Source organism: Streptomyces sp. NPDC057137 (assembly GCF_042670825.1).
Taxonomy (GTDB): domain Bacteria; phylum Actinomycetota; class Actinomycetes; order Streptomycetales; family Streptomycetaceae; genus Streptomyces.
Genome location: NZ_JBHUUW010000008.1, coordinates 1 through 55,094 on the forward strand (window position 1 = coordinate 1; position 55,094 = coordinate 55,094).

Annotated in this window: 53 protein-coding genes and 3 pseudogenes (1 of these 56 running past the window's edge); 27 read left to right on the plus strand and 29 right to left on the minus strand. The window is 70.8% G+C overall.

What is annotated here, in order from left to right; genetic code table 11:
• The first annotated feature begins 321 nt into the window (after window positions 1-321).
• From ACFT9I_RS09185 to ACFT9I_RS09195, 3 genes are read left to right on the plus strand one after another with little or no spacing between them, the layout of a single operon-like run.
• The gene (locus ACFT9I_RS09185) at window positions 322-729 is read left to right on the plus strand and encodes a GntR family transcriptional regulator (RefSeq protein WP_382562299.1); all 408 of its coding nucleotides are present in this window, start codon (window positions 322-324) and stop codon (window positions 727-729) included.
• Window positions 726-1,619: an ABC transporter ATP-binding protein gene (locus ACFT9I_RS09190; protein WP_382562300.1), complete on the plus strand. Its 894-nt coding sequence runs from the start codon at window positions 726-728 to the stop codon at window positions 1,617-1,619. The genes ACFT9I_RS09185 and ACFT9I_RS09190 overlap by 4 nt, the downstream gene beginning before the upstream one ends.
• Window positions 1,616-2,650 (plus strand): ABC transporter permease, encoded by a 1,035-nt coding sequence (locus tag ACFT9I_RS09195; RefSeq protein WP_382562302.1) that lies wholly within the window; start codon window positions 1,616-1,618, stop codon window positions 2,648-2,650. The genes ACFT9I_RS09190 and ACFT9I_RS09195 overlap by 4 nt, the downstream gene beginning before the upstream one ends.
• A 200-nt stretch (window positions 2,651-2,850) precedes the next feature.
• Here the strand turns inward: ACFT9I_RS09195 and ACFT9I_RS09200 are convergent, their stop codons facing one another.
• Complete coding sequence (locus ACFT9I_RS09200; RefSeq protein ID WP_382562304.1) at window positions 2,851-3,597, minus strand: aspartate/glutamate racemase family protein; 747 nt, start codon at window positions 3,595-3,597, stop codon at window positions 2,851-2,853.
• Window positions 3,594-5,108, minus strand: a complete 1,515-nt coding sequence (locus ACFT9I_RS09205) for an NCS1 family nucleobase:cation symporter-1 (protein ID WP_382562306.1) — start codon at window positions 5,106-5,108, stop codon at window positions 3,594-3,596. The genes ACFT9I_RS09200 and ACFT9I_RS09205 overlap by 4 nt, the downstream gene beginning before the upstream one ends.
• Before the next feature lie 106 nt (window positions 5,109-5,214).
• On the opposite strand from ACFT9I_RS09205, the gene ACFT9I_RS09210 reads away from it, so the two are divergent.
• Complete coding sequence (locus ACFT9I_RS09210; protein ID WP_382562308.1) at window positions 5,215-5,853, plus strand: helix-turn-helix domain-containing protein; 639 nt, start codon at window positions 5,215-5,217, stop codon at window positions 5,851-5,853.
• 35 nt (window positions 5,854-5,888) lie between these two features.
• On the plus strand, window positions 5,889-6,977 hold the full coding sequence (locus ACFT9I_RS09215) for an alpha-1,2-mannosidase (RefSeq protein WP_382562310.1): 1,089 nt from the start codon (window positions 5,889-5,891) through the stop codon (window positions 6,975-6,977).
• A gap of 37 nt (window positions 6,978-7,014) precedes the next feature.
• Here ACFT9I_RS09215 and ACFT9I_RS09220 read toward each other — a convergent pair whose 3' ends face one another.
• Window positions 7,015-7,164 carry a hypothetical protein gene (locus ACFT9I_RS09220; RefSeq protein ID WP_382562312.1) on the minus strand — a complete coding sequence of 50 codons (150 nt, stop codon included), beginning with the start codon at window positions 7,162-7,164 and terminating at the stop codon, window positions 7,015-7,017.
• A 72-nt stretch (window positions 7,165-7,236) separates the two neighbouring features.
• Here ACFT9I_RS09220 and ACFT9I_RS09225 point away from each other — a divergent pair, with 72 nt between their 5' ends.
• Window positions 7,237-7,761: a GNAT family N-acetyltransferase gene (locus tag ACFT9I_RS09225; protein ID WP_382562314.1), complete on the plus strand. Its 525-nt coding sequence runs from the start codon at window positions 7,237-7,239 to the stop codon at window positions 7,759-7,761.
• Window positions 7,762-7,774: 13 nt separating this feature from the next.
• Window positions 7,775-8,164, plus strand: coding sequence for a RidA family protein (locus ACFT9I_RS09230; protein WP_382562316.1), 390 nt, complete (start codon window positions 7,775-7,777; stop codon window positions 8,162-8,164).
• 23 nt (window positions 8,165-8,187) lie between these two features.
• Here the strand turns inward: ACFT9I_RS09230 and ACFT9I_RS09235 are convergent, their stop codons facing one another.
• A complete protein-coding gene (locus ACFT9I_RS09235; RefSeq protein WP_382562318.1) occupies window positions 8,188-8,877 on the minus strand; it encodes a nitroreductase in 690 nt (229 codons plus the stop codon).
• Window positions 8,878-8,978: 101 nt separating this feature from the next.
• Here ACFT9I_RS09235 and ACFT9I_RS09240 point away from each other — a divergent pair, with 101 nt between their 5' ends.
• Together ACFT9I_RS09240 and ACFT9I_RS09245 are read left to right on the plus strand one after the other, a co-directional pair.
• Entirely contained in the window at window positions 8,979-9,590 is a 612-nt protein-coding gene (locus tag ACFT9I_RS09240) for a TetR/AcrR family transcriptional regulator (RefSeq protein WP_382562320.1), read from the plus strand.
• A pseudogene (locus ACFT9I_RS09245) lies at window positions 9,590-9,989 on the plus strand (dihydrofolate reductase family protein); the annotation flags it as partial. The gene ACFT9I_RS09240 and the pseudogene ACFT9I_RS09245, both read left to right, overlap by 1 nt.
• Before the next feature lie 63 nt (window positions 9,990-10,052).
• Here the strand turns inward: ACFT9I_RS09245 and murQ are convergent.
• The 3 genes from murQ to ACFT9I_RS09260 all read right to left on the minus strand — a co-directional run bounded on the left by murQ (window position 10,053) and on the right by ACFT9I_RS09260 (window position 12,543).
• On the minus strand, window positions 10,053-11,045 hold the full coding sequence (gene murQ, locus ACFT9I_RS09250; RefSeq protein WP_382562322.1) for an N-acetylmuramic acid 6-phosphate etherase: 993 nt from the start codon (window positions 11,043-11,045) through the stop codon (window positions 10,053-10,055).
• Between the two features lie 109 nt (window positions 11,046-11,154).
• On the minus strand, window positions 11,155-12,072 hold the full coding sequence (locus ACFT9I_RS09255; RefSeq protein WP_382562325.1) for a MurR/RpiR family transcriptional regulator: 918 nt from the start codon (window positions 12,070-12,072) through the stop codon (window positions 11,155-11,157).
• 15 nt (window positions 12,073-12,087) lie between these two features.
• Window positions 12,088-12,543 carry a MerR family transcriptional regulator gene (locus ACFT9I_RS09260; RefSeq protein WP_382562327.1) on the minus strand — a complete coding sequence of 152 codons (456 nt, stop codon included), beginning with the start codon at window positions 12,541-12,543 and terminating at the stop codon, window positions 12,088-12,090.
• Window positions 12,544-12,586: 43 nt separating this feature from the next.
• Here ACFT9I_RS09260 and ACFT9I_RS09265 point away from each other — a divergent pair, with 43 nt between their 5' ends.
• Window positions 12,587-12,985 carry a hypothetical protein gene (locus tag ACFT9I_RS09265; RefSeq protein ID WP_382562329.1) on the plus strand — a complete coding sequence of 133 codons (399 nt, stop codon included), beginning with the start codon at window positions 12,587-12,589 and terminating at the stop codon, window positions 12,983-12,985.
• Between the two features lies 1 nt (window position 12,986).
• Complete coding sequence (locus tag ACFT9I_RS09270; RefSeq protein WP_382562331.1) at window positions 12,987-13,253, plus strand: DUF4031 domain-containing protein; 267 nt, start codon at window positions 12,987-12,989, stop codon at window positions 13,251-13,253.
• A 46-nt stretch (window positions 13,254-13,299) separates the two neighbouring features.
• Here the strand turns inward: ACFT9I_RS09270 and ACFT9I_RS09275 are convergent, their stop codons facing one another.
• From ACFT9I_RS09275 to ACFT9I_RS09305, 7 genes and pseudogenes are all read right to left on the minus strand, one after another.
• Entirely contained in the window at window positions 13,300-14,547 is a 1,248-nt protein-coding gene (locus ACFT9I_RS09275; RefSeq protein WP_382562619.1) for a Cmx/CmrA family chloramphenicol efflux MFS transporter, read from the minus strand.
• A gap of 107 nt (window positions 14,548-14,654) precedes the next feature.
• Entirely contained in the window at window positions 14,655-15,332 is a 678-nt protein-coding gene (locus ACFT9I_RS09280) for an HD domain-containing protein (RefSeq protein WP_382562621.1), read from the minus strand.
• Window positions 15,333-15,419: 87 nt separating this feature from the next.
• A pseudogene (locus ACFT9I_RS09285) lies at window positions 15,420-16,376 on the minus strand (YihY/virulence factor BrkB family protein); the annotation flags it as partial.
• Window positions 16,373-16,981, minus strand: a complete 609-nt coding sequence (locus tag ACFT9I_RS09290) for a hypothetical protein (protein ID WP_382562332.1) — start codon at window positions 16,979-16,981, stop codon at window positions 16,373-16,375. The pseudogene ACFT9I_RS09285 and the gene ACFT9I_RS09290, both read right to left, overlap by 4 nt.
• A gap of 25 nt (window positions 16,982-17,006) precedes the next feature.
• Window positions 17,007-18,062 (minus strand): DUF6286 domain-containing Asp23/Gls24 family envelope stress response protein, encoded by a 1,056-nt coding sequence (locus ACFT9I_RS09295; protein WP_382562334.1) that lies wholly within the window; start codon window positions 18,060-18,062, stop codon window positions 17,007-17,009.
• Window positions 18,059-18,244 carry a hypothetical protein gene (locus ACFT9I_RS09300; RefSeq protein ID WP_382562336.1) on the minus strand — a complete coding sequence of 62 codons (186 nt, stop codon included), beginning with the start codon at window positions 18,242-18,244 and terminating at the stop codon, window positions 18,059-18,061. The genes ACFT9I_RS09295 and ACFT9I_RS09300 overlap by 4 nt, the downstream gene beginning before the upstream one ends.
• A gap of 26 nt (window positions 18,245-18,270) precedes the next feature.
• Window positions 18,271-18,801, minus strand: a complete 531-nt coding sequence (locus ACFT9I_RS09305; protein ID WP_382562338.1) for an Asp23/Gls24 family envelope stress response protein — start codon at window positions 18,799-18,801, stop codon at window positions 18,271-18,273.
• 249 nt (window positions 18,802-19,050) lie between these two features.
• Between ACFT9I_RS09305 and ACFT9I_RS09310 the strand changes: the two genes are divergently transcribed.
• Genes ACFT9I_RS09310 through ACFT9I_RS09320 form a run of 3 tightly spaced genes read left to right on the plus strand, consistent with a single transcriptional unit; the run spans window position 19,051 to window position 20,680 of the window.
• Window positions 19,051-19,590: an RNA polymerase sigma factor gene (locus ACFT9I_RS09310; protein WP_382562340.1), complete on the plus strand. Its 540-nt coding sequence runs from the start codon at window positions 19,051-19,053 to the stop codon at window positions 19,588-19,590.
• Window positions 19,581-20,339 (plus strand): hypothetical protein, encoded by a 759-nt coding sequence (locus ACFT9I_RS09315; protein ID WP_382562342.1) that lies wholly within the window; start codon window positions 19,581-19,583, stop codon window positions 20,337-20,339. Before ACFT9I_RS09310 ends, ACFT9I_RS09315 begins: the two co-directional genes overlap by 10 nt.
• Window positions 20,336-20,680 carry an Asp23/Gls24 family envelope stress response protein gene (locus ACFT9I_RS09320; RefSeq protein ID WP_382562344.1) on the plus strand — a complete coding sequence of 115 codons (345 nt, stop codon included), beginning with the start codon at window positions 20,336-20,338 and terminating at the stop codon, window positions 20,678-20,680. The genes ACFT9I_RS09315 and ACFT9I_RS09320 overlap by 4 nt, the downstream gene beginning before the upstream one ends.
• 84 nt (window positions 20,681-20,764) lie before the next feature.
• Here the strand turns inward: ACFT9I_RS09320 and ACFT9I_RS09325 are convergent.
• Both ACFT9I_RS09325 and ACFT9I_RS09330 read right to left on the minus strand, forming a co-directional pair.
• Window positions 20,765-21,667: pseudogene (locus tag ACFT9I_RS09325) on the minus strand (ThuA domain-containing protein); the annotation flags it as partial.
• A 132-nt stretch (window positions 21,668-21,799) separates the two neighbouring features.
• Window positions 21,800-24,136 (minus strand): heavy metal translocating P-type ATPase, encoded by a 2,337-nt coding sequence (locus ACFT9I_RS09330; protein ID WP_382562346.1) that lies wholly within the window; start codon window positions 24,134-24,136, stop codon window positions 21,800-21,802.
• Between the two features lie 196 nt (window positions 24,137-24,332).
• On the opposite strand from ACFT9I_RS09330, the gene ACFT9I_RS09335 reads away from it, so the two are divergent.
• On the plus strand, window positions 24,333-25,307 hold the full coding sequence (locus ACFT9I_RS09335; RefSeq protein WP_382562622.1) for a hypothetical protein: 975 nt from the start codon (window positions 24,333-24,335) through the stop codon (window positions 25,305-25,307).
• A gap of 166 nt (window positions 25,308-25,473) precedes the next feature.
• Window positions 25,474-26,181, plus strand: coding sequence for a copper homeostasis protein CutC (locus tag ACFT9I_RS09340; protein WP_382562348.1), 708 nt, complete (start codon window positions 25,474-25,476; stop codon window positions 26,179-26,181).
• A gap of 93 nt (window positions 26,182-26,274) precedes the next feature.
• On the opposite strand, the gene ACFT9I_RS09345 is transcribed toward ACFT9I_RS09340, so the two are convergent.
• The 4 genes from ACFT9I_RS09345 to ACFT9I_RS09360 form a co-directional block, all read right to left on the minus strand.
• Entirely contained in the window at window positions 26,275-27,573 is a 1,299-nt protein-coding gene (locus ACFT9I_RS09345; RefSeq protein WP_382562350.1) for an acetyl-CoA C-acyltransferase, read from the minus strand.
• Window positions 27,574-27,678: 105 nt separating this feature from the next.
• Window positions 27,679-29,586, minus strand: coding sequence for an asparagine synthase (glutamine-hydrolyzing) (asnB, locus tag ACFT9I_RS09350; protein WP_382562351.1), 1,908 nt, complete (start codon window positions 29,584-29,586; stop codon window positions 27,679-27,681).
• A gap of 115 nt (window positions 29,587-29,701) precedes the next feature.
• The gene (locus tag ACFT9I_RS09355) at window positions 29,702-30,439 is read right to left on the minus strand and encodes a signal peptidase II (RefSeq protein WP_382562353.1); all 738 of its coding nucleotides are present in this window, start codon (window positions 30,437-30,439) and stop codon (window positions 29,702-29,704) included.
• Between the two features lie 14 nt (window positions 30,440-30,453).
• Window positions 30,454-32,523 carry a HelD family protein gene (locus ACFT9I_RS09360; protein WP_382562624.1) on the minus strand — a complete coding sequence of 690 codons (2,070 nt, stop codon included), beginning with the start codon at window positions 32,521-32,523 and terminating at the stop codon, window positions 30,454-30,456.
• Window positions 32,524-33,028: 505 nt separating this feature from the next.
• On the opposite strand from ACFT9I_RS09360, the gene ACFT9I_RS09365 reads away from it, so the two are divergent.
• Window positions 33,029-33,238, plus strand: coding sequence for a hypothetical protein (locus tag ACFT9I_RS09365; RefSeq protein ID WP_382562355.1), 210 nt, complete (start codon window positions 33,029-33,031; stop codon window positions 33,236-33,238).
• Window positions 33,239-33,304: 66 nt separating this feature from the next.
• Here ACFT9I_RS09365 and ACFT9I_RS09370 read toward each other — a convergent pair whose 3' ends face one another.
• From ACFT9I_RS09370 to ACFT9I_RS09380, 3 genes are all read right to left on the minus strand, one after another.
• Window positions 33,305-34,948 carry a DNA repair helicase XPB gene (locus ACFT9I_RS09370; protein WP_382562357.1) on the minus strand — a complete coding sequence of 548 codons (1,644 nt, stop codon included), beginning with the start codon at window positions 34,946-34,948 and terminating at the stop codon, window positions 33,305-33,307.
• Window positions 34,949-35,095: 147 nt separating this feature from the next.
• The gene (locus ACFT9I_RS09375; RefSeq protein WP_382562359.1) at window positions 35,096-35,566 is read right to left on the minus strand and encodes an NUDIX domain-containing protein; all 471 of its coding nucleotides are present in this window, start codon (window positions 35,564-35,566) and stop codon (window positions 35,096-35,098) included.
• A gap of 4 nt (window positions 35,567-35,570) precedes the next feature.
• Window positions 35,571-36,311: an XRE family transcriptional regulator gene (locus tag ACFT9I_RS09380; RefSeq protein WP_382562360.1), complete on the minus strand. Its 741-nt coding sequence runs from the start codon at window positions 36,309-36,311 to the stop codon at window positions 35,571-35,573.
• Window positions 36,312-36,442: 131 nt separating this feature from the next.
• Here ACFT9I_RS09380 and tgmA point away from each other — a divergent pair, with 131 nt between their 5' ends.
• From tgmA to ACFT9I_RS09405, 5 genes are all read left to right on the plus strand, one after another.
• The gene (gene tgmA, locus ACFT9I_RS09385) at window positions 36,443-36,712 is read left to right on the plus strand and encodes a putative ATP-grasp-modified RiPP (protein WP_382562362.1); all 270 of its coding nucleotides are present in this window, start codon (window positions 36,443-36,445) and stop codon (window positions 36,710-36,712) included.
• A gap of 1 nt (window position 36,713) precedes the next feature.
• Complete coding sequence (tgmB, locus tag ACFT9I_RS09390) at window positions 36,714-37,685, plus strand: ATP-grasp ribosomal peptide maturase (protein WP_382562364.1); 972 nt, start codon at window positions 36,714-36,716, stop codon at window positions 37,683-37,685.
• Window positions 37,675-38,835, plus strand: coding sequence for an ATP-grasp peptide maturase system methyltransferase (gene tgmC, locus ACFT9I_RS09395; protein WP_382562366.1), 1,161 nt, complete (start codon window positions 37,675-37,677; stop codon window positions 38,833-38,835). The genes tgmB and tgmC overlap by 11 nt, the downstream gene beginning before the upstream one ends.
• Window positions 38,836-39,018: 183 nt before the next feature.
• Complete coding sequence (locus tag ACFT9I_RS09400) at window positions 39,019-39,864, plus strand: helix-turn-helix domain-containing protein (protein WP_382562367.1); 846 nt, start codon at window positions 39,019-39,021, stop codon at window positions 39,862-39,864.
• Window positions 39,842-40,120, plus strand: a complete 279-nt coding sequence (locus ACFT9I_RS09405) for a DUF397 domain-containing protein (protein ID WP_382562369.1) — start codon at window positions 39,842-39,844, stop codon at window positions 40,118-40,120. Before ACFT9I_RS09400 ends, ACFT9I_RS09405 begins: the two co-directional genes overlap by 23 nt.
• A 104-nt stretch (window positions 40,121-40,224) precedes the next feature.
• On the opposite strand, the gene ACFT9I_RS09410 is transcribed toward ACFT9I_RS09405, so the two are convergent.
• The 5 genes from ACFT9I_RS09410 to ACFT9I_RS09430 are packed head-to-tail and all read right to left on the minus strand — an operon-like array spanning window position 40,225 to window position 46,589.
• Window positions 40,225-41,160 (minus strand): ROK family protein, encoded by a 936-nt coding sequence (locus ACFT9I_RS09410; RefSeq protein WP_382562371.1) that lies wholly within the window; start codon window positions 41,158-41,160, stop codon window positions 40,225-40,227.
• Window positions 41,157-42,869 carry a dipeptide ABC transporter ATP-binding protein gene (locus tag ACFT9I_RS09415; RefSeq protein WP_382562373.1) on the minus strand — a complete coding sequence of 571 codons (1,713 nt, stop codon included), beginning with the start codon at window positions 42,867-42,869 and terminating at the stop codon, window positions 41,157-41,159. The genes ACFT9I_RS09410 and ACFT9I_RS09415 overlap by 4 nt, the downstream gene beginning before the upstream one ends.
• Window positions 42,866-43,765 (minus strand): ABC transporter permease, encoded by a 900-nt coding sequence (locus ACFT9I_RS09420; RefSeq protein WP_382562375.1) that lies wholly within the window; start codon window positions 43,763-43,765, stop codon window positions 42,866-42,868. Before ACFT9I_RS09420 ends, ACFT9I_RS09415 begins: the two co-directional genes overlap by 4 nt.
• On the minus strand, window positions 43,762-44,721 hold the full coding sequence (locus ACFT9I_RS09425; RefSeq protein ID WP_382562377.1) for an ABC transporter permease: 960 nt from the start codon (window positions 44,719-44,721) through the stop codon (window positions 43,762-43,764). The genes ACFT9I_RS09420 and ACFT9I_RS09425 overlap by 4 nt, the downstream gene beginning before the upstream one ends.
• Window positions 44,722-44,771: 50 nt before the next feature.
• Window positions 44,772-46,589: a peptide ABC transporter substrate-binding protein gene (locus ACFT9I_RS09430; RefSeq protein WP_382562379.1), complete on the minus strand. Its 1,818-nt coding sequence runs from the start codon at window positions 46,587-46,589 to the stop codon at window positions 44,772-44,774.
• Between the two features lie 307 nt (window positions 46,590-46,896).
• Here ACFT9I_RS09430 and ACFT9I_RS09435 point away from each other — a divergent pair, with 307 nt between their 5' ends.
• From ACFT9I_RS09435 to ACFT9I_RS09450, 4 genes are all read left to right on the plus strand, one after another.
• Window positions 46,897-48,129 (plus strand): ROK family protein, encoded by a 1,233-nt coding sequence (locus ACFT9I_RS09435; RefSeq protein ID WP_382562381.1) that lies wholly within the window; start codon window positions 46,897-46,899, stop codon window positions 48,127-48,129.
• Window positions 48,130-48,183: 54 nt separating this feature from the next.
• Window positions 48,184-49,707 carry a M81 family metallopeptidase gene (locus tag ACFT9I_RS09440; protein ID WP_382562383.1) on the plus strand — a complete coding sequence of 508 codons (1,524 nt, stop codon included), beginning with the start codon at window positions 48,184-48,186 and terminating at the stop codon, window positions 49,705-49,707.
• Window positions 49,704-50,474 (plus strand): copper homeostasis protein CutC, encoded by a 771-nt coding sequence (locus tag ACFT9I_RS09445; protein WP_382562385.1) that lies wholly within the window; start codon window positions 49,704-49,706, stop codon window positions 50,472-50,474. Before ACFT9I_RS09440 ends, ACFT9I_RS09445 begins: the two co-directional genes overlap by 4 nt.
• A gap of 117 nt (window positions 50,475-50,591) precedes the next feature.
• Window positions 50,592-51,410 (plus strand): VanZ family protein, encoded by an 819-nt coding sequence (locus tag ACFT9I_RS09450; RefSeq protein ID WP_382562387.1) that lies wholly within the window; start codon window positions 50,592-50,594, stop codon window positions 51,408-51,410.
• A 12-nt stretch (window positions 51,411-51,422) separates the two neighbouring features.
• Here the strand turns inward: ACFT9I_RS09450 and ACFT9I_RS09455 are convergent, their stop codons facing one another.
• Window positions 51,423-53,966: a helicase-associated domain-containing protein gene (locus tag ACFT9I_RS09455; RefSeq protein ID WP_382562389.1), complete on the minus strand. Its 2,544-nt coding sequence runs from the start codon at window positions 53,964-53,966 to the stop codon at window positions 51,423-51,425.
• Window positions 53,967-54,372: 406 nt separating this feature from the next.
• Here ACFT9I_RS09455 and ACFT9I_RS09460 point away from each other — a divergent pair, with 406 nt between their 5' ends.
• Window positions 54,373-55,094, plus strand: the 5' portion of a protein-coding gene (locus ACFT9I_RS09460; protein ID WP_382562391.1) for a nitroreductase/quinone reductase family protein. 73 nt of this gene lie beyond the right edge of the window; 722 of the gene's 795 nt are visible here — the first part of the coding sequence; its start codon is at window positions 54,373-54,375; the stop codon falls past the right edge of the window.

Consider the following 55,094-nt stretch of genomic DNA (forward strand, 5'->3'; position numbering starts at 1 on the left):
GGGCTCCATCACGAGCCCGGTGCGCCCGGTGCGCCTCGGCGGGGCCACGCCCCGCCCGGTCCTGGTCGCCACGTGTGCGTATTCCGCGAGGCCACCGGTCCGTAGGAGACAGCTCATCAAGTTCCGCAGCACATCCGGTTTCTGACCCGGCCTCATGAGCGCGATCCGGCATCGATCCGGTCGCGCCGAATCCTGCTGCCTTGATCCCGCTGCCTGGATTCCGCTGCCTCGATTCCCGCTGCCTGGATTCCTGCTGTCTTGACGCGAACGGCAGAGGCAGAGTTCTATAGTGCTAGTAACCTAGATGAATAGAGGAGGACAGTGATCGAGTTTCACCTCGATGCACGGTCCGGCGTCGCGCCGTACATGCAACTGATCCACCAAGTGCGCCAGGCCTTGCGGCTGGGCCTGCTGTCCGAGGGGGATCAGCTGCCGACGGTCAAGGACGTCGCCGCCAAGGTGGCGATCAACCCCAACACCGTGCTCAAGGCATACCGGGAGCTGGAATACGAAGGTCTGGTCGCGAAGAAGCCCGGAGTGGGCACGTTCATCTCCGGCACGCTCAGCGACGCCTCGCTGTCCGAGCACGAGCCGCTGCGCCAGGACCTGCAGCGCTGGCTGGACAGGGCGCGGGCCGCCGGGCTGGGCGAGGAGAGCATCGAGGCCCTGTTCCTGAGCACCTTCCGCACCCGAACCGGCACACACAAGTCCCTCGAAGAGGAGAAATGACCGCCATATTGGAAGCCAAAGCGCTGGGCAAGCGGTACGGCCGCAAGCAGGCGCTGTCCGACTGCACACTGAGCGTGCCGGCCGGGCGGGTCGTCGGCCTGGTCGGTCCCAACGGGGCCGGCAAGTCCACCTTGCTGCAACTCGCCTGCGGGCTGCTCACCCCGACCTCGGGCACCATCGAAGTGCTCGGCGGCAGTCCCGCGTCCGGACCCGAGCAGCTGGCCAAGGTCGGCTTCGTCGCCCAGGACACCCCCACCTACGCGGGACTGTCGATCGCCGACCATCTGCGACTGGGCGCCCGGCTCAATCCGGCCTGGGACGCACGGCTGGCGGCGGACCGCGTCCGGCAGCTCGGACTGGACCCGGCCCAGAAGGCCGGCAAGCTCTCCGGTGGCCAGCGCGCCCAGGTGGCCCTGACCCTGGCCGTGGCCAAACGGCCCGAGCTGCTGATCCTCGACGAGCCGGTCGCCGCCCTGGACCCCCTGGCCCGGCGCGAGTTCCTGCAGAGCCTGATGGAGTTCGTGGCCGAGCACGGAGCCACGGTCGTGCTCTCCTCGCACCTGGTCTCCGACCTGGAACGGGTCTGCGACCACCTGATCTCGCTGGTCGCCTCCCGCGTCCAGATCACCGGCGACGTGGACGACCTGCTCGCCACACACTTCCGGCTCACCACCGCCCGCCGCGACGCCGCCGACCTGCCCGAGGGCATGCGGGTCATCCAGGCCACCCACACCGAGCGGCAGAGCACCTTCATCGTGCGCGCCGCCAAAGCGGTCCACGACCCCTCCTGGGTCTTGGAGCCGCTCAACCTGGAGGACCTGGTCCTCACCTACATGAGTCAGGCCGCGGCCGGGCCCGGCCGCCGACCCACCCTGGAGAACCAGCGATGATCTGGCTGACCTGGCGCCAATACCGCGCCCAAACGCTCGTGGCCCTCGCCGCGCTGGCCGTGATCGCGATCCTCCTCGTGGTCACCGGCCTCCAGATACGCGACGCCTACGACAGCACCGTCGCCTCCTGCCGGACCGATTGCGAATCGGCCAGGGACGCACTGGTCGGCGAGTACCAGACCCTGTCCTACTTCGTCACGGGGCTGCTGATCGCCGTGCCCGGCATCATCGGGGGCTTCTGGGGCGCTCCGCTGATCGCCCGCGAACTGGAGACCGGCACCCACCGGCTCGTCTGGAACCAGAGCATCACCCGCGGCCGTTGGCTCATGGTCAAGCTGGGCGCCGTCGGTCTGGTCAGCGTCGCCGTCACCGGACTCCTCAGCCTCCTGGTGACCTGGTGGGCGAGCCCGATCGACCGGATAAACCTGGACCGGTTCACCCCGCTGCTGTTCGGCGGGCGCACGATCGTTCCTCTCGCCTACGCCGCCTTCGCCTTCACCCTCGGGGCCTGCGCCGGGCTGCTGATCCGGCGCACCGTGCCCGCGATGGCCGCCACCCTCGTCGTCTTCACCGCGGTCCAGATCCTCGTGCCCTTCGCGATCCGCCCGCACCTCATGTCGCCGGAACGCGCCCAGGTCGCGCTCAACTCGCTGGCCATGGAGTACGTCGACGCCGATGGAGAGCGCAGCGCCCCGACGGACGGTTGGCAGGGGCAGCAGATCCACTTGTCGGGCTCCGGCGCGGGCACCCGATTGACGGTGGGTGTGTCCAAGCCCGGCGACTGGGTGGTGTCCGGGGTCAATCCGGTGCTCAACGCGGCCGGCGAAGAGGTCCACGGCACCGAAGGCTGCGCGACCCCCAAGGTGGATCCCTTCGACTGCTTCGCCACGTCCGACCTCCACGTCAACGCGGACTACCAGCCCGCCGACCGCTACTGGACCTTCCAGTGGATCGAGACGGGAATCTTCCTCGCCCTTTCCGGGCTGCTGGCCGGCTTCTGCGCCTGGTGGCTGCGCCGCCGCCTGGCCTGACTACCGCCTGAAAGCCACACAAGGACGTAAGGGCGTAAGAACGTAGGGACGTAGGGACGTAAGGGGGCGGCCGAAGCCAACGCAACTGGCTTCGGCCGCTCCCTCGACTCTACGGTCCGTCCCGCGCCTCGCGTCCTGCCGCCTCCCGTCACGAAGCCTGCCGCCTGCCGCCTGCTGTCCTGACGCCTCCCCTCACGACGTCAGAGGCTGAACTCGCCCAGCAGGCCCGTGTACTTCTTCGGCGGCGGCGCCGCGTACTCGCCGCGCTTGCTCGTCCGCAGCCCCAGCGACACCAGCGACTCGACCAGCTTCACCGCCGCGCCGACGCCGTCGACCACCTGGGCGCCGGTCCGGCGGGCGAGCGTCGGGGCGAGCGGTGCCATGCCCGCGCAGCCGAGCACGACGACGTCGCACCCGTCCTCGTTCACGGCCGCCGTGCACGCCTCGGTCACGGTCCGCACCGTGGCCGGGCCGGGGTCGTCCAGGTCGAGTACGGGGATGTCGCAGGCGTGCACGCCACGGCAGGCGTCGGCGAAGCCGTAGCGGCGCGCCAGGTCCCAGGTGCGTCCGGTGGTCCGGGGCAGCGTGGTGACGACGCTGAAGCTCCGGCCGAGCAGTACCGCCGTGTGCATCGCCGCCTCGGCGATCCCGATCACCGGCCCGGTCGCCAGCTCACGGGCGGCGTCGAGCCCCGGGTCCCCGAAGCAGGCGATGACATACCCCTCTTCCTCCGCCGCCTCGCCCGCCGCGATCTCCGCGAGCAGGCCGGGGACGGCCAGCGCCTCGTCGTAGTGGCTCTCGATGGACTCCGGCCCCATGGCCGGGTTGACGGTGGTGACGACGGTCGACGGGGCGGCGGCCGTACGCGCGCAGCGGCCGATGGACTCCGTCATGCCCGAGCTGGTGTTGGGGTTGATCACGCGGATACGGGTACGGGCGCGGGTCATCGCTCGACCACGATCTGCGGGGACCGCCTCTCCAGCGCGACGAACGCCAGGAAGCCGAGGCCGCAGCCGATGAACCAGCTGTAGTCCGAGATCTCGGTCAGGTCCATGGTGGTGAGTTCGAGGTCGAGCAGCATCTTCGGCAGGAGGACGGACGCGACCGCCGGTATCCCGCTGAGGGCCGTCGCCCAGACGGCGTTGGGGTTGTAGCCCTTACGGAACCAGTAGCGGCCGGTCGGCGACCGGGTGAACAGGTCGTCCACGACGACGTGCTGACGGCTGATCACGTAATAGCCCGCGATCAGGATGCCGAACAGCGGCCCGATGAGCGCGCCGAGCAGCCCGAGGGTGTAGTGGATGGCCTCGGGGTCGCTGTACCAGTTCCACGGTGTGAGCAGCACGGACCCGACCGCCGCGATCATCCCGCCGGCCCGCCAACTGATCTTCTGCGGGCTCACGTTGGAGAAGTCGAAGGCCGGTGAGATGAAGTTGGCGACGATGTTGATGCCGATCGTCGCGATGACGAACGTCAGCCCGCCGAGGAGGATCGCGAACGCCGTGTCGATGCGCTCCACGGTGTGGATCGGGTCGGTGATCAGCTCACCGAAGACGGGGACGGTGGCCGAGGCGGTGATCACGGTCAGGAGGGAGAAGAAGAGGAAGTTGATCGGCAGGCCGAAGAAGTTGCCCTTCTTGACGACGTCGAACGACTTCCCGTAGCGGGCGAAGTCCCCGAAGTTGAGCATCGGGCCGGAGAAGTACGAGACGACGAGCGCGATCGCGCTGAGCATCACCGGGATCGAGGCGCCGAAGCCCAGGCTCTCGCCCTCGGAGAGGTTGAAGCTGACGTTCGACCAGCCGGCCTTGCTGACCAGGTAGACCGCCAGCACGATCATGACGACGTAGACGGCCGGTCCCGCCCAGTCGATGAAGCGGCGGATGGACTCCATGCCGCGCCAGAAGACGGCGGCCTGGGCGACCCAGAGGATCGCGTAACAGACGTAGCCGAGCGGGGAGAGCCCCAGGAAGGTCGAGTCGTTGAGGGACGCCGAACTCGGCCAGAACTTGAGGAAGATGATGAGCAGCGACTGCGAGGCGAGGTAGGTCTGCACGCCGTACCAGGCGATGGCGATGAGCCCGCGGATGATGGCCGGGATGTTGGCACCGGCGACGCCGAAGACGGCGCGGTTGATCACGGGGTACGGCACGCCGGTGACCTGGCTGGGCTTCGCGACGAGGTTGCAGAAGACGTTGACGATGAGGATGCCGACGATCAGCGCGAACAGCACCTGCCAGCTGGCCAGCCCGAGCGCGAAGAGGCTGCCCGCGGTGACGTATCCACCGATGCTGTGCACGTCGGACATCCAGAACGCCAGGATGTTGTACGAGTTCCAGGACTGCTTCTTGACGGGGGCGAGGTCGTCGTTGGTGAGGCTGGGATCGTAGTGGGGTTGAGGTTGGGGCTGGGGCTCGCTGGGGGGAGTGAGCGGCGGCGCTGCGGTGTTCTCGGCCATGAATGCCTCCGGGAGCGCTGTAAAGTCATTCCTTAACAGGGTGCGTCAAGCTAGCACTTGACACCTGTCGTTGTTTTTCGGCCGTGTAAAGGATGTGTCGCAATTGATGGGCAAGGACTCGGGGCCGGGATCGCGGCCCGGGCCGGGCACGTCGGTGGACGCGATCAGCTCCGAGCGCCTGGGGCTGCGCCTCCGCGAACTCCGGCTCCGCTCGGGGAAGTCGCTGCGCGCGCTGGCGCGTGAACTCGGCATCTCCGCGAGCGCGGTGTCGCAGATCGAACTCGGGGCGATGCGGCCGTCGGTGAGCCGGCTGATCGCGTACGTCTCGGCGCTCGACGTACCGCTGGCGGCGGTGTTCGACACGGACGAACCGGAAGCCCCCGCCGAGGAGCGGGGTTTCGCGATCCGCAGGTCGTGGGAGGTCGACCCGATCCTGCTCGACGGCGGCGTCACCTTCCGCAGGCTGTCGCCCGCGCCGACGTCGGACGTCGAGTTCTTCGAGTCGGTCTATCCACCGGGCGCGATCTCGAACGCGCACGGTCAGTTCCTGAAGCACGACGGCTACGAGGTGGGGACGGTCACGCAGGGCGAACTCACCATCGAGTTCGGGGCGGACACGGACACGGAAACGGTGACGCTCGCGGCCGGTGACTCGATCACGTACCCCTGCCGTCGGCCGCACATCATCGGCAACCGGTCGGAGAGCGTGACGGCGGTCGCGACGTGGCTGATCATCCACCGCTGAGGGGATGTCAGTGGGCGTGGCTAGAGTCCTGACACATGGAAGCGACCTTCGCGGATTTCTCGATATCCCCGCCGCTGTGCGGCAACACCGAAGTACGGACCGACGGTGGCGGGTTCGCCGGGGATCATGTCCACCTCGGCGCCGGCGGGAGCGCCACGCTGGACTTCGAGGTGGAGGCGGGCGAGACGTTCGTCGAGGCGACGCTGAAGGTGACGGCGCTGGTGTCCAAGCTCGGGGGCGCGCCCGGCTTCGCACCGATGGACATCGAGGTCAACGGCCATGCGCTGGTGGACTCCCTGCCACTCCCCGGCGGCGGTGACCTGCCCCAGACGATGGTGTTCGCGGTGCCCGGCGAGCTGCTGCGGGAGGGGACGAACACCGTGACGGTGCGCAGCTCCTCCAAGGCCGCCACCATGCTCTGGCTCTACCGGATCACGCTGGACTCGGTGTACGAACGGGACCGCTCCGAGCGGGCGATGGGCGCGAAGGCGGCGGAGCGCGCGGTGTTCGCCTTCCGTACGGAGCGCCGTGCGGTCGGCGCGTCGGACTGGACGGACGCCGGCCTGCTGCGCCTCTACGTCGAGCGGGGCGAGGGCTCGCTGCCCGCGCAGGTCTCCTGGCGGAGCGTCGACGGCGCGGAAGGCGCGGCGAGTTTCCAGTCCGCCATGACCGACTTCCTCGGCCACCACCGGGGCGCGGACGGCACGACGTCCGAGTTCCGCGGCCGGCTGGACGGCCGCTGGACCTTCCCCGAGGGCACGGCGAACACGCCTCTGCACCACTTCCGCACGGAGGAGGGCTGGGGCGGCGGCTGGCACACCTCCGGTGACCTGCGCATCCTGGTGGACCACGGCGGGGCCGCGATGGAACGCGTCACATGGCGCGACCAGCGCACGAACGGCGGCTCGATCTGCCTCGACGCGGACGGGTCCGGTTTTGTGGGCTTCTACCAGCGGGTCAACGAGGGGCCGATCGGCTATCGGGGCACGGCTGTGCGGGTGGAGACGGAAGGCCCGGCAGAGCAGAGCGAGTTGCAGGACGAACTGGAGCGGGCGGCCCGCCAGCTCAAACTCGTCGCCGACGTGGCGGTCGACAGGCTGACGGACTGGCTTCGTACGCGCTGATCCAGCCCCTTCAGCCCCTTCAGCTCCTTCTGCCGCTTCAGCGCTTGACGCGGTTGCGTACGGCGAGGACGGCGAGGCCCAAGGTGCGGCCGGGGATGCGCCTGCCATGGCAGCCCACCGGTTCCTCGGCAGTCGTGCCGTAGCCGCAGTGCGGCCACCGGGGCGGGTCGGGGTTCGGGGACGTCATACCCGGAGGACGACCGGCCCGGCCGGATAGTTGCCCGACTTCGGCACACCGCGATTGCTATGTTCCAGCACCATGGCGGATCACTGGGTCAAGCTCGAACTCGACATACGCACCTTCGACGCGGCGCGCTTCGTGAAGTACGTGAAGCGTTGCCGAGGTGCCGGCATTCGCCTGACCACGCTGGCCGAGTTGGGGGACACCCCGCCCCACCGGCGTGAGCTGTACGCGCTCAACAAGGAGTGCGCCGCCGACATCCCCGACCGCGGTGAGTTCTACACCTTCGACGAGTACATCGAACGCCGGGTCGACGTCCCCTCCTTCGACCCGCGCGGTGTCGTCGTCGCACTCGACGGCGACACCTGGTGCGGGCTCGCCGCGACATCGGACCGGCGGTCCGGCGGCTTTGTCTTCAACGAGATGACCGGGGTCAGGGACGGCTACCGCGGTCGGGGCGTATCCATCGCGATGAAGACGTTCGGGATCGGCTTCGCCCACCTCTGTGGCGTGGACAAGATCCGAACAATCCACCACCCTGCGAACACGGCCGCCATCGAGATGAACCGGCGGCTCGGCTATGTGGACGCCCAGTGGGACTGACCTGAGGAACGGTATGGAAGACGCACGGCAGATGGTCAGCTCCGGATCCCCGTTGGAGCCGGAGATCGGGTTCTCGCGGGCGGTGCGGGTCGGGTCGTACGTGGTCGTCGCCGGTACGGCTCCGATCGGCGACGACGGGGCCACCGTCGGGCCCGGCGACGTTTACGCGCAGACCGTACGGTGCCTCGACATCGCCGAACGCGCCCTGCGGGAGGCGGGGGCCGGGATGGCGGACGTCGTACGGACCCGCCTCATGCTGACCGACGTCACGCGGTGGAAGGACGCCGCCCGTGCGCACGGTGAGCGCTTCGCCGACATCCGGCCCGCGTGCACCGTCATGGAGGTGTCCCGCTTCATCGACCCCGAGTGGCTCGTCGAGGTCGAGATCGACGCGATCAGCTGACCGGAACAGCACCCCGCGCCAGGTCAGCGGTGGAAGGTTGTGGTCGTCTCCAGGGCGGCCCGCGCCGTCATGACCTGGTTCACCGGCGCGGCGTCGTCGGCGTAGCCGAAGGAGATGCCCACGAGCAACTTCCCTCCGGTGAGGCCGAGTTCGGCGCGTACGGTGTCGGCGTAGAAGCTCAGCAGTCCCTGCGGGCAACTGTCCACGCCGTACGCGGTCATCGCCAGGAGCAGCGTCTGCATGTAGGCGCCGGCGTCCGCGGCCAGGCGTGCCCCACCGTCACCCGTGACGAACAGGAACGCGGCGTGTGGCGCGCCGTAGAAACGCAGGCTCTCGGCGTCGTAGGCCGCACGTGCCGCGTGGTCGTCGGGCGTGATGCCCAGTGCGCCGTACAGCTCGGCACCGAACGTGGCCCGGCGCGTGTGGTGCACCTCTGAGTACATGCCCTCGGAGTACGGGAAGTCCGTCGCGGTGCGCTTCGTGGCGTGGGCCGCGCGCAGAGAGTCCGCCAGGCGCTCGCGTACCGCACCGCTCACCACCTCCACCTGCCACGGCTGCGCGTTGGAGTTCGACGGCGCGGCGCCGGCCAGCGAGAAGATCGCGCGCATGACGTCCTCCGGCACCGTGTCCGGACGGAACGCGCGCGTCGCGTGACGGCCGCGTATCAGTTTCTCCGCGTGGCCACTCGGCTCGGTCGGGACCGACCCACTCATGGGACTCTCCTCAATGAGACTCAGGTAAACGGTATCGTTTACTTAGAGGGCGACTCTGGCGGTCCGGCCTGCCAAAGTAAACGCGGACGTATACTTCCTCTATGAGTACGGCGGCTACGGCACCTCAACGGCGGGGACGCGGCGGGCGGGAGCGCATCCTGCTTGCCGCCGCCCAGTTGTTCGCGACCCAGGGGATCAACACGACCGGCATGGAGCAGGTCGCCGAGAAGGCACCGGTGTCCAAGCGCACCCTCTACGCGCACTTCCGGACCAAGAACGATCTGGTGCTCGCCCACCTCCAGGACCTCGCGTCCTCGGGGGCCACGCTGGAAAGCGTGCTGACCCGCGAGGACATCCCCCCGCGCGAACGGATCCTCGGGTTGTTCGACCCGGGGTCGTTGGACCGGCCCACGGCGGAGACGAGCCCGGTACGCGGGTGCCCGTTCATCGACGCCGCGGCGGAGTTTCCCGATCCGGGGAGTGCGGTCCACGCCTACGCCCGCGAACAGAAGCTGCGGATGGTGCGGCTGGTCACCGCGCTGGTGACAGAGCTGGGCTGCCGCGAGCCCACCGAACTCGCCGAACAACTGGTCACCCTCGCGGACGGTGCGGCCAGCCGAGCGATGGTGCTGGACGAAGCGGACTACGGCCGGCACGCACGGGCCGCGGCGGAGGTCCTCCTGGAACATGCCCTGTCGGCGAGTGGGGAGTGATGACCGAACGAACGGGCCGGGTGATCTGCGACATCACGATCTCCGCCGACGGGTACGCGGCCGGGCTCAACCAGACCGAGGAACGCCCGTTCGGCGACGACGGCGGCGACGGTACGGGTGCAGGGCTGCACGCCTGGATGTTCGACACTCCCGACGAGAACCGGGCCGAGATCGACCGGTTGGCCGCCGCCGGGGCGTTCATCATGGGGCGCAACATGTTCGGCCCCGTGCGCGGCGAGTGGGACCGGCGGTGGAACGGCTGGTGGGGGGACGAGCCGCCGTTCCACCGACGGAATCGCGGCGGCACTTGCACGGGCACGCGCGGCGGTCGGCGACGGCGATGTCGCGGTCCACGGCGGCGCGACCACCGTCAACCAGTACCTCGCCGCCGGCCTGATCTTGGCCGGACCCGACATCCTGTGCCCGATCAGGTCGGGTGGGTCCGGTGGCCTTGTAAGGCTCCTACGACGTGGAGCCGGGCTCCTTCGACGCCTGGAGTGCCACCCGTAGATGCCCGTGCGAATCCGCCAGCAGCCCCGCCGCCGTGGGGCCGTCCACCGCGCCGAGGATGGTGAGGATCGCGTTCTTCACCTCGCCGTCCGTCGCCGCCAGCGCCGACTCGATCTCCTCGTCCGGCGCGCCCGTCGCGAGCGCGACGATACGGCGGGAGCGGGCCCGCAGCTTCTCGTTGGACGCGCGGACGTCGACCATCAGGTTTCCGTACGTCTTGCCGAGCCGGATCATCGTGATCGTCGAGATCATGTTGAGGACCAGCTTCTGCGCCGTACCGGCCTTCAACCGGGTTGATCCCGTGAGCAGTTCGGGACCCACGACGATCTCCAGGCCGTGCTCGGCGGCGGCCGCGAGCGCGCTGTCCGCGTTGCAGGACAGGCCGATGGTGAGCGCGCCGAGGGCGCGCGCGTGCTCGACCGCGCCGACCGCGTACGGGGTGCGGCCGGACGCCGAGACGCCGACGACCGTGTCGTTCACGTCGACCTTCAGCTCGTCCAGGTCGGAGGCCGCCAGTTCCTTGGAGTCCTCGGCGCCCTCGACGGACTTGATCATCGCGCCGGGGCCGCCCGCGATCAGGCCGACGACCTCCGACGGGTCGGTGTTGAAGGTGGGCGGGCACTCGCTGGCGTCCAGGACGCCGAGGCGGCCGGCCGTGCCCGCGCCCGCGTAGATCAGCCTGCCGCCACGGGCCATCCGCTCGGCGGCGGCGTCGATGGCTGCGGCGATATGGGGGAGATGCGCGGCGACGGCGGCCGGGACGGTCTGGTCCTCGCCGTTCATGAGGCGGGCGATGTCCTCGGTGGGACGGCGGTCGATCTCGGCGAGTTCGGGGCGGAACGCCTCGGTGGTGAGGGTCGCGAGTTCGGCGCGGAGTTCGCCGTACGAGGCGTGGGATGTTCCGGCGCCGGACGTCGAAGAGGCGTCGGTGGGCATGGAGGTCATGGAGAAGCGGCTCTTTCTGGCGAGCTGGCAGAAACCTGAGGAAGCCCCGTTGTCGGTGGTGCGGTGCTGCGGTGGTGCGGTGCCGCGGTTGAGCAGGTGCGCGCGTGGATCAGCGGGTGCGCGGCGTGTGGCGGTGCGCCAGTGCCTCGTAGGACGCGGCGAGCGCGGGTGCGGCCGTCTCGTACGTCCGCTGTGCGACACCGACGAACAGGCAGTCCACGACGAGGAGTTGACTCGTACGACTGGACATCGCCGCGGGCCGCAGCTCGCTCTCGCGGGCCGTGGACGTGGTGAGGACGTGGTCCGCGTACTGCGACACCGCCCCGTCCGGGCGGCCCGTGATCGCGACCGTCGTCGCGCCCCGGTCGAAGGCGACGCGCAGCGGCTCGATGACGTCGCCGGTGGAGCCGGAGTGTGTGATCGCTATGGCCACGTCGCCCGGGCGGAGCTGGACGGCGTTGGTGACGGCGAGGTGCGGATCGCTGTGCGCGTGGGCTATCAGGCCGATGCGCAGGAGTTTCTGCGCGAGGTCCATGCCGACGAGACCGCTCGCGCCGACGCCGTAGATGTCGATGCGGCGCGCGGCGGCGGCCGCTGTGACGACGGCGCCGAGCTGGACGGTGTCGAGCCCGGCCGCCGTGTCGGCGAGGGTCTGCTGCTCGTCGTACGCCAGCTTGGCGACGACGTCGGCGATCGGGTCGTCGACCGCGATGTCGGCGGTGACCGCCGGCGCCGCGCCGGACTCCTGGTGGGCGGCGAGGCCGGCGAGGGCGAGACGCAGATCGCGGTAGCCGGGGTAGCCGAGGAGGCGGGCGGTCCTGACGACGGTGGCCTCACTCGTACCGGTGAGTTCGGCGAGACCGGTGACGGTGAGGGCGGCCGTGCCCGCCGGGTCGGCGGCCACGGCTTCGGCGACGCGCTGCATGGAGCGCGTCATGGAGGGTGCGAGCGTGCGCACCTTGGCCGCGAGGGCGGCGGGGGCCGGAGGGGCGCCGCCGCTGTAAATTTCCTTCACGTCACTGGTCACGAGTGAAAGATAATTTCAGGCGGTGGTGGCGTCAAGGGTGTCGAGGGCGTCGCGGGTGCCCGGGGCATGGGTGTCAGGGGCGTGGGCGCTCGGGGCATGGGCGGCGGGCGCCGCCGTTTCGCGGACCGCCGCCAGATAGTCCGCCACCGCGTCCCGATTGCGGGTCAGGCAGTCGATCCGCCGCGTCATACGGTCGCGTTCCACTTCGAGCGTCGCCAGCATCTCCGGGGTCGCGTCCGGGAAATGGATGGCCCTCGGCTTGTCGAGGCACGGCAGGATCTGCTTGATGATGCGGGTCGGCAGACCGGCGTCGAGCAGCCCGCGGACCTGGATGACCCGGTCGACGGTCGGCTCGTCGTAGGCGCGGTAACCGTTCGCGCAGCGGGTGGCGACGATGAGGCCCTGCTCCTCGTAGTAGCGAAGGAGGCGGCGCGAGGTGCTGGTGCGGTCCGACAGCTCACCGATACGCATGAGGATCTCCATCCTTTACCTGGGTGCGTATGACAATGGGTGCATGGAAGACATGAAACCGCTGGAACAGGCGCTGCACACCGCACGCGCCCTGGTCCTCGCCGATCTCGCGGCGGGTGACGTCGCACGCGCCGAGGTCGTCTCACTGGTGGAGGACGCCGTCGTGCACCGGCGGTGGTGGGTGGAGCAGTGGCCCGAGGGCGTCGAGTACGTCGCCGGGCTGATCGCCCAGGACGTACAGGACGCCCTCCTGGAAACCCACGGGCGGTGGCCGCTCTGCCCCGTCTGCGGCAAGTCCCGTACGGAACTGGCGGCGGAGGGCGGGCCGCACGCGCTGGAGGTGGAGCCGGAGTTGGGGGCGGATCCGCACTGGGTGTGCGGGAAGGCGGCGGTGGTGGTGGCCCCGGTGGGGTCGCTGGGCGCCGTTCTGGGGGCCGGGTGACGTGGCCGTATACATCGATCCGCCGACGTGGCCGGGGCACGGGCGGCTGTGGTCGCACCTGGTGAGTGATGTGTCGTACGAGGAACTGCACGCGTTCGCGGCGGGGATCGGGTGCCCGGCGCGGGCGTTCGAGCGGGACCACTACGACGTACCGGCCCATCGGTACGGGGACGCGGTGCGGGCGGGCGCGGTGGAGGTCGGGTCGCGGGAACTGGTACGGAAGCTCACGGGGGCGGGGTTGCGGCGGCGGAAGCGGTGGGGCGGGTAGGCGTTGGTGGGTGGCCTGCCCGCAGGGTGTCCTCGATCCGGGTGTCCTAATCGCCGGACGGGCTGGTGGTGGCCGGGGTTGTCTTGGTGAGGCTGGGCGCAGCCGCGCCCGCGCCCGCAGCCGCGCCCGTCGCGATCACGCGTGTCGCGCCCGAACGCTGATGGCGCATCGCCAGTATCACCAAGCCCACCGCCACCACCGTCATCGCCGCCCCCGCCCAGGCCGTCGACGCGAAGCCCAGCCCCGCGTCGATCACCGTGCCGCCCAGCCAGGGACCCCCGGTGTTGCCCAGGTTGAACGCCGACGTCGCCGTCGCGCCCGCCAGGATCGGGGCCGCCGCCGCCACGTTGAACAGCCGCGCGTTCAGCGCCGGCGCCGTGAAGAACGCCGAGAAGCCCAGCAGCAGCGACAGCACCACCAACGCCACCGCGCTCGACGCGAGGAGCGCCAGTGCGGACAGGAACACCGTCGACGCCACCACCCCGCTCAGCAGCACCCCGAAGAGGTGCGCGTCCGCGACCCGGCCGCCGATCACCGTGCCGATCAGCGCGCCGACGCCGAACAGCGCGAGCACCGTCGGGACCCAGCCCTCGTCGAGCCCGGCCACGTCCGTCAGCAGCGGAGCCAGATAGGAGAACGCGCAGAAGACCCCGCCCGCCGCGAGCGCCGTGATCGCGATCGCGAGCCAGACCTGGCGGTCGCGGTAGATCAGCAACTCGCGCCGCAGCTCAGGCTTCCGCTCCGGCAGCGGGATACGCGGGATGAGCGTCGCGACACCGACCAGCGCGATCGCCGACGCGGCGCCGACCGCCCAGAACGCGGAACGCCAGCCCAGATGCGTACCGAGGAACGCCCCCACCGGCACGCCGAGCACGTTCGCGATCGACAGTCCGCCGATCATCACGGCCATCGCGCGGGCGCGCGACGTCTTCGGCACCATCGCGATGGCGACCGCGGCGCCGACCGCCCAGAAGCCCGCGCACGCGAACGCGCTGACGACGCGCGAGACGAACAGGACCTCGTACGTGGGCGCGAGCGCGCCCGCGACCTGGCCGAGGCCGAAGACGGAGATCAGCGCGATGAGCGTCGTACGGCGCGGCAGCCGCAGCGTCGCCACGGCGAGCAGCGGGGCGCCGACCACCATGCCGATCGCGAACGCGGATATCAGCAGACCGGCCTGCGGGATGGTGACATCCATGTCGTCGGCGATCGGAGGCAGCAGCCCGGACAGCATGAACTCGCTGGTCCCGAGGGCGAAGACGGACAGCCCGAGTATGTACACGGCGAGGGGCATGCGGGCGTGGCTGGGCGCGACGGGAGCGGAATCAGGCATGACACCTACAACCACGCGGCCCCGCCCCGCCATTCCTGCCACCACCGGTGAGCCGGGGGCGCCGCCGGTCAGTGGCTGAGAGTCTCCAGCTCGGCGGTGAGATTCGCACGGGCCCGCTCCTCCCAGACCGCCGCACCGTGCGGCGTACGGAACAGCCTCTGCAGATCCAGGAGTTGGCGCAGGACGGCGGCGCGGCCCGCCCGGAAGGCGTCGTCCGGGACGAAGCCGTACTCCTTCCGTACGGCGCGGGTGTACGCCTCGTACGCCTCCGGTTCGCCCGCCAGGATGGCGAGATCCGCGTCACACAGCACCTCGCCGTTGGTGTCGCCGGGCGCCGGGTCGTGGGTGACGGTGAGACGGACGAGGCGGGCGACCTCCTCCGTACGGTCGGCCGGCACGCCCGCCTCGGTGAGCGCGCGTACCGCGAGCACGGCGCTGCGCTCCTCGTTCTCGGAGCGGTCGGGGCGGTAGACGGCGTCGTGGAACCAGGCGGCGAGGCGCACGGCCTCGGGGTCGGCCGCGTGCGGGGCGAGCGTGTCGATGTGCTCCAGGACGGCGAGGAGGTGATCGGCGGTGTGATAGCGGCGCTGGGGCTCGGCCCATCGGGTCAGGAGTTCGTCGGCGTAGGGGAGGGCGTCGGGGGTGTCCCCGTCCCGTACGGCCGTGAGGGTGCGCAGCCAGCGGCCACGCAGGGTGTTGTCTTCGGGGGTTTCGGGGGTGTCGTGAGCTGTTGCCGTAGCTGCCATGGACGAAGAGCCTAGACGTCGGTGCGCGGCATCCAACTCCGCGTTGAACTGGGCACCCGCCACCAGCGACAGGTTCGACAGCCACAGCCAGACGAGAAAGACGACGCTGCCGGCGAGCGAGCCGTAGAGGCGGCTGTACGTCCCCGAGTGGGCTGCGTACAGCGCGAATCCCGCCGACACCAGCAGCCACAGGAGCACCGCGAGCACTCCGCCGGGCAGCGCGCGCCTCAGATGGCGGGTGCCGGGCGGGCCCGTACGGAAGACGATGAGGACCAGAACCGCCGCGAGCGCCAGCAACAGCGGCCACTTCAGCCCGGTCCACACCACGCTCGCCGTACTCCCGATGCCCAGCACCGGGCCGATCCGGTGGACCGCGTCGCCCGTCAGCACCAGCGTGAACGCGCTCGTGACGAGGAGCGTGAGCAGTGCGCACGCCGTGACCACGATGCGCGGCGCCGTACGCCACGGCGGGCGGTGGTCGACGGCGCCGTTCATACGGTGCAGCGCCCGGCGGAAGACGCCGAGATAGCTGGAGGACGACCAGAGCGCGCCGACCGCACCGAAGATCGTCAGCAGCCAGGCCGCGGTGCGCTGGTGCGTCATCTGGGCCAGCGCCTCGTGGATCAGCTGCCGGGACTGGGCGGGGACGAGCGCGGTGATCTGGGAGGCCAGCTCGCTGGACGCGTCGGAGCCCGCGAGACCGATGGCGGCCACGGTCACCAGGAGGGCCGGGATGATCGCCAGGACCGTGTAGTACGTGAGGGCGGCGGCCGAGTCGGTGGCGTCGTCGCGCCACAGGGCGATCGGGGTGCGACGCAGCGCCTGGGCGTAATGGCGGGGCTCGCGCGGGGGGTGCTTGACGCGTGGTGGACGCGGGTGCGGGTGCCACCACGCGTGTGCCGGGGTGCGTGCCGGGGCGCGTGCCGGGCGGGACTTGGGCACTCTCGTCTCCCCGTTGGGTGGGTGGCGGTCGAGCTCTACGGCCGTCCTGTCGTACTGCCTGCCCTTCAGGGTGCCCTGCGAGGGGCCTTCGATGCTGTTCACAGCAGTGGCGCACGTGTGGTGTCGCGGGTGGTGCGGGTCCTGCCGAGGCCCGGGCGGGCTCGGCCCGGGGTCCCGGCCGGGGCGCGGAGCCGTACGACCGCGTCGATACGCCGTGCGCCCTCGCTGCTCGTCCGGGCGTCGGTGACCGGGCCCGCCTCGATCCGCCGTACGACATCGGCCGGGACGGCGTCCGCCTCCAGTCGTACGGAGAAGGCCGCGCGCAGCCGGTGCGGCCGGCCGGACAGGGTCACCCGGGCCCGGTCCACACCGGGGATCCGCTCCGTCCGCTCCTCCATGGCCGCCGTCAGCGCGCCGGTACGGAGCCGGAGCCCCGGACGGGGGAGAGGGAGCGTGCGCGGCTGCCCGGTCCGGAATTGCGCCAGCAGCCACCACACGAGCAGCAGGAACACGACGCCGAGCGCTGCGATGACGGCCGGGGTCCACCAGCCGTGGTCGCGCAGTCGGGACAGCAGGGCGCGGTCCGTCAGGGCGCCGTCGGTGCGGGCGGTGGCCGACGCGGGCCACCAGGCGGGGAGGTGCCCCCGCACGGTCTCGTGACCGGTCAGGACCCATGCGCCCGCACCGGCCAGAACCGCACCGAGCACGGCCAGCAAGATACGGTCGACGGCGCTACGGAGCCGGGGCCGGGGCGTTCGCATCGGGGGTTGCTTCCTTCCGTTCGCGGTCGTGCTCGCGGTCGTGCTCGCGGTCCTGTGTGCGGGGCGGCTGCCAGTACTCGTCGCGGCTGACACGGACCCGCACACGCGGCGGCTTCGCCAGGCCGAGACCGGTCACGACGTCCTGCGAGACGCGCGTGAGGACGTCGCGCGCTCCGACCGGATCACCGAAGCTGAGCCGAGCGCGTATGGCGATCCGGCGGCGCCCGGCCGTGACCCGTACGCGCGAGACGCCGGGCACGTCGGCCGCGCGATGACGTACGAGAGCGGCTGCCGCCGGCCTGTCGATGCCGGCGCGTGTGCCGGACATCGCGAGACGCCCGCGCAGTCCGGGCGTGAGCGCCACGAACACCAGCCACAGGCCGGCCACCGTCGCCACTGCGGCGCCGACGGCCACCACCGTGTCGGCTGGGCCGTGGCTCGTCAGCCAGTCCAGCGTGCGCACCCGCACGTCGGACGGCGCGCGGCCGACCGCGACCGCGACGACATCGGCGAGCAGCGCCCCGCTCACAACCGCACCGATCAGCGCGAACACGGCTGCCGGGGCCCGGCGTTCGGACCAGGGGCGGCGGCCGGCGCGGGGTGCGACGGATTCCGCCGAGGCGGTTGATTTGGCCGGCTCTGTCGACTCGACCGCCGATGTCGGTGACTGCGAGAGGCGGGTGATCCGGACCGCCGTACGGCTGACCGTCAGGCCCGTGAGATGCGCGGTGCGTTCCGTCACCCGCCGCTGCAGCTCCGCCCCGGACGTTTCGAGATGCGCGGGGTAGGCCAGCCCGACGTCGAGATGGATGCGGTCGACCCGGCTGCCGTGTACGTCGGCCGACGCACGCACCACCTCACCCCCGCCCGGCCGCAGCACCTCCTCGGCGGCCCGGCCCGCCACCCGCCGCACCACCCGGTCCGCGATCCGTGTCGCGCCACGGTCGGCGGGCGGGGGAACGGGCGAAGATACGAGAGGGGCTACGGGCGTGGCGGCGGCCAGCTGATCTCCGGCGCCCGCGCTCACCGGCGCTTCCGTTCGTCCGGGTCCAGGAACTCACGCAGGCTTATGCCCTGGTCGGCCAGTCGCCCCGCCACAAAGCCCACCGCACCCAACGCGGCCACCAGCAGGAACGCCCCGAATCCGCCGAACCACCCCGCGAAGCCCAGGGCCATGCCGACGATCAACCCCACGAGGGACGCGTTCATCGGATTCTCCGGTTTCATCGGGCCGGTCACTCGACGCGGGCGTCGGTGCCGCTGTTCGACTCGTCCTCGTCGTCGGGCAGATGCACGTCGTTGACCGTGACGTTCACCTCGACGACCTCAAGTCCGGTAATTCGCTCGACCGCCGCGATGACGTTCTCCCTTACGTCGCGGGCGACATCGGTGATCGGTACGCCGTACTCCACCACCAGGTCCAGATCGATCGCGGTCTGGCGCTCGCCGACCTCGACCTTCACTCCCCGGCCCACGTTCGGACGGCCGCCCGGAACGCGGTCGCGTACCGCGCCGAGCGTCCGGGACAGGCCGCCGCCCATGTCGTACACACCGGGGATCTCGCGCGCCGCCATGCCGGCGATCTTCACGACGACAACGTCCGCGATGGAGGTCCGGCCCCGGGTGGCGGCGGGCTCGGAGGCTCCGGTGGCGCCGCTGCCGAGGGTGGTGGAGCCGGCCACGCCGGGACTCGTCGTGCCGACGCCCTGGCCGCTCGTCGCGTTGGTGGAGACGGGGGACACTTCCTGGGTCTGGGTCGCTGCCATGGGACAGCCTCCTCGTATCTCGTATGTCGTATGTCTTGTGGCGTTTGCCGTTGGTCGTTTGTCGTTTGTCGTGCGGGAGTTCGCCGGTTCTCCCGGACTCTCAACTCGTTGGACACCGGTGCCCGGCATTCGTCACGCGGAAATTTCCATGAGTTCTCGCGTGACGTTCTGCCGTGGTCCGTGTCCAAGGAATGTGTCCGCACGAGATGCATGGAATGGATACGACGAGGCGGCGAGAGGAGTCGGTGAGTGCCCGGCGAAAACCTGCTGGCGGTACGCGCGGGCGAAGGTGACGAGGAAGCGTTCGAGCTGCTCGTACGCACCCACGGGCCGGTCATGCTCCAACTGGCCACTCGGCTCCTCGGCAGCCGGACCGAGGCCGAGGACGCCGTGCAGGACGCGTTCGTGAGCGCCTGGCGCAAGCTGCCGGAATTCCGGGGCGACGCGGAGTTCAAGACCTGGATATACCGGATTGTCACCAACCGGTGCCTCAATCACCTGCGCGCCCGCCGCCCGGCGACGGACCTCGACTCCGTACCGGAACCGGCCGCGCCTGAGCACGAGTCCTCACCGGCGCGCGCCGCCGAGTCGCACGCCGCCGTGCGCGCGCTGGCGGTGGCCATGGCCGGGCTCTCGCCCGAGCAGCGCGCCTGCTGGGTGCTGCGGGAGTTGCACGGGATGAGTTACGAGAACATCGCGGAGACGGTCGGGATCAGCCTGGTGGCGGTCCGCGGCAGGGTCTTCCGCGCACGCCGCTACCTGACGGAGGCGATGAGCGCATGGCGCTGAACGCGCATCCCGACCGCCCCGGCCCCGGAAACGGCGTGGCCGCCGAAGGGGAATTCGACGAGACCGGCACCGAGACCGGCACTGACACCGGCGCCGGCACCGACACCGGCGCCGAACTTCTGCCGTGCGGGCGGGAGTTGAGCGTTGTCTGGGAGATCTGGGACGCGGTCGAGGGCTCGCCCGGCGCCGTCGGCCCGCAGGTCGTCGCCCCGGACATCGCCGGCTGGCATGTCAGCGATCCGCATCTGGTGGAGTGCCCGTACTGCTCCGCCGCGCTGGCCGACCTCGCCGCCCTCGGCGAGGCCGTGGACCGGACACGGGAGGCCGTGCCGCCCGGCCCGGCCGAGGTCTCCGACCTGACGACCCGCGTCATGGACATCGTGCGGTTGGAGCTGCGGCCCGGCCGCCCGCTGCCGCTCGGTGAGCCCGACGAGGACCTGTGGATCGTGGAAGCGGCGGCGGCGCGCGCCTTTCGGGCCGCCGCCGAGTCCCTGCCGGGGGTACGGGCGGGGAGCTGCCGCATCAGCCCGCGCGAGCGTGGGCCGGTGAACGTACGGCTTGAGGTGGCGGCCGCACTCCACCTCAATCTGCCGGAGCTGGCGGAGGAGATCCGGGCGCGGGTCGCGGACTCGGCGCGGGACGCCATCGGTATCGAGGTGGAGAGCATCGACGTGCTCGTGATCGACCTCTTCGACGAAGACGAAGACGAAAAGGACGACGAGGAAGAAGAGGAAGGGGACGGCCGATGACACCCCACGAGACCGCCGGCACGACCGGCGCGACGAAGGACGCTCTGGCGCTGGCCGCCGTCGATGCCGTGGAGCGGGTGCCCGGGGTGGCCTTCCTGCGGCCCGGACTCGCCGATCTGGTCCGGGCGTCGTACGCGTCACGCGACCGGCGGAAGTCCGGCGTACGGGTGCGGCCGGGCAACGGTCCTGGCGCCTGGCGGATCGAGGTCCAGTTCGTCGCCCGGCGGACGCACCGCACGCTGGATGTGACGCGTGCGGTGCGGGACGCGGTGCTGGGGGTGGCGGAGGCCGGTGACTCCCGACGTATCACGGTGACGGTCACGGTCACCGGCCTCATCTGACCGGCCCGATCGCAACTGAGCTGATGCAACTGAGCTGATGCGACCGAGCCGATGCGACCGAGCCGATTCAGCGGATCACTGCGCCAGCCACTTCAGGCCGTTGATCAGGAAGCGGTTCTGCGTCGCGCTGTCGAACGTGGACGACAGGCCGGTGTTGGTGTTGTAGTTCATGGCGTTGTGGCCGAAGTTCGCGTACAGCATCTTGTAGTTGCTGTTGGTCCACAGGATCGGGTAATCCCCGCTGTACCAGGACTGGTTGGGGTCCGTACCGAGCGGGAAGCTCGACTTGTCGACCGAGGCCAGGACCTTGATGTTGGGATTCGACCGGAGGTTGTTCGACCAGCTGTACCACTCGCTGACCGACGAGGTGAAGGTCGCCGGAACGCCCGCGAGCGACGGGTGCGAGGTGTTCTCGGTCTTCAGCTTGGCGGTGGTCGGGCCCCAGGTGTTGGACTTGAAGTTCCCGCTGCCCAGGAACTCGTTGTGGTACCAGGGCCACTGCTGGGCGCCCGTCGTGAAGGCCGCGACATGGAAGCCCATCCAGCCGCCGCCGTTGCGCATGTACTGCTCGAAGCCCGACCGCTGGGCCGCGCTCTGCGGCAGGTCGTCGAGGAACAGGACCACGTCCACGCCCTGGAGGCCGGTGCCGGTCAGCCGGTTCCAGTTGTTGGTCGACTCGAACGTGAAGTTGTTCGCCGCGGCGGTCTGCGGGAACCACTTCCTCGCCTCCGCCACGAAGTTGATGTGCGCGGCGTCCCACGTGCCGCTGTAGAAGCCGAGGACCTTGAAGTCCGCCGCCTGCTGACCGGCCTGCTGACCGGCCTTCTGTTCGGCGGCCGGCGTCGCCGACGCCGCGCGGCCGGTGGTGGGTACGGCCGCCAGACCGAGGAGGACGGCGAGCAGGAGGAGCAGACGGAGTGGGCGCTGCGTGAAACGTGTCCTGGTGAGCACGTGACGATCCCTTCCTGAGTGGGGGTTGTCATGCATATGACAGACAGGTGGATCGGGGAACGGGTCGTTCGGGAAGCGACAGAAAGCGCTTCACCTCTTCGATCTAAGAAGTGAAGCGCCACCCTGTCAAGACTTTGGTCTGGACCAGTATTCGGCCGCTCGAACAGCTCAGCCGGATGCCTTGAAGCCGCGGAGCCGTAGGGAGTTGCCGACGACGAAGACGGACGAGAAGGCCATGGCGGCGCCGGCGATCATGGGGTTGAGGAGTCCGGCGGCGGCGAGGGGGAGTGCGGCGACGTTGTAGCCGAAGGCCCAGAAGAGGTTGCCCTTGATGGTGCCGAGGGTGCGGCGGGAGAGGCGGATGGCGTCGGCCGCGGCACGCAGGTCGCCGGTGACGAGGGTGAGGTCGCCCGCCTCGATGGCGGCGTCGGTGCCGGTGCCCATGGCGAGGCCGAGGTCGGCCTGGGCGAGCGCGGCGGCGTCGTTGACGCCGTCGCCGACCATGGCGACCGACTTGCCCTGCGCCTGGAGGCGCTTGACGACATCGACCTTGTCCTCGGGCATGACTTCCGCGATGACGTCGGTGATGCCGACTTCCCTGGCCACCGCCTCGGCGACGGTCTTGTTGTCGCCGGTGAGCAGGACGGGCGTGAGCCCGAGGCCGCGCAGGCGGCGGATCGCCTCGGCGCTGGTGTCCTTGACGGCGTCGGCCACTTCCAGGACGCCGCGCGCCTCACCGTCCCAGGCCACCGCGATGGCCGTACGGCCCGCGGCCTCCGCCTGCGACTTGGCGCGCTCCAGCTCCTCCGGGAGCCGGATCTCCCACTCCGCCAGAAGCCGCTCGCGGCCGACGAGGACGGCGTGGCCTTCGACGATTCCCTGGACTCCGAGGCCGGCGATGTTCGCGAAGTCCTCGGGGGTAGGGAGGGTGCCGACCTGGTCGGCGGCCCCGGTGGCGACGGCGCGGGCGATGGGGTGTTCGGAGGCGTGCTCCAACGCGCCTGCCAGACGGAGGAGTTCGGTCCTGTCGGTGTCGGTCGCGGTGTGGACGTCGAGGAGGGTCATCCTGCCGGTGGTGACGGTGCCGGTCTTGTCGAGGACGATCGTGTCGACCTTGCGGGTCGATTCCAGGACCTCGGGGCCCTTGATGAGGATGCCGAGCTGTGCGCCGCGCCCCGTGCCGACCATCAGGGCGGTGGGCGTGGCGAGGCCGAGCGCGCAGGGGCAGGCGATGATCAGTACGGCGACGGCGGCGGTGAACGCGGCCGTCAGGCCCGATCCGTTGCCCAGCCAGAAGCCGAGTGTGCCGAGCGCGAGGGCGATGACGACGGGGACGAAGACGGCGGAGATCTTGTCGGCGAGGCGTTGGGCGGCGGCCTTGCCGTTCTGCGCGTCCTCGACCATGCGGGCCATGCGGGCGAGTTGGGTGTCGGAGCCGATACGGGTGGCCGCCACGACCAGCCGGCCTCCCGCGTTGAGGGTCGCCCCGGTCACGGTGTCGCCCGGCCCGACCTCCACCGGCACCGACTCACCGGTGAGCATGGACGCGTCGACGGCGGAGGTGCCATCGACCACGGTGCCGTCGGTGGCGATCTTCTCCCCCGGGCGTACGACGAACCGGTCCCCGACCGCCAACTCGCCCGTCGGCACGGTCACTTCCGCGCCGTCGCGCAGGACGGTGACCTCCTTCGCGCCCAGCTCCATCAGCGCCTTCAGCGCGGCCCCGGCCTTGCGCTTGGAGCGGGCCTCGAAGTACCGGCCCGCCAGGATGAACGCGGTGACACCCGCCGCCGCCTCCAGATAGATGTTCCCCGCACCGTCACTCCGCGCGATCGTCAGCTCGAAGGGGTGCGTCATGCCCGGGGTGCCCGCCGTACCGAAGAACAGCGCCCACAACGACCACAGGAACGCCGCCGACGTGCCGACCGAGATCAGCGTGTCCATCGTCGCCGCGCCGTGTTTGGCGTTCGTCCACGCCGCACGGTGGAACGGCCACGCGGCATAGGTGACGACAGGAGCGGCGAGGGTCAGCGACAGCCACTGCCAGTACTCGATCTGCAGCGCCGGGATCATCGCCATCGCGATGACCGGGACGGAGAGGACGACGGCGGTGATCAACCGCTCGCGCAGGGGCCGCAGTTCGTCGTCCTCGCGGTCCCGGTCGCCGCGATTGTCGCTGCCCGTACCGGGGGAGCCGCCCGCCGGTCGGGGCGGGGGTGGCTCGGCGGCGGTGTAGCCGGTCGCCTCGACGGTGGCGATCAGGTCGCGTACGGAGAGATCGCCCTGCGCGTAGCTGACCTTGGCCTTCTCCGTCGCGTAGTTGACGGTCGCCTCGACGCCGTCCATACGGTTGAGCTTCTTCTCGATACGAGCGGCGCACGAGGCGCAGGTCATGCCACCGATGGCCAGCTCGACGTCGACCGTGGCGGCCGGGGCCGTGGCCGTGGCGTCGGCCGGGGCGGCGGGGGCGACGGCGGGTGTGTCGGTTGCCGGTGTGGTGCTCATGACTGGCCTTCTCCTCTGAGTCCTCGGCGGTTCTCGGTGGTTCTCGGTGTTCTCTGTCGCGATACGGGAGTCAGATACCCCTAGGGGGTATCTGACTCCTGATCCATGTATACCCCTCGCCCCTATCTCAGGCAAGGGTAGTTCCTCGCTTGACTTTATACCCCCCAGGGGTATATTCGAACCCATGAACATCACCATGAACACCGGGGTCAGGATCACCGCGTACGCCGCCGCGCTCGCCGTGACGTTCGGGGTCGCGTACGGCGTGGGGACGGCTACGGATCCGGTCGTCGCCGAGAAGCCACCGCCCGCGCAGCACGAGAAGGAGCACGGGGCGGGTGGGGAGGCAGGCGCCGAGGAAGCAGACAGGAGCGCCGACGCCGCAACGGCGAAGCTGCCCGCCGGCGGACTCCAGATCTCCGACGGCGGCTACAGCCTCGCCCTCGAAAAGAGCGCGATCAAGGCCGGTGCCCGTACGGAACTGAAGTTCTCGATCAAGGACGAGCACGACCGCAACCTCACCTCGTACGAGCGCGAACACGAGAAGGAGCTGCACTTCATCGTCGCCTCGCGCGATCTGACGGTCTTCCGGCATCTGCACCCGGAGCGCGCGGCCGACGGCGTGTGGTCCATCCCCGTCGAACTGCCCGAGGCGGGCGACTACCGGGTCTTCGCCGACTTCACCCCGGGCGGGGCGGCGGAAGGCAGTGGCGTGGAGGGGGGAGCCGCCGAAGAGGGCGGCGCCCACGGGGAAGGCGGCCACGCCGCTGCCGCGACGAACCTCACACTCGGCGCGGACCTCGCCGTATCGGGGCCGTACGAGCCCTCCGCCCTCCCGCCCGTCCGCGCCACCGCCGAGGTCGACGGCTACCAGGTCGCACTCGACGGCGCGCTGACCCCCGGCAAGGCGAGCGACGTGAAACTGACGGTCAGCAAGGACGGCAAGCCCGTCACCAACCTCCAGCCCTACCTCGGGGCTTACGGCCACCTCGTCGCCCTCCGCGCCGGTGACCTCGCCTATCTGCACGTCCACCCGGACGGCCGGTCGGGCGCGACGGTGTCCTTCGGGGCGAAGGCGCCCAGCGACGGGGCATACCGGCTGTTCTTCGACTTCCGGCACGACGGGAAGGTCCGGACCGCGGCCTTCACCGTGCGAGCCGGCGGCCACTGATGTGGTGTGGTGGAGGTTTGGTGATGCGAACGCGGCGTGCGGCGTCGTAGGCTGGCTATTGGACTAGACCTATAGCGGGGCGACTGGCGACCGATCGTCCCGTTCGTCCCGAGTCCTGCCCGGCTTCGCAGCCTTCCGACCAGCCTCCCGAACGGAATGGGTTCCCATGAGCAAGCGTGCAGTCCTGGAGGTGATCGCCCTCGACGCCGAGGACGCTGTCGCGGCCCAGGCCGGCGGGGCGGACCGGCTTGAGCTGGTCACCGACATGGCGGCGGACGGCCTCACCCCGGCGGTCGAGACCTTCGCCAAGATCCGTGCCTCCGTCGACATCTCGCTGCGCGTGATGCTGAGACTCCAGGACGGGTTCTCGGCGGGGTCACCGGAAGACGTGGACGCGCTGGTGGAATCCGTGGGCGCGATGCGGATCGAGGGCGCCGACGAGTTCGTACTCGGCTTCCTCGACATCGCAGGCAACCCGGACCTCGTCACGGTCGAACGGCTCGTCGCGGAGCTGGACCCCTGCCGCTGGACCTTCCACCGGGCGATCGACCGCGCGGCCGACCGCGACGCGCTGCGCAAGCAGCTCGCGGACCTGCCCGGTCTGGACACGTATCTCACGGCGGGTTCGGCGAACGGGGTCGACGAGGGCATCCCGGTCCTGCTGGCCGAGGCCGCGTCGGGCGCCCGTGGCGAACCGGGTTACGGTCCCGAACTCCTCGTCGGCGGCGGGCTGCGGCTCGACCACCTCCCGCAACTCCGCGCGGGCGGCCTGAACGCGTTCCACATCGGCGGCGCGGCCCGGCCGAACGGCTGGGCCGCGCCGGTGGACGAGGCGACGGTACGGGAGTGGCGCGAGGCGATCGACAGGCCCTGACCTTTCGCTCGTCGGTCCCTCGTCGGTCCCTCCTCGGCCAGTCCGCTCTTGGGCTCGCTCCTCGGCCGGCCCGCTCCTGGGTTCGCTCCTCGGCTACGCGCGTTCCAGCAGCATCGCCATGCCCTGACCTCCCGCGGCGACGACGGACACCAGCGCCGTGGACAGGTCGTCGTGCCGCAGCGTGGTGAGGGCCGTGGTGGTGAGGCGCGCGCCGGCGGCGCCGAAGGGTTCGCCCAGGGCGATGGAACCCCCGTGCGTGTTCACGCGGTCGGGGTCGAGGCCGAGGGCGGCGCAGTAGGCGAGTACTTGGGCGGCGAAGGGTTCGTTGCCGGCGACGGTGCCCACGTCCGACAGTGACATCCCCGCCCGGCTGAGCACGGTGCGCGTCGCGGCGACGGGCGCGGGGCCTTCGGTCTCCGGGCTGGAGGCGGACAGCGCGGTGCCGAGAACGCGGGCGAGCGGGGTGTGGCCGTGCTCGCGCGCGTACGACTCCGACATGACGACGACGGCCGCGGCGCCGTCGGACAGCGGGGAACTGTTCCCCGCGGTGACCCTGCCGCCCGGTCGGAACCGGGGCGGCAGCGCGGCCAGGCTCCGCGGGGTCACCCCGGTGCGGGGGCAGTCGTCGGTGCCGGCCGTCGTACCGTCGGGGGTTTTGACCGGCGTGATGTCGCCGAAGTGGAAGCCCTCGGCGACGGCGAGTTCGGTGAGGCGGTGCGAGCGGGCGGCGTAGGTGTCCATGGACTCGCGGGAGATGCCGTACGCGTCGGCGGCGTTCTCGGCGGCGAGGCCGACGGGGATGTACGGGTCGGGCAGCAGGTGCTGTTCGCGGGGGTCGGTCCAGGGCGAGGGCGGGCCTCCGGCCAGGCCTCCGGGCAGGCTGCCGGACGGGGTTCCGTGCGGGGTTCCGTGCGGGGTTCCGTGCGGGGTTCCGGGCAGGGCGTGGCGCGCGGAGCGTTCGCGGGCCGCGGCGAAGGCGGGGTTCTCGGTGTCCGGCCAGGTGTCGCTGCTGCCGTGCAGGCTGAGGCGCGAATGCGACTCCACGCCCGCGGCGACGACGACGTCCGCGTCGCCGCACCGCACCGCCTGCGCGGCCATGCGGATGGCCTGGAGGGAGGACGTACAGAGGCGGTTCACCGTCACTCCCGGCACATGGTCCCAGCCGAGCAGGACGGCGGCGATCCGGGCGATGTTGAAGCCCTGCTCGCCGCCGGGCAGCGCGCAGCCGACGACGAGGTCGTCGACGTCCGCCGGTGCCGTGCCCGGTACGCGGGCCAGGGCTTCGGCGACGGTGTGGGCGAGCAGGTTGTCGGGCCGGACGGCGGCGAGCGCGCCGGTGCGGGCGCGCCCGATGGGCGTACGGACGGCGGAGACGATCACGGGGTGCCGCATGAGGTGGTCCAGGTCGGTCGAAGGGGCTGGTGGGGATGGGGTGTTACAGCTTCGGGGGGCCGGCGGGGGCGTCGCAGCTCCAGGGCCGGCCGGTGGGGCGGGGCGCTACAGCCTCAGGGCGGGCCGGTGGGTGCGCAGCCAGTGGTCCAGGTCCAGGACGAACTCCAGCCCCTCGCGCGGGAACCGGTCCTCGCCGTCGGCCTCCAGCAGCAGGCGGCGTACCGCCCGCCGGTCGAGCAGATCCACGGCGGGCCCGCCCGCTGCCAGCACCCGGCCGGCCTGGGCGGTCAGGATCGCCCGGTAGCGGGGGTCGCGGACCAGCGGGTACGGACTCTTGCGCCGCGCCAGTACGGGTTCGGGCAGCAGGTCGGCCACGGCGGCGCGCAGCAGGGTCTTCTCGCGTCCGTCGAAGGTCTTGAGGTGCCATGGCGTGTTGAAGACGTACTCGACCAACCGGCTGTCCAGGAACGGGACCCGGACCTCCAGGCCGATGCCCATGCTGAGCCGGTCGGTGCGGTCCAGCAGACAGGGCAGGAAGCGGGTGAGGTTGAGGTGGCTGTTGAGGCGCAGGGCGGCCTCGGCGGCGGAGGTCCCCGGCAGGTGGGTGAGTTCGGCCGACGCCTCCCGGTACAGCTCGTGGCGGTGCGCGGTCAGATCCAGATCCTTGACCAGGGCGGGATCGAGCAGGCGGGTGACGTCCGCGCGGGCCAGGACCGGCTCCCAGGGGAAGACGTCCCGGGGGAAGGCGTCCCGGGAGAATTCGTCCGGGGGAAGGACGTCCGGGGGGAAGACGTCCGGGGTGGCCTTCGAGGGGCTGAACCAGCGGTATCCGCCGAAGAGTTCGTCGGCGCCCTCGCCGGAGAGAGTGACGGTGAAGTGCTCCCGTACGGCGCGGAAGAGCGACAGCAGCGAGGTGTCGAAGTCGCCCATGGTGAGCCCGTCGCGCATCCTGCCGACCTCGTCGCGCAGCTCGGGAGCGGCGAGGTCGGCGGCGTGGAGGGCCACCCGGCGGTGTACGGAGCCGAGATGGGCCGCCATCAGGTCCACGAAGGGTCCGTCGGGATCGCGCGCCATGGTGTCCTGCCCGGCGGCGGCGGCGCGGGCTCCGACATCGACGGAGAGCGTGTGCAGGGGGTGCAGGGATTGCCGGGGGTGCCGCGGGGTCCGGGCCAGGGCGGCGATCGCGCTGGAGTCCAGGCCGCCGGAGAGCAGTACGCATACGGGTACGTCCGCCCGCAGCTGTGCGCGCACCGAATCGGCGAGCAGGGAGCGGGTGGTGGTGACGGTCGTCGGCAGATCGTCGGGGTGTTCGGCGGGGGCGAGTGACCAGTAGCGCCGGGTGCGTACGCCGTCGGCGGTGAAGGTGACGGTGGTGCCGGGCCGTACCTCGCGCAGTCCGGCGAAGGGACTGCGGCCCGGAGTCTTGATCATGGGATGGGTGCGGAGCAGCAGTTCCCGGAAGCCGTCCAGATCCACGGCGGTCTCGACGCCGGGATGGGTGAGGACGGCTTTCGGCTCGGAACCGAAGACCACGCCGTCACCCGTGAGGGCGTAGCACAGGGGCTTGATGCCGAGGCGGTCCCGCGCGAGGGTCAGGCGCCGGGTGACCGGGTGCCAGGCCGCGTAGGCGAACATGCCCTCCAGATGGGACGGGGCGCTTTCGCCCCAGGTCGCGACGGCGTGGAGTACGACCTCGCTGTCGCTCCGGGTACGGAAGCGGCAGCCGAGGTCGGTCAGTTCACGCCGTAGCCCGGTGTGGTTGTAGACCTCACCGGCGAAGACCACCACGAGTTCGGTACGTCCGCCGCGCTCGCGCACGAGGGGCTGCCGCCCGCCCTCCAGGTCCACGATCGCCAGCCGGGTGTGCCCCAGACCGACCGCGCCTTCGGACCATCCGGCGGTGGCATCGGGCCCCCGGCAGGCCAGGGTCTCGGTCATCTCCTTGAGCGAGGACCCGGCGGTGCCGGTGGGCGGAGCGCCCGTGAAACCGGCGTATCCCGTGAGACCGCACATCGTCGCCACCCCCGGCCCCGTACGAACGGGGCAGCCTCGCGAGTCAGGCCTCCGGCTCAGCTGCGGGGAAGCCGGCGCCCGGACATCCGAAGCCGACCGCCACGAGAGGAAACGATCATTCGCGGGAGAGGTCACTCCCCGCGTCGGCGTTCCGGGTGGTGGCGTGGGCGGCCTGGGTGGCCTGGGTGGCGGTCCGGGCGTCGTGGGTGGGCTCTATGCCCTTGAACGACAGCACCACGATGGTCACGGCGCCCGCGAAGATCCCGATGTCGGCGACGTTGCCGACGAAGAACCCCGAGTAGTCGATGAAGTCGACCACGTGCCCGCGCCCGAAGCCGGGGTCGCGGAGCAGCCGGTCGCCGAAGTGGGAGGTGGCGCCGCCGAGGAGCAGGCCGAGCGCGTACGTCCACGGGGTGGACCGCACGCGCCACGCGTACCAGGCGATGGCCACCACGGCGACCCCGGCGAACACGGTGAAGATCCAGGTCACGCCGGTGCCCATGGAGAAGGCGGCGCCGGGGTTGTAGACGAGCCAGAAGCGGATGAAGTCGCCGATGACGGGGATCGACTCCGAGTCCCCCAACGCGCTGACGGCCCACCACTTGGTGCCCTGGTCGAGGAGGAGCAGCCCGAGGGCGACGCCAAGAGCGGACCAGAAGAGGTGGCGGGTGGGGGAGGCGGCGGCGACGGGGGTGCTGCCGCTGTCCGTACGGGCCTCGGCCTCGGGCTCGGGCTCGGCCTCGGGCTCGGCCTCGGCCGGTACGGCGGGCACCGCCCCCGCCCCCTTCGCCGAATCCGCTCCATCGGCGGCCGCAGCCACCGTCTCCGCCTCGGGATCATCGTTCGAGTTCACCCGAACAGTGTCGCCTACCCGGCCGACCCGGCCCAGGCCGTGTCCAGCTGCTCCGGCAGCGGAGAGGCGTGGATCACGAGCAGACCCGAGACCGCGCGGGTCAGCGCCACGTACAGGCGGCGCAGGCCCGTGCGCTCGTCCGGTTCGCCCGCCACCACCGCCGAGGGCTCGTCCAGGACCACGTAGTCGTACTCAAGACCCTTCGCCAGCGACGCCGGGACCAGGGTGAGGCGGGAGACCGCCGTCGTCTCCTCGCCGGGGGCGAGGTGCGGGAGGTTCGCCGCCGACAGGGCGGCGGACAGCGCCGGGATACGGGCGTCCGCCGCGATCAGGCCGATCGAGCCCTCGTGACGCAGCGACTCCACGCAGGCGCCGACGACCGCCGCGTCCGCTTCGGCCAGATCCACCGCCGTGTCCGCTTCGGCCGGGCCCGCCGCCGTGTGCGCTTCGGCCTGGCCCACCGCCCGTACCTCCAGCGAGCCCGGCGACTCACGTACCGACGCCACCTCCGTCAGCCCCGGCGAGATCGCGGGCAGCAGGCGCGACGCGTAGGCGATCACCTCGCGCGGTACGCGGAAACCGGCCGTCAGTTCCTCGACCAGCGCGTCCGGCTTGCCCAGATGCGTCAGGGCCTCCGCCCAACTCGCCGTCGCCCAGGGCGTGGTGCCCTGCGCGAGGTCCCCGAGCACCGTCGCCGAGCCGGTCGAGCAGCGCCGGCCCACTGCCCGGTACTGCATCGGGGACAGGTCCTGCGCCTCGTCCAGTACGACATGGCCGAGCGAGTGCGTACGGGACACCAGGTCGTTCGCCTCGTCGATCAGCACCGCGTCCGCCGACGACCACTTCGCCGTCCGCAGGCTGCGCGGCGGCTTCGTCCACAGCAGCGCCTTCTGCTCCTCCGCCGTGAGCAGCCCCTCCGCGTGCTCGGCCAGGAAGTCCGCGTCGGAGAGCAGCCGCAGCACCAGCTTCGCCGGGTCGACGGCGGGCCACAGCGCCTTGACGGCGGCTTTCACGGCGGGGTTGCGGGCCACCGCGTCCTGCACGCGGTCGTCGGGTGCCTCGCCGGATCGCTCCATCTGTACGAGCACGGCGTGTGCGATGCGCTGCGGCAGGGCGTCGTGCGCGGCGCCGTAGCGGATGTCGCGGGCCAGCAACTCCCGCACCGTTTCTTCGAGTTCGTACGCCGGGACCCGCCAGCGCCGGGAGCCGCGCACCACCATGACCGGCTCGGTCGGCAGCGTGACGTGCGAGCGGACGGCCCGGCGCAGCACCTGCGCCATGCGGGCGTCGCCCTTGACGACCGCCGTCGCCGCGCTGTCCACGCCCGTCACCCGCACCTGGCCGGGCGCCGACGCCACCAGCTCGTCGACGGTCGCCTGCTTGACCTCCAACTCGCCCAGCGCGGGCAGCACTTGCTCGATGTAGTGCAGGAAGGAGGCGTTCGGTCCGATGACCAGCGTGCCGGTACGGGCCAGCCTGTCGCGGTGCGCGTACAGCAGATACGCCACCCGGTGCAGGCCGACCGCCGTCTTTCCGGTGCCGGGGCCGCCCTGCACACAGACGGAGCCGCCGAGCCCGGACCGGACGATCTCGTCCTGCTCGGGCTGGATCGTCGCGACGATGTCACGCATGGGGCCGACGCGCGGGCGTTCGATCTCGGCCTGGAGCAGCTTGCTGGAGTGGACCGCCTCCGTCGGGTCGGAGAGGTGTTCGTCCTCGTACGCGGTCAGCTCGCCGGCCGTGTAGCCGAAGCGGCGGCGCAGGCCGACGTCCTGCGGGTTCTTCTTGGATGCCTGGTAGAAGGCCTGCGAGACGGGCGCGCGCCAGTCGATCACCATGGGGTCGCCGTTTGCGTCGTGGACGTGCCGCCGGCCGATGTAGAAGCGCTCGCCCTCGGCGCCCTCGGCCTCGGCCTCGTCGGCACCGACGGCGTGCTCGTAGTCGAGGCGGCCGAAGAAGAGCGGGGTGTGGGAGAGGTCGGCGAGCGCCTTGATGCGGTCCTCGATCTGCGATTCGAGGACGGCGGCGTTGACCCAGTTCGCCGTCACGTCGCGGATGTCGAGGGCCTGGACGTCCTCGCGCATGGAGCGCAGGGCGGCGCGGGAGGCGTTGAGGTGGGCGCGTTCGCGGGCGAGGAGGGGGTCGGTGGCTGTGCCGGTGTCTGTACTGGTGCCTGTGCCTGTGCTCGTGTCTGTACGGGTCGGTGCGGGGTCGTGCGCGGACACGGTGGTGCCTCCGGATGTACGCAGGCCGACGGGCCGCGACCCGGTGGTGGCGGGGTGGCGGCGAGGCGTCGGCGATGGATCACGTCAGGGCAGCCGCCCGGTTTCCGACCGGGTGGCGGCGCTCCTCGGAGGGAGGCGGGAGAAGAGGGAGAGTGTAGTCAGCGGGTGGCGGGTGGGCGAACGGTTATTTCCGCCTGCCCCGACTTCGCCCCGACTCCGGTCCCTCTCGTTCCCTGGTACGTGTCAGGGATGGGAGGCGTAGTCCCCGTAGGGGATGCCGTATCTCTGGAGTCGTAGGGAACGGCTCTGGCGTTTCACCCCGCAGAGCGATGTGTTCCGGTCGCGGGAGAAGCACCATTGAAGTATGAGTACAGCGACCTTCACCCCCATCCCGTCCGTGCACGCCGGCCCCTCGCACAGCGGGGCGACGGCGCTCGGTTCCGCCCCTCACACCGGCTCGCACGCCCCGCACCGCGTCGGCGACGCGCTGCGGGCCGTCAAGGTCTTCGTGACCGCCGCGTTCAGCGTGGCCGTCCTCGGTGAGTACGGGGAGGAGGCGGGCATAATGCGCTGAGCCGCAAGCCCTTCCTCGCCCCGGCCCGCCCGCCCCGGCCGCCCCGGCCCGCCCGCCCCGCCCGGCTCAGTTGCCGGCCAGCAGCTCGTCGGCGTCCACGATGCGGTAGGCGTATCCCTGCTCGGCGAGGAACCGCTGGCGGTGCGCCGCGAAGTCCTGGTCGATCGTGTCGCGGGCCACCACCGAGTAGAAGCGAGCCTCGTGACCGTCCGCCTTCGGGCGGAGCACCCGGCCCAGCCGCTGCGCCTCCTCCTGGCGGGAGCCGAACGTGCCGGACACCTGGATCGCGACCGTCGCCTCCGGCAGATCGATCGAGAAGTTCGCGACCTTCGACACGACGAGCACCGAGATCTCACCCTGCCGGAACGCCTCGAACAGCTTCTCCCGCTGCGCGTTGCTCGTCTCACCCTTGATCACCGGGGCGTCCAGATGCTCGCCCAGCTCGTCGAGCTGATCGATGTACTGGCCGATGACCAGCGTCTGCTCGCCCATGTGCTTACGGACCAGCGCCTCCGTCACCTTGCGCTTCGTCGCAGTCGTCGCGCAGAAGCGGTACTTCTCGTCCTGCTCGGCCGTCGCGTACGCCAGGCGCTCGCTGTCGGTGAGATTGACCCGTACCTCGACACAGTCCGCGGGCGCGATGTAGCCCTGCGCCTCGATCTCCTTCCACGGCGCGTCGAAGCGCTTAGGCCCGATGAGCGAGAAGACGTCCGACTCGCGGCCGTCCTCCCGTACGAGCGTCGCCGTCAGCCCCAGCCGGCGCCGCGCCTGGAGGTCGGCGGTGAACTTGAAGACAGGAGCGGGCAGCAGATGCACCTCGTCGTAGATGACCAGGCCCCAGTCGCGCGAGTCGAACAGCTCCAGGTGCGGATAGACGCCCTTACGGCGGACCGTGAGCACCTGGTACGTCGCGATCGTGACCGGGCGGATCTCCTTGCGCGTACCGCTGTACTCGCCGATCTCCTCCTCGGTCAGCGACGTCCGCCGGATCAGCTCGTGCTTCCACTGCCGGGCGGAGACGGTGTTCGTGACGAGGATCAGCGTCGTCGCCTTCGCCTGCGCCATCGCCCCCGCGCCCACGAGCGTCTTGCCCGCGCCGCACGGCAGCACCACGACCCCGGACCCGCCGTGCCAGAAGCCCTCGACGGCCTGCTTCTGGTAGGGCCGCAGCGACCACTCCCGCTCGTCCAGCTCGATGGCGTGCGCCTCGCCGTCCACATACCCGGCCAGGTCCTCGGCCGGCCAGCCCAGCTTCAGCAGCGTCTGCTTGATCTGCCCACGCTCGGAGGGGTGCACGGCGACGGTGTCCGCGTCGATCCGCGTCCCGACCAGCGGCTGCACCTTCTTCGACCGCAGGATCTCCTCAAGCACCGGCCGGTCGGTGCAGGTCAGCACGAGCCCATGGGTGGGGTGCTTGGAGAGCGTGAGCCGCCCGTACCTGGCCATGGTCTCGGCGACATCCACGAGCAGCGCATGCGGCACCGGATAGCGCGAGAACGCCACCAGCGCGTCGATGACCTGCTCGGCGTCATGCCCGGCGGCCCGCGCGTTCCACAGCCCGAGCGGGGTCAGCCGGTACGTATGGATGTGCTCCGGCGCGCGCTCCAGCTCGGCGAAAGGCGCGATGGCACGACGGCAGGCATCGGCCTGGTCGTGGTCCACCTCCAGCAGCAATGTCTTGTCGCTCTGGACGATGAGAGGTCCATTCACAGCCGCGCCCTTTCGTCCTTCGTACGACCGCTTCACGCGGCCAAACGTCCAGTGTCGCGCATCGCGGACGGTTTCGGTGAGGGTGCCGCGTGTGAGGTGGGCCGGGTCGGATCGGGTGCCTGCTCTCTCAGCCGGGCCCGAGGGGCCCTACCCCAGATAGGGCTCTGCCCGATGCTCGGTGAAGTGCTGGAGACGTAGCCGTTGGGTGTGGTGCATGGGCAGTGAGTCGAGTTCGGCCGCCTCCACGAACCGCAGTTCCGTGCTCTCGTCGGAGATGGCCAGCTCACCGCCGACGATGCGCGCGGTGAAACAGACGTTGAACTGTCGCCGCACCTCCCCGTCGCTGTACTCGATGATGTGCCGGGGGTCGGTATAGGTACCGACAAGTCCCGTGATCTTCACATCGAGTCCGGTCTCCTCCTTGACCTCACGAACGGCCGCGCCAGGCAGCGAGTCGTCCAGATCCATGCCGCCACCGGGCAGCGCCCACAGATCGTTGTCCCGTCGCCGTTGCAGCAAGATGCGGCCCCGTTCGTCGGTGACCACCGCTGAGGCGGCCACGACCACCCTGTTGGGCACGGGCGCGTGGGGGTCGTCGTAGTACTCGGTCCGTGCCATGGGCTCATCCCTCCACCGGCTGGGCTGTCTCCCATACGGCGTCGAAGCTTTGCGCGTAGGTGTCGAACATGCTGCCCCCGTCGGTGCGCCGCAGGTGCCATACGGGGGCACCGTAGGCGTTGATGCCCCAGACGTGGGCGTTGACCAACGCCTGATCGTCCGCGCGGTACAGGCTGTTGTAGAGGGTTGTGCTGTGCGTTCGCAGCTCGACGCCAGGCACTCCGACAAGCGGCCGGTAGTGCATGAGCGCGAGACGGCAACGGGATTCGATTCCGTGGCCGAATCTCTCCTCCTGACCTCGTTGCCGCACGTTCGCGCTGTCCGCGTCGCCTATGGCGATCCGAACCGTGCATCCCGCTGCAGCCCGCTCGCGCAGCAGGTCGTTGAGCCGGGGATAGGCCTCATGGAGGAAGACGGCCGCGTACACCAGCACGTCGATCCGCCGGCGCGCCTGTGCCAGGAGTTCGGCGAAGACCGACACCGGGAGATCCGCCCGCTGGTCGTACAGCGCGACAAGCTCAGGGCTGACGGCCCGTGCCGTCCGTGGCTGCCGGAGCGTCGGCCACAGCGCGTGTACGTCTTCCTTCAGGGCTTCGGCGGCCCTGAGCGCAGTGACCCTTCGGGGTGTGCGTCCGAGATTGACCCATCTCTCAACGGACTTGGGATCGACGCCTGTCGCATTGGCCAGGTCGGTATGGGTCCACCCTCTTGACGTCATGGCGACCCGTAGACGTTCGTTCGGCATGGTTGATATCGCCCCCGCTTCCTGACAATGCCACTGGACACTGTCAGGGACGTTCTACTCGATGCAGGACGTCCCGAAGTGGGAAACGTATGAGGTTCCGACGTCCCGGTGAACGGCCCCATGATCACAGCATGAGCGAACCGACGAGACACCAGCCGTGGGGGACCGGACGACTGGCTCCCTATTCCAGCACCGTCGAACTGCCTTACACCCGAACCGAGATCGACGCCGCGACCCAGACCACACGCTACTTCGACGCGAGTGGTCACTGTGTCGACATGGACGGGCACGGCACCAACGAGTCGACTTCGTCCCCGACCGCGACCGGGGCCGACGGCGGTGGCGCTCAGCCGCCTGCCCCGGCGGACTCGGACGCCCTCGAAGATCATGTGCCGGACTGATATGGCCGACTCACCGGTTCTCGTCATCACCGCTCTGGGTGACCTCACGGCGGACCTGGTGCTGCGTGAGCTGTACGGCAGGGGCGTCCCGGCCGTACGGCTCGACCCCGCGATCGACTTCGCCGGGCCCGCGCGCATGAGTGCGCGCATCGCGGAAGGTCCGTTCACCGGGGATCTGACGACGGCAACCAGACGCCTCGGCCTTTCCGCGGTTCGCTCTGTCTACTGGCGGCGGCCCACTCCGTACGGCGACCCCGGGCAGGCCGAGACGCCCGGCCGGCGATTCGGCATCGAGCAGTCTCGCACCGGCTACACAGGGATGCTGACCGCCCTTCCTGGCGCGCTGCACGTGAACCATCCCATCCGGAACCGCGCGGCCGACTACAAACCCGTACAGCTCACCACCGCTGTCCGGCTGGGACTGGCCGTTCCCGACACCTTGATCACGAACGTGCCCGAGGACGCCCGCACGTTCGTGGCCGAACACGGGAGCGCGATCTACAAACCAGTGCACGGCGTGCACCTGGCGGGTGAGGACGGAAGGAGCCGGACCATCTGGGTGGACTCCGTTACGGCCGTCGAACTCGACGAGTCGATCGTGGCGTGCCCACATCTGTTCCAGGCGTGCGTGCCGAAGATCGCCGACATCCGTCTCGCCGCCGTCGGCGACCGCGTGTTCGCGACCCGCATCGACACCGACGGCGACCATCTCGACTGGCGCCAGGACCAACGCCTGATCGCCTGTTCCCAAATGCCGGTCCCGCGCGGCATCCGTGAAGCCGTGCGGTCCTACCTTCACGCGTTCGGGCTCACCTTCGGCGCATTCGACTTCGCTCTCGACTCGGACAGCCGATGGTGGTTTCTCGAATGCAACCCGAACGGTCAGTGGGCATTCGTCAATGAACCTACGACTCGAGCCATCGCGAGCGCACTCGCAGACACCCTCCAGAAGGGCGCCCCGTATGACCACTGAATTGGCCTCCGTTCTAAGGCGCCAACTCGTAGAGCAACTTGTAGACGACAGCGTGCTGCACGACCCGGATGTACGCCGAGCCGCTTCGACCGTCCCTCGCGAGGCGTTCCTCGGACAGGCGATCTACCGGCCGAGCGATCCACCGGGCATCACGGTATGGACCCCGGTCCGCCGGGGCGACGTTCCCGCTGAGGACTGGCTACGCCTCACGTACGAGAACACGACGTGGGTGACGCAGATCGACGGCGTTCTCGCCGAGGACGCCGCAGGCCCGGTCACCGGCGGCACACCGACATCGTCCTCGACACTTCCCGGACTCATCCTCTCGATGATCGAGCAGGCCGGAACCGCTCCAGGGAAGCGGACACTGATCATCGGCGCCGGCACCGGTTTGTCTACGGCCTACGTCTGCGAAGTAGTAGGCGAGGACAACACGACCGCCGTCGAGACCGACCCGGCCGTGGCCGAGCGTGCCCGAAAGGCCGTCGCCGAAGCCGGGTACGCGCCGACCTTGATCACCGCCGACGGAATGCGCGGTTACGCGGACCGGGCGCCGTACGACGTTGTGCTGGCGTTCTGCTCCATGCGGCACATCCCGTACGGGCTGCTACGGCAGATCCGCCAAGGGGGGAGCCGGCTTGTCACGCTTGCCGGGTGGGGATTCGGGCACGGTCTCGTGCTCCTGACCGCCGATGGGGCGGGCGGGGCGACAGGCGGGTTTCTGCCTGGACACACATCGTTCATGATGGCCCGCTCACACGATCGACCGCCGCGCGGTCCCTTCGAACTCCTTCCGGGTGACGAGAGACAGAGCAGGATCGACCCCGCGCTGCTCGACGAGTGGACCGGCCGGTTCGTCGCGCAACTCGCCACCCCCTCGGCCGAGCGGTTCGGCGTGGGCGGGGAACAGATCTTGCTCGACATCGCCACCGGATCACAGGCACGGACGCGGCCCGCAGAGAGCGGCCATGGATGGACCGTGATTCAGCGCGGGCCGCTCAAACTGTGGAATGCGGTCGAGGACTCGGTCGCGCTTTGGCAGAGCCACGGCTCGCCGCACCTGTCCGAGTTCGGTATGACGGTCACGTCCGCTGCTCAACAGGTCTGGTTCGGGGGGCCTGACGGACCGAGCTGGGCGCTGCCCATCTGACACGGCTGGGCGACAAGGTCGTGAAGAGTGATCCGCAGGCCGCTGACCGAGTGGAGTGTCCGCCGGTGCGACGAGGGGTGCGTGCGGACGATCAGAGAGATGTCACCTTTCGTGTCCAGTCGCTGACTCTGTGGCGCTAACGTGGATCGGGGATGATTCCGCGACGCGAAGGAGGCTGGGCGCATGACCGGCCGGGTCGAACGTCAAGAGCCGCAGTCCAACGAAGAGTTCTACGGGGACGAGCTGCGACGCAGGCGGGAGGCCGCCGAGTTGACGCAGGCCGATGTGGGTGAGCAGGTGGTGTGCTCGCCGTCGCTGATCGCCCACTTCGAGGCGGGGCGGCGTACGCCCTCACTGCCGGACGCGCACCGCCTGGACAAGGTGCTCCGTACGGACGGGTTCTTCGTGCGGATGCGGCGGACGCTGGGCAAGGTGAAGTTCGCCGAACACTTCGAGGCGGCGGCCGAGGCGGAGCAACTCGCCTCGTTCATCGAGGAGTACGCGGTGTCGTTGGTGCCGGGTCTCCTTCAGACTGAGCGGTACGCGCGGGCGGTGCTACGGGCAGGGCAGACGAACAGCACCGCTGCGGATGTCGACGAGCGTGTGGCCAACAGGCTTGAGCGCGGGCGTATGTTGAACAACCGGGAGAGCCCAACCGTGTGGGCGATCCTGAACGAGAACGTCATCCGGGCCGTGGTCGGCGGGCCCAAGGTCATGGCAGAGCAGCTCCGTCATGTCTCCGCGTTGGGACGGTCCGGTCGCGTGCTGGTGCAGGTGCTGCCCCATAGGGAGGGCGCGCACGCGACCATGAGCAGCATGGTGAAGCTGATGCGCTTCGACGACGCGCCGGACATGGTGTACGTCGAGGGCTTGCTCACCGGGGCGTTGACCGACGAGCCGTCAGTGGTACGTCGTTACCACGACGCATACGATCTGGCACGGGCCGCCTCCCTTCCCCCGGAGGCATCCCTCGATCTGCTCGACTCGGTGGCGGAGGAGTACGACCATGAGCGTTCATCGCATCCCTGACGCATCCATACTCACCACATGGCGCAAGTCCAGCTACAGCGGTCCGGACAACGGCGACTGCGTGGAGGTGGCCGGTGCGCTTCCGTGGCGCAAGTCCAGCTACAGCGGTGGTGACAACGGCAGTTGTGTGGAGGTCGTTGACGGGCTCGTCGGTGTGGTGCCTGTTCGCGACAGCAAGAACCCCCACGGTCCGGCCCTCGTTCTCTCCGGGCAGGCATGGTCCGCGTTCATCGATGGTGTGAAGAGCGACCTGTAGGCGGCATGGGGCGTCGTAGCACCGGGGCGGCGAACAGCCCGCCCCGGTGCTACGACACATGCGTAGTGCCGGAGCGCGCACGTGGCGCCCGGGGCCCGGCCTCCTCAGACCCCGACCTCTGACATCAGTTCCCGACGGGCCCGGGCCGCGGCGCCGATCGGGACCGCGTCGGTGGTCAGGGCTGCCCTGACCAGCCGGACCGGGTGGCCGCTGACCGGGGGGTCGGCGGCCAGTGCCGTCAGGATGAGGGGCTCCAGTACGGGCCAGGCGCGGCTGACCCCGCCGCCGACCACCACCGTGGTGATGTCCACGAGGCCCGCCGTCATCACGATCGCGCGGGCGATCCCGGCACCGGCGGCCCGGTACACCGCGAGGGCGTCCTGGTCGCCGTGGCCGGCCGCCTCGGCGATCTCGCGGGCGGTCAGCCGGCGGCCGGTCCGGTCCGCGTAACGGGCGCCGATGGAACGGCCGGAGGCCAGGGTCTCCAGATGGCCCCGGCCGCCGCACGAGCAGAGCAGATCGCCGAAGCCGGGAATGTGCCCGATCTCGCCGGCCGCGCCGTGCGGCCCGGCGAACAGCGCGCCGCCGGTCCACAGCGCGCCGCCGACCCCGGTGCCCAGGGTCATCCCGAGGACGTCCGACTCGCCGCGCACGGCGCCGCCGGACACTTCCCCGTAGAGGAAGGCGTTGACGTCGTTGTCCAGGAACGCCGGGACGCCCAGCGCCTCCTCGACGGCGTCCGTCACCGCGAAGCCGGCCCAGCCGGTGAAGGAGTCGCTGGCCACCAGGACGCGGCCGGTGGCGGAGTCCACCACGCCGGCCGCGCCGACCCCGCTGCCGGCGAGCCGGCCGGGGGTGCGCTTCAGCAGCGGGGCCAGCGCGCCCATGGCCGCGCCGATCATGGCCCGGCCGCCGTCGGTCGCCGGGGTCGTCACCTCGGCGCGGTCCAGCACGGTCAAGTCCTCTGCGCAGAGCACCACTTGGGTGGTGGTGCCGCCGATGTCCACTCCGGCGAAGAGCGTACGGTCGTGGGAACTCACCCCTGGACCTCCGTCCGGCCGGCCGCGAGGGTGGCCAGGCGTTCGGCTCTGCGGCCGCGTTGGATCACCGGGTCGGGCACCGGCACGGCGGCCAGCAACCGGCGGGTGTAGTCGGTCTGCGGGTGCAGCAGGGTCGCACCGGTGGCGCCCTGCTCCTCGATCCGGCCGGCCCGCATCACCACGACGCGCTGGGCGAAGTGCTGTACGACGGCCAGGTCGTGGGAGACGAAGAGACAGGCGAAGCCCAGCTCGTCCTGGAGTTCGGAGATCACTTCGAGTACCGCCTCCTGCACGCTCACGTCGAGCGCGCTGGTGGGCTCGTCGGCGACCAGCAGCCGGGGCTCCAAGACCAGGGCGCGGGCCAGGCTGACCCGCTGGCGCTGACCGCCGGACAGCTCCCTGGGGGCACGCCGGGCGAGGTCACGCGACAGCCTGACCCGGTCGAGGACGGCGGCGACCTTGGCCTGGCGGTCCTTGGCGGAGAGTCCGCGGCGGTGCACCCTGAGCGGCTCGGCGACGCACTCGCCGACCGTCATACGGGCGTCCAGCGAGGCCACCGGGTCCTGGAGGACCACGCCGATACCGGCCCGCAGCGCCCGGCGGGCCCGGGACCGGGTGCGGGCCAGGTCGGTGCCGAACAGCGAGGCGGTGCCGGAGTTCGGCGGGATCAGACCGAGCGCGACCCGGGAGGCGGTGGACTTGCCGGAGCCCGACTCGCCCACCAGGCCCAGGGTTTCCCCGGCGTGGACGGCGAGCGAAACCCCGTCCAGCGCCCGTACGGCGCCCTTGCCGTGGCCGAACACCACCGAGACGTCGCGCAGTTCGACCACCGGCTCGGTGTCCGGGCGGGTGGCCTCGGCGGCCGGCGGCGCCGGCGGGCCCGACTCGGCGACGGCCAGCCGGGGCACCGCGGCCAGCAGCCGCTTGGTGTAGTCGTGGGACGGGCGGAGCAGCACGTCCTCGACCGGACCGGTCTCCACGAGCTCGCCGTCGTACATCACGGCGACCCGGTCGGCGAAGTCCGCGACCACGCCCATGTTGTGGGTGACCAGCAGGACGCCGGTGCCGGTCTCGGCGGCGAGGCGGCGCAGCAGGTCGAGGATCTCGGCCTGCACCGTGACGTCCAGCGCGGTGGTCGGCTCGTCGGCGATCAGCAGGGCGGGCTCGTTGGCGATGGCCATGGCGATGACCACCCGCTGGCGCTGTCCGCCGGAGAGCTGGAAGGGGTAGGCGCCTGCCCGCTTCTCCGGCTCGGGGATGCCGACCTTGCGGAGGAGTCCGACGGCCTCGGCGGCGGCGTCCTTGGCGGACACCTCGCGGTGGTTGCGGATCACCTCGGCGATCTGCCTGCCGATCCGGGTCAGCGGGTCCAGCGCGGTCGCCGGCTCCTGGAACACCATGGCGACGGTCCTGCCGCGCAGCGCCGCCAGGTCGTCCTCACCGGCGCCGACCATCTGGTGGCCGGCGATGGTGGCGCTGCCGGTGGCACGGGCGTTGCCGTCCAGCAGGCCCATCGCGGCGAGCGCGATGGTGGACTTGCCGGAACCCGACTCGCCGACCAGGGCGAGCGTCTCGCCGGGGCGGACGTGCAGGGAGACACCCCGGACGGCCGGCACGTCGCCGGTCTCGGTGGTGAAGACGACACCGAGGCCGTCGAGTTCGAGTATCGGCCCGGCCTGCGGGGCGGCGGAGCCCTGGGCGGCGGTCATCCGCGTCCCCTCACGTCGAATGCGTCGCGGAGTCCGTCCCCGATCGCGTTGAACGCCCACACCACCATGATGATGGCCAGGCCGGGCGGCAGGATGAGCCACCAGTAGCCGGAGTAGGCGGCGGTGAGACCCGCCGAGAGCATGCCGCCCCAGTCGGTGGCCGGCGGCTGGACGCCCAGGCCCAGATAGGAGACGTAGGCGACCAGCAGGATGGCGTCGGCGATCTGGAAGGTGGCCGCGACGATGATGGTCGAGACGGAGTTCGGCAGGATGTGCCGGGTGATCGCCCGGGTGTGCGTCCCGCCGATGGCCCGCAGGGTCAGGACGTAGTCGCGGTTCTTCAGGCTGAGCGTCTCGGCCCTGACCAGCCGGGACGGCATCAGCCAGGAGACGAGGCCCAGGATGACGACCAGTCCGGTCGGGCCCGGGGTGGTGATGGCGGAGACCACCAGCAGGATGAAGAGTGCCGGGATGGCGATCCCCGCGTCCACGATCCGCATCATGAGCGCGTCGATCCAGCCGCCCGCGTAGCCGGCGGCGGCGCCCCACAGGGTGCCGATCACGGTGGCCAGGATGCCCGCCGCGAGGCCGACCATCAGCGACACCTTGCCGCCGTACATCAGCCGGCCCAGCTCGTCGTGGCCGACCGCGTCGGTGCCGAGCCAGTGCGAGCCGCTGGGGGCGAGGTTGACCTGTTCGAGCATCGTGTGGGTCTGGTCGGTGGAGTACACCAGCGGACCGACGAAGCAGAACAGGAAGAAGAACACCACGACGCCGAGCCCGACCACGGCGAGCTTGTTGCGCAGGAAGCGCCGGACGGCGAGCCGGGACCCGGACGCCGTGGTGGCGGCGGTGGCCTTGCCGGGCAGTTGGTCCGGCTGGATGAGGGCGCTCATGCCCGGCCTGCCTTCACTCGGGGATCGATGAGCCGCTGGACGATGTCGGCGAGCAGCGTGCCGACCACCGTGGCGATCGCGATGACCAGCACACAGCCCAGCAGCACCGGGTAGTCGGAGGACTGCGCGGCGGTCCAGAAGAGCAGCCCCATGCCGGGGTAGTTGAAGAGCTGTTCGACCACCAGGGCGCCGCCGAACAGCACCGGCACGTAGTAACCGAGCATGGCGACCACCGGCGTCAGCGAGTTACGGAACACATGCCGCCACAGGATGGCGCGGGAGCGGGAGCCGCCGGCCCGCGCGGTCCTGACGTAGTCCTCGGAGAGGTTCTCCAGGGTGGCCGCCCGCATGTAGCGGCTGAACACCGCGATCATCGAGGCGGCACCGGCGACGACCGGCAGCACCAGCGCCTGCGGGTCGGCGAACACCTGGGCGAGCGTGTCCCCTTGAGGGGCCTGGGACGGGAACCACGGCAGCACCTGGCTGAACACCAGCACCAGGATCAGCCCGAGGAAGTACACGGGCGTGGAGTAGGCGATGAAGCTCAGCGTGGTGATGACGTAGTCGACCGGCCTGTTGCGCCGGACGGCCTGCCACATGCCCAGCGGGATGGCCAGCAGAAGGCCGACGATCGCCGACAGGGCGGTGAGCACCAGGGTCTTGGGCAGCCGCTCGGTGATGAGCTGGGAGACCGGCTCGTTGAGGGTGTACGAGGATCCGAGGTCACCGTGCAGCAGGTTGTTGAGGTAGTAGAAGTACTGCACGGGAATCGGCTTGTCGAGGCCCTGATCGTGGTTGAAGGACGCGATCTGCTGCGCTGTGGCCTGCGGGCCGAGGATCCCGCGAGCGGGACCCCCGGGCAGGGCGTGCAGCAGACCGAAGACCACGATCGTGACGATGACGATCACCGCGACGGCCTGGAGGGCCCGTCGGAACAGGAACGAGGAAGTGCTCATGTGCTTTCCGGTCGCTTCGGCTCAGTGGTACGCATGGTCACCGGCCGGGCTCACTTGGTGGTCCACTTCCACATGGCGGGGTGGAAGTTGGCGAGCGAGTCCTGGGCGAAGCCGCCCAGGCCGTTCTTGACCACGGAGACCTGGTAGTCCGGCTCCGGCAGCCAGATGACCGGGAGGTCCTTGGCCAGGGCCGCGCTGTACTTCTGCGCCGCCTCGTCGGACGAGGAGGTGGTGGTCTCGGTGATCAGCTTGTCCACGGCGGGGTTGGAGTAGTTGCCGAAGTTGGAGCCGCCGCCGGTGGCGAAGATCGAGTCACCGCTCGGGTAGGCGTTGAAGTACCAACTGCCCGCGGTGCCGAAGAACGAGAGCTGCCACTTGCAGCCGGACTCGTCGGCCGTGCACTGGCCGGACTGCGCGAGGACCGAGTTGACCGGGGCGGTCTTGATGCTGAAGCCGATGCCGGTCTTGGCGAACGACGACTGCAGGGCGCTCATCATGTTGTCGGTCACGGTCGAACCGGACTGCGAGAGCACCTGCATCTGGAACTTCGTGCCCTTGTCCACCCCGGCGCCGCACTGGTTGTCGGCGGTGCCCGGCGCCGTACACACCATGGTGCCGTCCTGCTCGGTCCAGCCGTGGCCGGTCAGCAGCTGCTTCGCCTTGGTGGTGGAGAAGGGGTACGGGTTGTTCTTCTGCTCCTGCGAGACGAAGGACGAGCTCTGGCCCTGCGGGATCGGACCGTACGTCGGGACCGCGGTGCCGTTGAAGACGACCTTGGAGAGGGTGGTCTGGTCCACCGACATCTGGATGGCCTGGCGGGCGTAGAGCTGCTTGAAGACCTGGCCCATGGCGGGGTTGTTGAAGTTGTAGGGCATGTACGTGATGGCCCAGCCGGACCACGGCTTCACGGTGTAGCCCTTGGCGGTGAAGGACGACTTCTGGCTGAGGTTGGTGGCGTTGATGTAGCCGTAGTCGACCGTGCCCGCCCGGAGCGCGTTCTCCTCGGCGTCCGTGGTGGTGAACGGCAGCAGGTTCACGTGTCTGATGTTGGCCTTGCCGCCGCCGTCGTACTTGGGGTTGGCGGTCAGCTGGACCTTGCCGGCCGTGGAGAACGACTTGATGGTGTACGGGCCGCTGACCGTCTTCCAGAGCGGGTCGGTCGCGTAGCCGGAGATCTTCTTGGCGGAGTTGTTCAGGTATGTCCAGACCTTCTTGGCGCCCGCGGGGGTGCGGTCGAGGTCCGACACGGCGCCCGAGTCACTGGTCTTGTCCCAGACGTGCTGAGGCATCACGCGGATCATGCTGAGCTGGTTGGCGAGCATCCACTGCTGGTTGTACGCCTTGTCGAAGGTGAGGGTGAAGTGCGTCGGGTCAACGACCTTGAGCGAGGTCCAGTTGTCCGGCGCCTTGCCCGGGCTGTAGCTGGCCCAGTCCGCCTTGTTGGCCTTGACGAGGTTGAACCAGAACTCCATGTCCCGGGAGGTGATCTGCTTGCCGTCGCTCCAGTGCCGTTCGCCGAGCGTGATGGTGACGCTCTTGCTGTCCTCGGCGAATTCGGCGGCGGTGGCCAGCGAGTTCTTCTTGTTCCAGCCGACCGTGCCGGTGGAGCCGTCATATGCGATCAGCGGCTCCCAAAGAGACTGGGATATGGAGGAGTTGTTGGTGTTCAGGTGCGCGGCGGTGCCGACCGGGAGTATCCAGTTCGGCGTGAAGTTCGCCGGCAGCGCGTAGTTGATGGTGTCCGACGAGCCGGAGCCGGACGACGAGGTACCGCCGCCGGAACAGCCGGCCAGCAGAGCGCCCGCAGTGGCGGTGGCGCCCGCGACGAGGGCCCAGCGGCGGCTGTTCGCCGTGTGACCAGGGAACATGATTCTCCTCAGAGTGAAAGGGCCCGCATGCGTCCCAGCGATCGGGGCGGGTGCCGCAGGACCGGCACTGCGTTCCCGACAGCTAACGCCGGACACACCTGAGAAACAAAGCAAGAATTAGTAACAAGTAAGTTACTGCGAATTCGAAGTAAGTCTGCCTGTCTCAATCGACCCTCTTTTGTGGGTGCATTTGGATTGATTTGAGGGAGTTCGGGGACGGCGCACTTTCTTCGCCGGACTCTTCCCTTGCGCGAAGGGCGGGCATACTGTCGTCGCCACACCCCCCGTTGCGGAAGTTACTTCTTACATGACTGGAATAAGTGCTTGGGACGGCAAGGCCGCCAAAGGCACCTCGGCCCTTGCCGCGCGAGTTCTGGAATTCGTCGCGTCCGGCCAGGCCTCGTCGCGCGCCGAACTCGCCGGACTGCTCGGCGTATCCGCCTCCACCATCTCCCTCAGCGTGGCCCAGTTGCTGGAGCGCGGGCTGATCGCCGAGGAGGGCACCCAGTCCTCCACCGGCGGGCGGCCTCGTAAAGTGCTGAGACTGGGAAGCAGCGACGAGTTCGCCGTCGCCGCCGACCTCGGCGGCCGGCACGCCCGGATCGGTGTCGTGCTGCCCGGCGGCGGCCTGACCGATGTCTCGACCGTCCCCTTCCTGATCGCCGACGGTCCCGAGGCGGCCCTGCCGCGGCTCGCCGAGACCCTGGAGGCGCTGGCCGAGCAGCGTGGAAGGGACCGGCTGCGCGGGGTCGGGCTCTCGTTGCCGGGACCGGTGGACATCGCGTCGGGCTCCGCCGTCATGCCGTCCCGGATGCCCGGCTGGAACGGATTCCCCGTCACCGCCTGGCTGCAGGAACGCTTCGGCGTCCCGGCCGCCGTGGACAACGACGCCAACTGCATGGCGGTCGGCGAGCACACCGTACGGCCCGCCGAACACCGGAAGACGATCATGGTGAAGATCGGCTCCGCGATCGGCGCCGGCGTCATGGTCGACGGACATCTCTACCGGGGCGCCACCGGCATGGCCGGTGACATCACCCACATCCGGATCGACGGCGGCGGCGACATCCCCTGCTCCTGCGGCAACACCGGCTGCCTCGAAACCGTGGCCTCCGGCGCCGCCCTGGTCCGCATCCTGCGCGAACGCGGCGCCGACATCAGCAGCCCCGAGGACGTGGTCCGGCTGGCCGTCGACGCGGACCCGGACGCCACGCGCGCGGTCCGCAAGGCCGGCGCCTACCTGGGCCAGGTGATCGCGGCCAATGCCAACTTCTTCAACCCGGACGCCGTCTACCTCGGCGGCATCCTCTCCACCCTGGAACCCTTCGTCGCCGCCGTGCGCAGTCAGCTCTACGAGAGCTGTCACCCGCTGGTCACCCAGCACCTCACCATCGAGCGGACCAGCCTGGGCGCCAATGCCGGACTGGTCGGTGCCGGGCAGTTCGCCCTGCAGAGCGCCATGGCCCACGCCCTGCGCGAGGTCGGCGGCGCCGAGCCGGCCACCGACCGGTTCCGCGCCCCCGTGCCCCGCCACGCCTGACGCCCCCTCTACCAGCGACGCCCCACCCTCTACGAGTACGAGCCACGAGGAGCCATGCCGAAATCCCGCACCGCCGCAGCCCGCCCGGTCATCGCCGTCGCCGGACTCGGCATCGAGTCGTCCACGTTCTCCCCCGCCCGCACCCGGGCGCCCGCCTTCCACCCCTCACGCGGCGCCGAAGTGCTGGACCGGTACCCCTTCCTGGCCCCCGGCGAGGAACTGCGCGAGGCAGCCGACTGGCACGGCGCCCTGGTCGGCAAGTCGCTGCCGGGCGGCACCGTCACCGCCGCAGCCTGGGCCGAGCTGACCGACGAACTGATCGAGCGGCTCGCCGCGCTGCCCCGGCCGGACGGCCTCTGGTACGACATCCACGGCGCCATGACCGTGGAGGGCGTCGACGACGCCGAGGCGGTGCTGCTGGAACGTATCCGCGCCACCGTGGGCCCCGACGTGATCGTCTCCACCTCGATGGACCTGCACGGCAACGTCTCCCGCGAACTCGTCCACGGCAGCGACCTGATCACCTGCTACCGGATGGCCCCGCACGAGGACCACATGGAGACCAAGGAGCGGGCCGTCCGCAACCTGGTGGACCTGCTGGTCTCCGGCGCGCCCCGCCCGGTCAAGGCCTGGGTGCCGGTGCCGGTGCTGCTGGCCGGCGAGCAGACCTCCACCCGGATCGAGCCCGCCAGGAGCGTGTACGCGGCCGTCGCCGAGACCGAGGCCGTCGAGGGCGTGACCGACGCCGCGATATGGGTCGGCTACGCCTGGGCCGACGAACCGCGCAACCGTGCCGCGGTGGTGGTCACCGGCCCCGACCGGGCCGCCGTGTCGGCCGGCGCCGAGCGCCTGGCCGAGGGCTTCTGGAAGGCCCGCGACGACTTCGACTTCGTCGCCCCCACCGGCACCTTCGACTCCATCCTGGACGAGGCCCTGGCCGGTGACCGGCGCCCGTACTTCATCAGCGACACCGGCGACAACCCCACCGCCGGCGGCGCCGGCGACGTGACCTGGGGCCTGACCCGGCTGCTCGCCCGCCCGGAGTTCCAGAAGGACGAAGGGCCGACCGTCATCTACGCCTCGGTGCCGGGACCGGCCGCCGTCGAGACCGCCGTCGCCGCCGGCGTCGGCGCCACCGTCACGGTCACCGCCGGTGCCGAGGTGGACGACCGGCACGCGGGCCCGGTCACCCTGACCGGTGTGGTGCACGCCGTCCGGCACGGCGACCGTGACGCCGGGACCGAGGTCGTCATCCGCGTCGGCAGCGTGTACGCGATCCTCACCAAGCTCCGCAAGCCCTACCACCACGAGCACGACTTCACCGAGCTGGACCTCGACCCGCGCGGCGCCGACATCGTGATCGTCAAGATCGGCTACCTGGAGCCCGAACTGTTCGACATGTCGGTCGGCTGGAAGATGGCGCTCACCCCCGGCGGTGTCGACCAGGACCTGGTACGCCTGGGCCACCACCGCATCCGCCGCCCGATGTTCCCCTTCGACCGCGAGATGACCGACCCGGACCTGTCGGCACGGCTCATCCCCGCCTCCGACCAGCCTCTGAGCGGGGACGACGAGTGACCGCCCGGCCCGCCCTGGAGATCGCCGTCACCTCACCGGCCGGCGCCCGCGCCGCACGGGACAACGGCGCCGACCGGGTCGAACTCTGCGCCGCCCTGGAGCTGGGCGGCCTGACCCCGTCGGCGGCCCTGGTGGAGGCGGTCGCCCGGGAGGGACTGCCCGTACAGGTGCTGGTCAGATGCCGGCCCGGCGACTTCGTCTACGACGCGGAGGAGATCGCGCTGATGGCCGCCGAGGTGCGGTCCGTCATCGCCTCCGGCGCCGGTGGCGTGGTGATCGGCGCACTGACCGCCGACGGCGCCCTGGACACCGTGGCCGTCGCCCGGCTCGCCGAAGCGGCCCGCGCCTCGGACCGCCCGGTGGACATCACCCTGCACCGCGCGATCGACCAGTCCGCCGACCCGGTGGCCACCGCCGTACTGCTGCCCTCGCTCGGCCTCACCCGGGTCCTCACCTCGGGCGGCGCCCCCACCGCGGCCGAGGGGCTGGCGGCGATCGCCGAGATGGCCGCCGCCGCGGCCGGAGTGCAGGTGATGGCCGGTGGCGGGATGCGCCCCGCCGACATCCCGGCCCTGGTCTCCGCCGGAGCCGCCGCCGTCCACCTCTCCGCCAAGGCCAGGGCACGGCCCCGGCAGGGAGGCCGCTGGGTACCGCTCGGTGCCGGGGGCGCGTCGGCCGAGCAGGACACCCACTTCGTCACCGATCCCGAAGTGGTGGCCGAGGCACGGGAGGCAGTGCTGCGCCTCCAGGAGACCGGCGGGACATGAGACCGGCGGGACATGAGACCGGCGGGACATGAGACCGGCCGGACATGAGGCCGAGCGGGACCGGTTCGGGTGCGTAGGTGGGCGGGGCCGGGGCAAGCGGGGCCTATGGCCGCTGAAATGGAACGGACCGGTGGGCGCTCGGGCGCTCGTACGGTGGAGGGGTCGGGGCGTGCGGGCTCGACATGGAGTACGTCGTGGGGCGGAGCCGTGTTGCGGGTGGTCATCCTCGCCGTCGCGCTCCTGCTGCTCGTCGGGTTCGCCGCCGTACTCGCGGAGTTGACGCTCACGCCGTCGCCCGCCTCGGCGCAGATCGCCGGGGCCAATCTGCGGCCGGGGCATTCGCTGCGGCAGTACGCCGAGGACTACACGTTCCTCGCGGCGTGCAAGCAGGTCGGCGGCAACGTGCTGATGGGCGCGCCGTTCGGGCTGCTGCTGCCGGTGCTGGTGCCGCGCAGGTTCCGGATGTTGCGGGTGGTGGCGCTGACCGTGGTCATGATGACCGTGGTGGAGCTGGCGCAGGGTGCGATCGTCGAGGGCCGGGCCTTCGACGTGGACGACGTGATCATGAACACGACCGGTGCGTTCCTCGCGTATCTGCTGCTGGGGCGCCGGTTGAGCCACCGCTTCCACACGCTGGGGTTCCGTTCCCTGGAGGCGCAGGCCCAGCGCGAGGAGGAGCGGGAGCGCGAGCGGGCGGCGGAGAAGAAGGCCCGGCGCGCGAGCGTGGCCACGCCCACGACCGGGCGTACGCCGTGGATCGAGCGCGCACGGGCCGCCGTGAAGCGCGAGCCCGGGGCGGCCGAGAAGACCGCCGCCAGGAAGACCACCGCCAAGAAGGCGACCGCGAAGAAGACCACCGCCAAGAAAGCGGCCGGTGCGAAGAAGAAGGCCGTCGCCCCCAAGACGGCCGCCCCGAGCCGGCGCTTCCGGAAGTAGCCGCGGCGGCCGTTACGCCGGGTCGTCCGCCAGTTCCGCCACGCCCGTGATGCGGTGCAGCGGGTACGTGCGGACCTCGTCCGCCGTGTGGTCGTACGCCGTCACGAAGCCGCCCTCGACCCGTACCGGCGCGATCACCCGCTGGCTCGCCGCGCCCTCCGCGTTCACGTAGCCGATCCAGAGCGCCGACCCCGTCAGCGCGGCGGCCTGCACCGTCGCCAGTGTCTCGGCCGACGTCGTGCGGGGCAGATCGCCGCCCGGTGCCGCCGACGCCGGTTCGGGGAGCGTCTTGCGTACGACCGTCGCCGCCTGGTCCCCGGCCCGGATCGCCCGTACCGCCGCGCCGAGCAACGTCGGCGCGGGCACCGGCGGGCCGTCGGGAACGGGGGCCGGCGGCGTACGCGGCGGGGTGCGGTGCGCGTGGGCGCGGGTGACCAGGACGTCGCCCTCGGCGGACTCGGCGGCCGGTGCCAGGCCCATCGAGCGCAGCCCGTCCAGCAGCGTCGAGGGGTCGGCCTGGGCCGCCAGGACCGTGGGGGCGAGACGGCGCAGCCGCAGGCCGTGGGAGCGCCGGTCGGCCAGGATCTCGTCCAGGACGGCCTCGTCGTCGCAGCGTACGTACGCCGACGCGGAACCGATCCGCAGATGCCCGTGCCGCCGCGCCATGTCGTCGATGAGATAGCTGAGCGGCTGCGGCACCGCCGTACGGCTGTGCGCCGCGAGGAACGCGTGCAGGTCGGAGGCCGACAGCCCGGCGTCGAGCGCGCGGCGCACGGACGCGGGCGTGAAGCGGTAGACGGTCGCGCCGCCCCGCGACTCGATGTCGGCGATCACGGACAGCGTCTCGGCCAGCGGCCGCAGCAGCGGCCCGGGGGCGACGGCCGTGAGGTCGGCCTGGAGCAGCACGTGGTCCAGGGGTTCGGGCAGGTGGGGGGCGAGGACGCGGGCGGCGTTCAGACCGGTGGCCGACAGCTCCGCGCCGGTGGCGGAGCCCGCGCGGGATGCCGGTTTCGGGAAGGCCCCCATCCCGGTCGCCACGTCGGGCGGGGCGATCAGCGCGCGGCCGTGCGACGACAGCGCGCCGCGGCCGGTCACGCCGAGCATCTCCGCCTCGTTCAGCGTCCACGCGGCGATACGCGCCCGCAGATCCTCGGGCCGGCCCGCCACCGCGCCGCGCAGCGGGCGCTCCCAGCGCAGCCGGGCGAGCACGCTCTCCGGGTCGGGCGCGGTGCCCTCCGGGAGGCTCGCGAGCAGGTCGAGTACGTGGCGTCGTACCTCCGGCGCGATACCCCGGTCCAGGTCCGGGCCGAGCACGGCGAGCGTACGGCCCTTGCTGTCCTGGCTGCCCACGAGGCCCGAGGTACGGGTGGCGCCCAGCCAGGCCGTGGCCAGGCGGGACCAGCGTTCGGCCGGGGGCAGCTCGGGCCACTGGTCGTAGGCGGGCGTCGGCGCGTACCGCTCGTCCGCCTCACCGTCCGCCGCCAACAGCCCGGCCGCGTAGGAGAGTTCGACCCAGAAGGCGGCGACGGGCTCGGTGGTGTCCAGTGCGGTGGCGGTGCGCTTGAGGTCGCGTACGGAGAGGCCGCCGGCGCGCAGGACGTTCGGGCCGCCCTCGTTCCACTCCTTGGCCAGCTCTTCGATCGTCTCCAGCGCGGTGTACGCCTGGGCCGCCGCCGCGCTGTCCACAACCTGTGGGTGGCCGACGGCGGACGAGGCGGCGGACGACGCGGACGGGTGCGGCTGGATCTCCGGCGGCTGCGGCTCGGTGTGCCGGTGCGCGCGCCCGCCGCGCAGATGCAGCGCGGCCTCGCGCGGCAGCACGACGGTGCGCGTGGAGGTCGGCAGCAGCAGCCCGTGGTCACGCAGCCACTGCACGGGCGGTGCGGGCTTCGAGGTGATCTCGCCGTACGGAGGCCCCCACACCAGCCGGTCGAGAACGGCCAGCGCGTCGGGCGGGGCGGTGTCGAGGAGCGCCGCCATGCGCGTGCGGTCGGTGAACAGCGCGGCCAGCGCGGTGACCGCCGAGACCGAGTCGTGCGTGGACGGCAGCCCGGCGGTGGTGATGATCTCCTGGATCCGGCCCGGCGACATCCCCGCCGTGGCCTCGGCGACGGTCGGGCCGAGCCCGGTCGGGGAGGGGTGGCTGGGGGACGGGGCCAGGATCTCGCGCGCCGTACGGACCAGCCGCAGCCGGTCGTCGGCGCCCCAGATCAGCGCCTGCTCGCGCAGCGCGGCGACGGCGCGCGGCAGGGCCGCCTCGACGCGCGGATCGCCCTCGTCGCCGGTCATCAGCGCGCGGACGGCCTCGTACGGCGCGGGGTCGGTCGAGGCCGCCAGCGCCTCGGCGGTCTGGAGCGTGAAGCGGTCGAGCCGCTCCAGCGCCCGCATGACGGAGGCGCGGGTACCGGCGCGGGTGGCGAGCTGGCCGAGGTCGTTGGGTACGGGGCTCAGCAGGTCGGGACGCGCGCGCAGCAGGGCGGCCAGCGCGTCGTCGTCGCGGGTGCGCAGGGCCTCCGCGAGCGTACGCGGGGGCGTTCCGCCGGATCGTTCGGACACGTGCGCCTCCAGGGGCGGCTAGCTGATTCCCATCCGCCCCACGTTAGCCCCTGCGGGACGCCTGGCCGGGGTGTCGGCCGTCGGGGGGACGTGCGGCGTCCCGGACTGTGTCCGGGTTTGTTGACAGGTGCTGGACAGCTGCATGTAATGGAGGTGCTGCCGCGTGGTGCCGGCCGAAGAGCAGTGGGCGGGCCGGTGACCGGGCGAGCACCCTTCATACGAGGGATCCGCCATGAGTGCGTACTCCGCGACCCGTACGACGTGACGTAGCGAGCGCCACCGCGCACGAGCACACGCGAGCGCCTGTGAGCGCCGCCGCACGTCATCTCTCACCTTTCGCAGTCGACCGGGCTTGGCTCTGCCGCTCGCCGACGGCTGCTCTCATCTTCCGGAGAACCAGAAACGTATGCCCACATCGTTCGCCAACGGGGGGAACACCCTCCTGCTGACCACCACCACCGCGAAGCCAGCGGCCGCCAGGACCACTTCACTCGGGTACGTCCGCCGCGGTGACTCGCTCCAGGTCGTCGCGTCCAGCTTCGGTACGTCCGAACTCCCCGACTGGTACGGCGACTTGCTCGCCCACCCCGTGGTGGGCGTGGAGATCGGCACCCGTACCTTCCAGGCCCTCGCGATCCCGGCCGAAGGGGCCACGCCCGACGAGCTGTTGGTGGTGCTGGAGCCCGCCGTGGCCGAGAGCCCGCGCGAAGTCAGGACCCTCGCCGACAAGATCCTCGAAGTACACGACCAACTCCGGTCCCAGCTGGGGCTGGTGACGGCGGACGTCGACGCGCACTTCGCGGCGCTCGCCGCCCACGAAGGTCCGGGCGCACCGCCCGCGCCGGGGCTCGGATTCCAGATCCGGCAGCGGTGCCTGGCGTTCTGCCAGGGCCTGGAGTTCCACCACACCAGTGAGGACGGGCACCTGTTCCCCGGGATCGCCCGCTACCACCCGCACTTGACCGACGTGTTCGACCGGCTCCGCGCCGAACACCGCACCGTCGCGCGGATCCAGGACGGTCTGGTGGCGCTGCTGGCCGACCTCGGCGTGGCCGAACCGCCGCGCTTCCGGGCGGAGTTGGCGGAGATGACGACGGAGCTGAACGCGCATCTCGACTACGAGGAGGA

Bases quoted from the DNA above. Each gene is read 5' to 3' on its own strand.
- ACFT9I_RS09190 (WP_382562300.1), top strand. From the start codon at position 726: ATGACCGCCATATTGGAAGCCAAAGCGCTGGGCAAGCGGTACGGCCGC.
- ACFT9I_RS09195 (WP_382562302.1), top strand. From the start codon at position 1,616: ATGATCTGGCTGACCTGGCGCCAATACCGCGCCCAAACGCTCGTGGCC.
- ACFT9I_RS09200 (WP_382562304.1), bottom strand. From the start codon at position 3,597: ATGACCCGCGCCCGTACCCGTATCCGCGTGATCAACCCCAACACCAGC.
- ACFT9I_RS09205 (WP_382562306.1), bottom strand. From the start codon at position 5,108: ATGGCCGAGAACACCGCAGCGCCGCCGCTCACTCCCCCCAGCGAGCCC.
- ACFT9I_RS09210 (WP_382562308.1), top strand. From the start codon at position 5,215: ATGGGCAAGGACTCGGGGCCGGGATCGCGGCCCGGGCCGGGCACGTCG.
- ACFT9I_RS09215 (WP_382562310.1), top strand. From the start codon at position 5,889: ATGGAAGCGACCTTCGCGGATTTCTCGATATCCCCGCCGCTGTGCGGC.
- ACFT9I_RS09220 (WP_382562312.1), bottom strand. From the start codon at position 7,164: ATGACGTCCCCGAACCCCGACCCGCCCCGGTGGCCGCACTGCGGCTAC.
- ACFT9I_RS09225 (WP_382562314.1), top strand. From the start codon at position 7,237: ATGGCGGATCACTGGGTCAAGCTCGAACTCGACATACGCACCTTCGAC.
- ACFT9I_RS09230 (WP_382562316.1), top strand. From the start codon at position 7,775: ATGGAAGACGCACGGCAGATGGTCAGCTCCGGATCCCCGTTGGAGCCG.
- ACFT9I_RS09235 (WP_382562318.1), bottom strand. From the start codon at position 8,877: ATGAGTGGGTCGGTCCCGACCGAGCCGAGTGGCCACGCGGAGAAACTG.
- ACFT9I_RS09240 (WP_382562320.1), top strand. From the start codon at position 8,979: ATGAGTACGGCGGCTACGGCACCTCAACGGCGGGGACGCGGCGGGCGG.
- murQ (WP_382562322.1), bottom strand. From the start codon at position 11,045: ATGACCTCCATGCCCACCGACGCCTCTTCGACGTCCGGCGCCGGAACA.
- ACFT9I_RS09260 (WP_382562327.1), bottom strand. From the start codon at position 12,543: ATGCGTATCGGTGAGCTGTCGGACCGCACCAGCACCTCGCGCCGCCTC.
- ACFT9I_RS09265 (WP_382562329.1), top strand. From the start codon at position 12,587: ATGGAAGACATGAAACCGCTGGAACAGGCGCTGCACACCGCACGCGCC.
- ACFT9I_RS09275 (WP_382562619.1), bottom strand. From the start codon at position 14,547: ATGCCCCTCGCCGTGTACATACTCGGGCTGTCCGTCTTCGCCCTCGGG.
- ACFT9I_RS09280 (WP_382562621.1), bottom strand. From the start codon at position 15,332: ATGGCAGCTACGGCAACAGCTCACGACACCCCCGAAACCCCCGAAGAC.
- ACFT9I_RS09300 (WP_382562336.1), bottom strand. From the start codon at position 18,244: ATGAACGCGTCCCTCGTGGGGTTGATCGTCGGCATGGCCCTGGGCTTC.
- ACFT9I_RS09305 (WP_382562338.1), bottom strand. From the start codon at position 18,801: ATGGCAGCGACCCAGACCCAGGAAGTGTCCCCCGTCTCCACCAACGCG.
- ACFT9I_RS09315 (WP_382562342.1), top strand. From the start codon at position 19,581: ATGGCGCTGAACGCGCATCCCGACCGCCCCGGCCCCGGAAACGGCGTG.
- ACFT9I_RS09320 (WP_382562344.1), top strand. From the start codon at position 20,336: ATGACACCCCACGAGACCGCCGGCACGACCGGCGCGACGAAGGACGCT.
- ACFT9I_RS09330 (WP_382562346.1), bottom strand. From the start codon at position 24,136: ATGAGCACCACACCGGCAACCGACACACCCGCCGTCGCCCCCGCCGCC.
- ACFT9I_RS09335 (WP_382562622.1), top strand. From the start codon at position 24,333: ATGAACACCGGGGTCAGGATCACCGCGTACGCCGCCGCGCTCGCCGTG.
- ACFT9I_RS09340 (WP_382562348.1), top strand. From the start codon at position 25,474: ATGAGCAAGCGTGCAGTCCTGGAGGTGATCGCCCTCGACGCCGAGGAC.
- ACFT9I_RS09345 (WP_382562350.1), bottom strand. From the start codon at position 27,573: ATGCGGCACCCCGTGATCGTCTCCGCCGTCCGTACGCCCATCGGGCGC.
- asnB (WP_382562351.1), bottom strand. From the start codon at position 29,586: ATGTGCGGTCTCACGGGATACGCCGGTTTCACGGGCGCTCCGCCCACC.
- ACFT9I_RS09360 (WP_382562624.1), bottom strand. From the start codon at position 32,523: ATGCGCGAGGACGTCCAGGCCCTCGACATCCGCGACGTGACGGCGAAC.
- ACFT9I_RS09365 (WP_382562355.1), top strand. From the start codon at position 33,029: ATGAGTACAGCGACCTTCACCCCCATCCCGTCCGTGCACGCCGGCCCC.
- ACFT9I_RS09375 (WP_382562359.1), bottom strand. From the start codon at position 35,566: ATGGCACGGACCGAGTACTACGACGACCCCCACGCGCCCGTGCCCAAC.
- ACFT9I_RS09380 (WP_382562360.1), bottom strand. From the start codon at position 36,311: ATGCCGAACGAACGTCTACGGGTCGCCATGACGTCAAGAGGGTGGACC.
- tgmA (WP_382562362.1), top strand. From the start codon at position 36,443: ATGAGCGAACCGACGAGACACCAGCCGTGGGGGACCGGACGACTGGCT.
- tgmB (WP_382562364.1), top strand. From the start codon at position 36,714: ATGGCCGACTCACCGGTTCTCGTCATCACCGCTCTGGGTGACCTCACG.
- tgmC (WP_382562366.1), top strand. From the start codon at position 37,675: ATGACCACTGAATTGGCCTCCGTTCTAAGGCGCCAACTCGTAGAGCAA.
- ACFT9I_RS09400 (WP_382562367.1), top strand. From the start codon at position 39,019: ATGACCGGCCGGGTCGAACGTCAAGAGCCGCAGTCCAACGAAGAGTTC.
- ACFT9I_RS09405 (WP_382562369.1), top strand. From the start codon at position 39,842: ATGAGCGTTCATCGCATCCCTGACGCATCCATACTCACCACATGGCGC.
- ACFT9I_RS09415 (WP_382562373.1), bottom strand. From the start codon at position 42,869: ATGACCGCCGCCCAGGGCTCCGCCGCCCCGCAGGCCGGGCCGATACTC.
- ACFT9I_RS09420 (WP_382562375.1), bottom strand. From the start codon at position 43,765: ATGAGCGCCCTCATCCAGCCGGACCAACTGCCCGGCAAGGCCACCGCC.
- ACFT9I_RS09425 (WP_382562377.1), bottom strand. From the start codon at position 44,721: ATGAGCACTTCCTCGTTCCTGTTCCGACGGGCCCTCCAGGCCGTCGCG.
- ACFT9I_RS09430 (WP_382562379.1), bottom strand. From the start codon at position 46,589: ATGTTCCCTGGTCACACGGCGAACAGCCGCCGCTGGGCCCTCGTCGCG.
- ACFT9I_RS09435 (WP_382562381.1), top strand. From the start codon at position 46,897: ATGACTGGAATAAGTGCTTGGGACGGCAAGGCCGCCAAAGGCACCTCG.
- ACFT9I_RS09440 (WP_382562383.1), top strand. From the start codon at position 48,184: ATGCCGAAATCCCGCACCGCCGCAGCCCGCCCGGTCATCGCCGTCGCC.
- ACFT9I_RS09450 (WP_382562387.1), top strand. From the start codon at position 50,592: ATGGAACGGACCGGTGGGCGCTCGGGCGCTCGTACGGTGGAGGGGTCG.